The 43,403-nt window shown below is 63.8% G+C and carries 41 protein-coding genes and 1 pseudogene (1 of these 42 only partly in view); 23 read left to right on the top strand and 19 right to left on the bottom strand.

Annotation, left to right across the window (positions count from 1 at the left end):
- Positions 1–126: 126 nt before the first annotated feature.
- The 12 genes from FJ423_RS24720 (at position 127) to FJ423_RS24665 (ending at position 10,869) form a co-directional block, all read left to right on the top strand.
- Positions 127–330 carry a hypothetical protein gene (locus tag FJ423_RS24720; protein ID WP_140845641.1) on the top strand — a complete coding sequence of 68 codons (204 nt, stop codon included), beginning with the start codon at positions 127–129 and terminating at the stop codon, positions 328–330.
- Between the two features lie 2 nt (positions 331–332).
- Positions 333–1,439, top strand: a complete 1,107-nt coding sequence (locus FJ423_RS24715) for an ABC transporter ATP-binding protein (protein WP_140845640.1) — start codon at positions 333–335, stop codon at positions 1,437–1,439.
- Positions 1,432–2,445 (top strand): ABC transporter ATP-binding protein, encoded by a 1,014-nt coding sequence (locus tag FJ423_RS24710; protein ID WP_140845639.1) that lies wholly within the window; start codon positions 1,432–1,434, stop codon positions 2,443–2,445. Before FJ423_RS24715 ends, FJ423_RS24710 begins: the two co-directional genes overlap by 8 nt.
- A 60-nt stretch (positions 2,446–2,505) precedes the next feature.
- Positions 2,506–4,146: a dihydroxyacetone kinase subunit DhaK gene (locus FJ423_RS24705; RefSeq protein ID WP_140845638.1), complete on the top strand. Its 1,641-nt coding sequence runs from the start codon at positions 2,506–2,508 to the stop codon at positions 4,144–4,146.
- Positions 4,147–4,156: 10 nt separating this feature from the next.
- A complete protein-coding gene (gene dhaL / locus FJ423_RS24700) occupies positions 4,157–4,756 on the top strand; it encodes a dihydroxyacetone kinase subunit DhaL (protein WP_140845637.1) in 600 nt (199 codons plus the stop codon).
- Complete coding sequence (dhaM, locus tag FJ423_RS24695) at positions 4,756–5,145, top strand: dihydroxyacetone kinase phosphoryl donor subunit DhaM (protein WP_140544084.1); 390 nt, start codon at positions 4,756–4,758, stop codon at positions 5,143–5,145. The genes dhaL and dhaM overlap by 1 nt, the downstream gene beginning before the upstream one ends.
- 19 nt (positions 5,146–5,164) lie before the next feature.
- Positions 5,165–5,467, top strand: a complete 303-nt coding sequence (locus FJ423_RS24690; protein ID WP_095766133.1) for an HPr family phosphocarrier protein — start codon at positions 5,165–5,167, stop codon at positions 5,465–5,467.
- 41 nt (positions 5,468–5,508) lie between these two features.
- Positions 5,509–7,083, top strand: a complete 1,575-nt coding sequence (gene ptsP, locus FJ423_RS24685) for a phosphoenolpyruvate--protein phosphotransferase (RefSeq protein ID WP_140845636.1) — start codon at positions 5,509–5,511, stop codon at positions 7,081–7,083.
- Positions 7,084–7,090: 7 nt separating this feature from the next.
- Positions 7,091–7,522: a hypothetical protein gene (locus FJ423_RS24680; protein WP_140845635.1), complete on the top strand. Its 432-nt coding sequence runs from the start codon at positions 7,091–7,093 to the stop codon at positions 7,520–7,522.
- A gap of 78 nt (positions 7,523–7,600) precedes the next feature.
- A complete protein-coding gene (dhaK, locus tag FJ423_RS24675) occupies positions 7,601–8,587 on the top strand; it encodes a dihydroxyacetone kinase subunit DhaK (RefSeq protein WP_140845634.1) in 987 nt (328 codons plus the stop codon).
- Positions 8,588–8,852: 265 nt separating this feature from the next.
- Positions 8,853–9,878 carry a nucleotidyltransferase family protein gene (locus FJ423_RS24670; RefSeq protein WP_140845633.1) on the top strand — a complete coding sequence of 342 codons (1,026 nt, stop codon included), beginning with the start codon at positions 8,853–8,855 and terminating at the stop codon, positions 9,876–9,878.
- 7 nt (positions 9,879–9,885) lie between these two features.
- The gene (locus FJ423_RS24665) at positions 9,886–10,869 is read left to right on the top strand and encodes a formyltransferase family protein (RefSeq protein ID WP_181174890.1); all 984 of its coding nucleotides are present in this window, start codon (positions 9,886–9,888) and stop codon (positions 10,867–10,869) included.
- 7 nt (positions 10,870–10,876) lie between these two features.
- Here FJ423_RS24665 and FJ423_RS24660 read toward each other — a convergent pair whose 3' ends face one another.
- Genes FJ423_RS24660 through FJ423_RS24650 form a run of 3 tightly spaced genes read right to left on the bottom strand, consistent with a single transcriptional unit; the run spans position 10,877 to position 12,572 of the window.
- Entirely contained in the window at positions 10,877–11,857 is a 981-nt protein-coding gene (locus FJ423_RS24660) for a serine kinase (RefSeq protein ID WP_140845631.1), read from the bottom strand.
- Positions 11,854–12,285 carry a lasso peptide biosynthesis B2 protein gene (locus tag FJ423_RS24655; RefSeq protein ID WP_140845630.1) on the bottom strand — a complete coding sequence of 144 codons (432 nt, stop codon included), beginning with the start codon at positions 12,283–12,285 and terminating at the stop codon, positions 11,854–11,856. The genes FJ423_RS24660 and FJ423_RS24655 overlap by 4 nt, the downstream gene beginning before the upstream one ends.
- Positions 12,285–12,572, bottom strand: a complete 288-nt coding sequence (locus tag FJ423_RS24650) for a PqqD family protein (protein WP_095766141.1) — start codon at positions 12,570–12,572, stop codon at positions 12,285–12,287. Before FJ423_RS24650 ends, FJ423_RS24655 begins: the two co-directional genes overlap by 1 nt.
- Positions 12,573–12,801: 229 nt before the next feature.
- On the opposite strand from FJ423_RS24650, the gene FJ423_RS24645 reads away from it, so the two are divergent.
- From FJ423_RS24645 to FJ423_RS24630, 4 genes and pseudogenes are all read left to right on the top strand, one after another.
- On the top strand, positions 12,802–13,479 hold the full coding sequence (locus FJ423_RS24645; protein ID WP_181174889.1) for an outer membrane protein: 678 nt from the start codon (positions 12,802–12,804) through the stop codon (positions 13,477–13,479).
- A 513-nt stretch (positions 13,480–13,992) separates the two neighbouring features.
- A complete protein-coding gene (locus FJ423_RS24640) occupies positions 13,993–15,900 on the top strand; it encodes a propionyl-CoA synthetase (RefSeq protein ID WP_140845628.1) in 1,908 nt (635 codons plus the stop codon).
- Between the two features lie 200 nt (positions 15,901–16,100).
- Positions 16,101–16,322 (top strand): annotated as a pseudogene (locus tag FJ423_RS24635) (acyltransferase); the annotation flags it as partial.
- A 150-nt stretch (positions 16,323–16,472) separates the two neighbouring features.
- Entirely contained in the window at positions 16,473–17,186 is a 714-nt protein-coding gene (locus FJ423_RS24630) for a metallophosphoesterase (RefSeq protein WP_224545094.1), read from the top strand.
- Between the two features lie 62 nt (positions 17,187–17,248).
- On the opposite strand, the gene FJ423_RS24625 is transcribed toward FJ423_RS24630, so the two are convergent.
- The 6 genes from FJ423_RS24625 to FJ423_RS24600 all read right to left on the bottom strand — a co-directional run bounded on the left by FJ423_RS24625 (position 17,249) and on the right by FJ423_RS24600 (position 24,822).
- Positions 17,249–19,630 (bottom strand): polysaccharide biosynthesis tyrosine autokinase, encoded by a 2,382-nt coding sequence (locus tag FJ423_RS24625; RefSeq protein WP_140845626.1) that lies wholly within the window; start codon positions 19,628–19,630, stop codon positions 17,249–17,251.
- 167 nt (positions 19,631–19,797) lie between these two features.
- Complete coding sequence (gene galU, locus FJ423_RS24620) at positions 19,798–20,694, bottom strand: UTP--glucose-1-phosphate uridylyltransferase GalU (RefSeq protein ID WP_140845625.1); 897 nt, start codon at positions 20,692–20,694, stop codon at positions 19,798–19,800.
- A gap of 28 nt (positions 20,695–20,722) precedes the next feature.
- Entirely contained in the window at positions 20,723–21,709 is a 987-nt protein-coding gene (locus tag FJ423_RS24615) for a glycosyltransferase family 2 protein (RefSeq protein ID WP_140845624.1), read from the bottom strand.
- Positions 21,699–22,634, bottom strand: a complete 936-nt coding sequence (locus FJ423_RS24610; RefSeq protein WP_140845623.1) for a glycosyltransferase family 2 protein — start codon at positions 22,632–22,634, stop codon at positions 21,699–21,701. Before FJ423_RS24610 ends, FJ423_RS24615 begins: the two co-directional genes overlap by 11 nt.
- Positions 22,634–23,623 (bottom strand): glycosyltransferase family 2 protein, encoded by a 990-nt coding sequence (locus tag FJ423_RS24605; protein WP_140845646.1) that lies wholly within the window; start codon positions 23,621–23,623, stop codon positions 22,634–22,636. The genes FJ423_RS24610 and FJ423_RS24605 overlap by 1 nt, the downstream gene beginning before the upstream one ends.
- 26 nt (positions 23,624–23,649) lie before the next feature.
- Positions 23,650–24,822: a glycosyltransferase family 4 protein gene (locus FJ423_RS24600; protein WP_140845622.1), complete on the bottom strand. Its 1,173-nt coding sequence runs from the start codon at positions 24,820–24,822 to the stop codon at positions 23,650–23,652.
- 278 nt (positions 24,823–25,100) lie between these two features.
- Here FJ423_RS24600 and FJ423_RS24595 point away from each other — a divergent pair, with 278 nt between their 5' ends.
- Positions 25,101–26,471, top strand: coding sequence for a polysaccharide pyruvyl transferase family protein (locus tag FJ423_RS24595; RefSeq protein ID WP_140845621.1), 1,371 nt, complete (start codon positions 25,101–25,103; stop codon positions 26,469–26,471).
- On the opposite strand, the gene FJ423_RS24590 is transcribed toward FJ423_RS24595, so the two are convergent.
- The 9 genes from FJ423_RS24590 to FJ423_RS24550 form a co-directional block, all read right to left on the bottom strand.
- A complete protein-coding gene (locus tag FJ423_RS24590; protein ID WP_140845620.1) occupies positions 26,373–27,839 on the bottom strand; it encodes a lipopolysaccharide biosynthesis protein in 1,467 nt (488 codons plus the stop codon). The two genes, FJ423_RS24595 and FJ423_RS24590, sit on opposite strands and share 99 nt — an antisense overlap.
- Positions 27,836–29,005, bottom strand: coding sequence for a glycosyltransferase (locus FJ423_RS24585; RefSeq protein ID WP_140845619.1), 1,170 nt, complete (start codon positions 29,003–29,005; stop codon positions 27,836–27,838). Before FJ423_RS24585 ends, FJ423_RS24590 begins: the two co-directional genes overlap by 4 nt.
- Positions 29,006–29,168: 163 nt before the next feature.
- Positions 29,169–30,248 (bottom strand): glycosyltransferase, encoded by a 1,080-nt coding sequence (locus tag FJ423_RS24580; RefSeq protein WP_140845618.1) that lies wholly within the window; start codon positions 30,246–30,248, stop codon positions 29,169–29,171.
- Positions 30,249–30,297: 49 nt separating this feature from the next.
- Entirely contained in the window at positions 30,298–31,518 is a 1,221-nt protein-coding gene (locus tag FJ423_RS24575; RefSeq protein WP_181174887.1) for a glycosyltransferase family A protein, read from the bottom strand.
- An 88-nt stretch (positions 31,519–31,606) separates the two neighbouring features.
- Positions 31,607–32,938: a UDP-glucose/GDP-mannose dehydrogenase family protein gene (locus FJ423_RS24570; RefSeq protein WP_140845616.1), complete on the bottom strand. Its 1,332-nt coding sequence runs from the start codon at positions 32,936–32,938 to the stop codon at positions 31,607–31,609.
- A gap of 131 nt (positions 32,939–33,069) precedes the next feature.
- Complete coding sequence (locus FJ423_RS24565; protein ID WP_140845615.1) at positions 33,070–33,954, bottom strand: glycoside hydrolase family 16 protein; 885 nt, start codon at positions 33,952–33,954, stop codon at positions 33,070–33,072.
- Positions 33,955–34,092: 138 nt separating this feature from the next.
- A complete protein-coding gene (locus FJ423_RS24560; RefSeq protein ID WP_140845614.1) occupies positions 34,093–34,470 on the bottom strand; it encodes a hypothetical protein in 378 nt (125 codons plus the stop codon).
- A gap of 123 nt (positions 34,471–34,593) precedes the next feature.
- A complete protein-coding gene (locus FJ423_RS24555; protein ID WP_246680291.1) occupies positions 34,594–35,604 on the bottom strand; it encodes a glycosyltransferase family 2 protein in 1,011 nt (336 codons plus the stop codon).
- A 22-nt stretch (positions 35,605–35,626) separates the two neighbouring features.
- Positions 35,627–36,889: a nucleotidyltransferase family protein gene (locus FJ423_RS24550; RefSeq protein WP_140845613.1), complete on the bottom strand. Its 1,263-nt coding sequence runs from the start codon at positions 36,887–36,889 to the stop codon at positions 35,627–35,629.
- Between the two features lie 500 nt (positions 36,890–37,389).
- Here FJ423_RS24550 and FJ423_RS24545 point away from each other — a divergent pair, with 500 nt between their 5' ends.
- The 6 genes from FJ423_RS24545 to FJ423_RS24520 all read left to right on the top strand — a co-directional run bounded on the left by FJ423_RS24545 (position 37,390) and on the right by FJ423_RS24520 (position 43,188).
- Positions 37,390–37,542: a lasso RiPP family leader peptide-containing protein gene (locus FJ423_RS24545; protein WP_095769314.1), complete on the top strand. Its 153-nt coding sequence runs from the start codon at positions 37,390–37,392 to the stop codon at positions 37,540–37,542.
- Positions 37,543–37,696: 154 nt separating this feature from the next.
- Complete coding sequence (locus FJ423_RS24540; protein WP_095769315.1) at positions 37,697–37,996, top strand: PqqD family protein; 300 nt, start codon at positions 37,697–37,699, stop codon at positions 37,994–37,996.
- A 25-nt stretch (positions 37,997–38,021) separates the two neighbouring features.
- On the top strand, positions 38,022–38,396 hold the full coding sequence (locus tag FJ423_RS24535) for a lasso peptide biosynthesis B2 protein (RefSeq protein ID WP_246680279.1): 375 nt from the start codon (positions 38,022–38,024) through the stop codon (positions 38,394–38,396).
- Between the two features lie 3 nt (positions 38,397–38,399).
- Positions 38,400–40,310: a lasso peptide isopeptide bond-forming cyclase gene (locus tag FJ423_RS24530; protein WP_140845611.1), complete on the top strand. Its 1,911-nt coding sequence runs from the start codon at positions 38,400–38,402 to the stop codon at positions 40,308–40,310.
- Positions 40,307–41,287 (top strand): serine kinase, encoded by a 981-nt coding sequence (locus tag FJ423_RS24525; RefSeq protein WP_140845610.1) that lies wholly within the window; start codon positions 40,307–40,309, stop codon positions 41,285–41,287. Before FJ423_RS24530 ends, FJ423_RS24525 begins: the two co-directional genes overlap by 4 nt.
- Positions 41,288–41,295: 8 nt before the next feature.
- On the top strand, positions 41,296–43,188 hold the full coding sequence (locus FJ423_RS24520; protein ID WP_140845609.1) for an ABC transporter ATP-binding protein: 1,893 nt from the start codon (positions 41,296–41,298) through the stop codon (positions 43,186–43,188).
- Here FJ423_RS24520 and FJ423_RS24515 read toward each other — a convergent pair.
- On the bottom strand, positions 43,162–43,403 hold the 3' portion of the coding sequence (locus tag FJ423_RS24515; RefSeq protein WP_140845608.1) for an exopolysaccharide production repressor exox. The gene runs 31 nt beyond the window's last position; the window shows 242 of its 273 coding nt (coding positions 32–273); its start codon lies beyond the right edge, outside the window; its stop codon occupies positions 43,162–43,164. The two genes, FJ423_RS24520 and FJ423_RS24515, sit on opposite strands and share 27 nt — an antisense overlap.

Below are 43,403 nucleotides of genomic sequence, written 5' to 3'. Positions count from 1 at the left end.
TCATTCAGCCTGGCTCCCTTCCTCTCCCTCCGGAGGGGGGAGAGGTGGCGCTGCGAAGCAGCGACGGAGTGGGGGAACCACCTGGCAACCATCTCTCCCCTTGAACGAGAAGGAAGGGAGGAACGCATGAACCGCTCTGTTGCCTCCAAGCGCTCCTCTTGGCCGCGATGGGCAAGGCGCGGCCTGATGGAAAACATCGCGACCACGATCATCGCGATCGGCTTCTTGATGCTGTTCCAGCCTTTCGCGCTGTCGCTCTACACCTATTCCTTCATCACCATGCTCACTGGCACGGTGATGTTCATCATCGTCTCGAAATTCCCGGAATAAAGATGGCCGAGATCCGCGTTCAGAACCTGAGGAAGGCCTTCGGCGCATTCGTCGCCGTGCAGGATTCCAATTTCGTTGTCGAGGACGGCGAGTTCTTCGTCATGCTCGGGCCATCCGGCTGCGGCAAGACGACGACGCTTCGCATGATCGCCGGGCTTGAATTGCCGACCGGCGGCAAGATCCTGCTCGGCGGCGAGGACGTCACCATGCGCCGGGCGCGCGAGCGCGACATCGCCTTCGTCTTCCAGCTCTTCGCGCTCTACCCGCACATGAATGTGCGCAAAAATATCGGCTTCCCGCTGCTGGCGCAGGGCATGCCCTCGGCCGAAATCCGAAGCCGCGTCGAGGAGACAGCAAAGCTACTGCGCATCGACCATCTGCTCGACAAGTCCGTTTCCGGCCTTGCTGGCGGCGACCGCCAGCGCGTCGCGCTCGGCCGCGCCATCGTGCGGCGGCCGAAATGTTTTCTCATGGACGAGCCGCTCGGCACCCTCGATACCGAGTTCCGCGACCTGATGGTGCATGAGCTGCGCGAGCTGCACAACCGCATCCATGCCACGACGGTCTATGTCACGCACGACCAGATGGAAGCGATGTCGATGGCCGACAAGATAGCGGTGATGAACCATGGCGTCATCGAGCAGTTCGGCACGCCGCGCGAGATTTACGACCGGCCGGCGACCATGTTCGTCGCCGATTTCATCGGCTCGCCGCCGATGAATTTCCTGAAATTCGGCGGCGGGCTCGCCAGGGGCGCGAAGGAGATCGTCGTGCAGGGCGCCAAGGTCGCGGTGCCGGAGGTACGCGAGGATGTGGCACCCGCCGACATGGCGCTCGGCATCCGGCCCGAGCACATCCGCTTCGACGATGGCTCGAAGCTGCGCGGCGCGATCTACGGCACCGAATATCTCGGCACCACGCAGATCGTCGCCGTCGAGACGGCCGACGGCATCATCAAGGCGCGCGTGCCGGCGGGCATCCATCTCAGCCCCGGCGAACAGGTCGGGCTGGCGCTGAACGGTGCGAGGCTGTCGCTATTCGAGAAGGGTTCCGGCCGCGCGGTCAGGACCGCCATGCATGATCAGGCAGCGGAGGCGCGCCATGGCTGACGTTCACATCCAGGGCGTGACCAAGAGCTTTGGCGACACCGTCGCGATCGACGATCTCGACCTCACGATCAAGGACGGCGAATTCGTCGTGCTGCTCGGGCCGACCGGCGCCGGCAAGACGACGACGCTGAGGCTGATCGCCGGACTGGAACGGCCGGACAGCGGCACGATCCACATCGGCGGCCACGACGCGACGGCGCTGTCGCCGGCCGAACGCGACACCGCCTTCGTCTTCCAGCAATATTCGCTTTATCCGCATCTTTCGGTGTTCGACAATCTCGCCTTCCCGCTGCGCTCGCCGGCGCGGCGGTTTCCCGAAGAGGCGGTGCGCCGCCGTGTCGAGGAAGTCGCGCGCATGGTGCGCATCGACCACAAGCTCGACAACCGCTCGACGAAACTGTCCGGCGGCGAGATGCAGCGAGTCGCCATCGGCCGTGCCCTGGTGCGCAAGCCCGCGATCTACCTGATGGACGAGCCGCTGTCCTCGCTCGACGCCAAGCTGCGCGCCGATCTCAGGCTCGAGCTGAAGCGCATCCAGTCCGAGCTCGGCGCCACCATGCTCTATGTCACGCACGACCAGATCGAGGCGATGACCATGGCCGACCGCATCGGCATTCTCGCCGATGGCATGCTGGTGCAGATCGGCACGCCGCGCGCGATCTATTCTGAGCCGGCAAATCTTCATGTCGCGGCGCGCCTCGGACAGCCGGCTATCAACCTTCTGCCGGCCGGACTGCTGCCTGACGGCGGCGCCCCGACCGGAACGACGACGATCGGCGCGCGCACCGAGCATCTCGCGATCGAGAAGGCGATGAACGGCCATGCCGACGGGGTCGTCGACTGGGTCGAGCATTTGGGCGACCAGAACCACCTGCATGTGACGGTTGGGCCGAAGAAGCTGGTGACGCTCACCGATCCGGACACGCCTTTAGCCAAAGGGGATAAGGTGACGATCCGCTACCTGGCGCCGCTCTATTTCGGCTCGGACGGGCAAAGATTGATGTAGCCGGCCACGCGCTTATCGCACACCGATTGACGACCGCAGATTACGGACGGGACGAAATCCATGAAGCACTTTTTCAACCGCAAGGACACAATCGTCACCGAGGCGCTGGACGGCTTCCTCGCCACGGCGGGATCGGGCGCGCTGGCCCGCCTCGACGGCTATCCCGAGATCAAGGTCGTGCTGCGCGCCGACTGGGACAAGTCGAAGGTGGCGATCGTTTCGGGCGGCGGCGCCGGGCATGAACCCTCGCATGCCGGCTTCGTCGGGGCCGGGATGCTGACGGCGGCCGTCTCCGGCGAGATCTTCGCTTCGCCGAGCGTCGAGGCGGTGCTGGCGGCGATCCGCGCGACGACGGGACCGGCCGGCTGCCTGCTGATTGTCAAGAACTACACCGGCGACCGGCTTAATTTCGGACTGGCCGCGGAGAAGGCGCGCGCCGAGGGGCTTGCGGTCGAGATGGTGATCGTCAGCGACGACATCGCCCTGCCCGATATCGCGCAGCCGCGAGGCGTCGCCGGCACGCTGTTCGTGCACAAGATCGCCGGTCACCTGTCGGAAGCCGGCCATGACTTGGCATCGGTTGCCGCAGCGGCGCGCGCGGCGGCCAAGGATATCGTTTCGCTCGGCATCTCGCTTTCCTCCTGCTCGATCCCCGGACAGGCGCACGAGGAGCGCTTCGGCGCCGAAGACGGCGAGCTCGGCCTCGGCATTCATGGCGAGCCGGGCGTCGAGCGCATCGCGCTGCAGAGCGCCAGCGCATTCGTCTCGGTCATGGCCGAACGCCTCGCGGCGCGGCTCGATCCCGGCAGCCATTATGCCCTGCTGATCAACAATCTCGGCTCGGTGCCGCCGCTCGAAATGTCCTTGATCGCCAATGCGGTGCTCGCTTCGCCGCTAGCGAACGCCGTGGCGCTGACGGTCGGCCCCGGACATCTGATGACGGCGCTCAACATGAACGGCTTCTCGCTGTCGCTGCTCAAGCTCGACGCGGAGCGCGAGGCGGCGCTGCTGGCGCCGGTCGGCCCGCATGCCTGGCTGCCGGCAAAACCGGTTCGTCAGCCGGTCGTTATCGCGATGGCCAAGCCCGCCACCGGCGCAGCCACGAAGCCCGCCAGCCGCGATGCGGCCGCCGAGCGGCTGATGAAAGCCGTCTGCCAGAAGCTGATCTCGCTCGAAGAGCCGCTCAACGGGCTCGACGCCAAGGCAGGCGACGGCGACACCGGCTCGACGGTGGCGATGGGCGCGCGCAGCATTCTCGAGCGCATCGACACGCTGCCGCTCGCCGACAAGGCCGCGACATTTGCCGCAATCGGCGATACGCTGGGTGCGTCGATGGGCGGCTCCAGCGGCGTGCTGTTGTCGATCTTCTTCACCGCCGCCGCACAGACTTTGCGTTTCGGCGCAACTTTACCCAGGGCCTTGCTCGCCGGGCTCGACCGGATGATCTTCTATGGTGGCGCCAAGGTCGGCGATCGCACCATGGTCGATGCGCTGGAGCCGGCGCTGAAAGCCCTGGACGCAAGCGGGCTGGAAGCAGCGGCAGAGGCAGCGCGGCAAGGCGCCGAGGCAACCGCGGCGATGCAGAAGGCGAAGGCCGGGCGTTCCGCCTATATCGGCAGGCAGCTTGACACAGCGGATCCCGGCGCCTTCGCGGTCGCCGAGGTTTTCGCCGCCGTGGCGGCGCTGTTCGCCCCGGCATGAAGGACAGGAAATGGCGCCAGCCGATTTCTCCCGATTCATCGCGGCGGCCGCCGACACGATCGCAGCGCATGCCGAGGAGTTGACCGCGCTCGACCAGGCGATCGGCGACGGCGATCATGGGCTGAACATGAAGCGCGGCTTCGAGGCGGTGCGCGCCGAGGCTGACGCCTTCGCGGCAAAACCGCTGCCCGAGGCGCTGAAGGCGGTCGGCACCAAGCTGGTGATGACCGTGGGCGGCGCTTCCGGGCCTCTCTTCGGCACGCTGTTCATGGCGCTCGGCAAGGAATTGCCGGGAGCACCCGATCGAAGTGGCTTATCCGCGGCACTGGGCAAGGCGATCGAGGCGGTTGCCGCGCGCGGCAAATCGCAGCCGGGACAAAAAACCATGCTCGATGTGCTGGCGCCGGTGTATGAGGCATTGGCGCAAGGCAAGACGGCAAGCGAAATCGCCGACGTCGCCGATAAGGCCGCAGAGGCCACGGTGCCGATGAAGGCCCTGCGCGGGCGCGCCTCCTTCCTGGGAGAACGCTCGATCGGGCATATGGACGCCGGAGCGCGCTCGACCGCGCTGCTGGTGCGCGCAGTCGCCGAAACTGTCGAGGGCATTTGATGAGCAATGTCGGTATCGTCATCGTGTCGCATTCGCCCCTGGTCGCCGAGGGCACGGCCGATATGGTGCGCCAGATGGTGGGCGACGAAGTGCCGCTTGCATGGTGCGGCGGAAACGGCCATGGCGGCCTCGGCACCAGCGTCGAGGCGATCATGGGCGCGATCGACAAGGCCTGGTCGGAAGCGGGCGTCGCCATCCTGGTCGATCTCGGCGGCGCCGAGACCAACTCGGAGATGGCGGTCGAGATGATCGGCGAGCCGCGCTCCCACAGAATAGTCGTCTGCAACGCGCCGATCGTCGAAGGCGCGGTGATGGCGGCGACCGAATCCTCCGGCGGCGCCTCACTCAAGGAAGTGGTGGCGACGGCGCATGAATTGTCGCCGTCGTGAACGAACGGGAACCGACTGAATGTCCGCATCCGCCGAAGCAACGGTCCTGATCACCCACGCGGTGGGACTGCACGCGCGCCCTTCGGTGAAGTTCACCAAGCTTGCCAAGTCGTTCGCGGCCGAGGTGGAAGTGGCGGTGGCGGCAAACGGTCCGTGGTTCGACGCCAAGAGCATCGTCAAGGTGATGGCGGCCAAGGCGCCGAAAGGGACCATGCTGCATATCCGCGCCAAGGGCGATGGCGCGACCCAGGCGGTGAAAGCACTGGTCGATCTGGTGCAGCGTGACTTCGACGAGGACGCGGATCATGCCCGGTCCGCTTGAGACCGATCCGAATGTCGCCAGGCCCGCAAGGAATGCGAGCCATGCGGGTTGAGGGTATCCCCGCCTCACCCGGCTACGCCGAAGGCCCGCTGTTCGACCTCGACCAGCCTCCGGCCAGCTACAAGGCCAAGGCGAGCGCCGAGGAAGAACGAGCCGCATTGGTGAGCGCAGTCGGCAAGGCCGTCGGCCGGCTGGCAGCGCTGGTCGAAACCGCCAATGGCGACGCCGCCGGCATTCTCGAATTCCACATCGCCATGCTGGAGGACGACGCGCTGAGCGGTCCGGCCTTGTCGGCGATCGGTTCCGGACTGCCGGCGGACGCCGCCTGGCGCGCGGCGCTGGACGGCGAGATCGCCGGCTATGAAGCGGCGGACCAGGACTATTTCCGCGCTCGCGCAGCGGATTTGCGCGACATCCGCGACCAGGTGCTGCGGGCGTTGAGCGAGGACAGCGAGGCCGCGACACCGCCGGGCGCGATCCTTTATGGCGACGATATCGCGCCGACGCGCTTCCTCGAAACCGATTGGAGCAAGGGCGGCGGCATCGCGCTCAAGCGCGGCAGCACCGCCAGCCATGTCGCTATGCTGGCGCGCTCGCGCGGCGTGCCGATGGTCGTCGGTCTCGGCGACGAGGCTGAAACGCCCACCGGTGTCGCGCTGCTCGATGCCGAACGCGGCGGAATCATCTTTTCGCCTTCGCCGGCCGAGATCGAAACCTTCCGGCAGTCCGCCTCCACCTTCGCCGACCGCCAGGGCGCTGCGCGGACATTCCTGACGGAGCCGGCGGTGACCAAGGCCGGCACCGCCGTGCGCGTCCAAGTCAACATCGCCTACCCTTCCGATGTCGACGGCATCGAAATCGAAAGCTGCGACGGCGTCGGCCTGATGCGCACGGAGTTCCTGTTCGGCAAGACGTTGCCGGATGAGGAGACGCAATACCGTGCGTATCGCAAGGTGCTGGAATGGGCAGGCGACAAGCCGGTGACCATCCGCACCGTCGATGCCGGCGGCGACAAGCCGGTGCCGGGTTTCACCGTCGAGGAGGCCAACCCGTTTCTCGGCCTGCGCGGCATAAGGCTTTCGCTCAAGCGGCGCGACATTTTTCGCGTGCAGATACGGGCATTGCTGCGCGCCGCCATCCACGGCAATCTGAAGGTGATGTTCCCGATGATCGCCACGCCCGAGGAGTACAGCCACGCCGCCGCGCTGTTCGCGGAAGAACAAGCCGCGCTTGCCGCGCAGGGCGTCGCGCACCGGCTTCCGCCACTCGGCATCATGGTCGAGGTGCCGTCCGTCGCGCTGACGCCGGAGGATTTCGCCGATGTCGCCTTCTTCTCGATCGGCTCCAACGACCTGACGCAATATGTGATGGCGGCGGCGCGGGACAATGCGGCGGTCGCGCATCTCAACGCCGTCCGCAACCCGGCGGTGCTGCGGCTGATCGCTGCGATCACGGCCTTCGGACGGGAGAGAGATATTCCGGTCAGCCTATGCGGCGATGCCGGCGGCGATCCGGCAGCCATCCCGGCCCTGCTCGCGGCGGGCCTGCGCGACCTGTCGGTCGCGCCGGCGCAACTCGCCATGGCCAAGGCGGCCATCGCGGACATTCCAGTGTAGACGCGGCATGGCCAGGACCGAGAAGATATCGGAAACAGGCTCGGAGGAGGCGATCCGTGCCTACAAGACGATCCTGTCGCAGGTGATCGACCAGCGTCCGTCGGGCATGCGCCAGCGGCTTGCCGACGCGCTCGGCAAGCACCGCAGCTTCGTCACCCAGATCTCCAGTCCGGCCTATTCGATCGCGATCCCGTCAAAGCATCTGCCGTCGATCTTTTCGGTCTGCCATTTCAGCCAGGCCGAGCGCGACCAGTTCATGGCCGCCTATCACCAGGCGCATCCCGGAAAAGTTCCGGCGGCCCCCGGTCTGCGCAGGACACGCCATGTCTCGCTCATCGTGCCGGATTTCGGCGACGACAGGCAGAACGCCGCGCTCGACCGGGCGATCAACGAATTTATCCAGAAAATAACCAGCATCGCCGGCAAGGGCAGCGGCTGAGCAAGAGCAATTCCAGGAAAAGTGTCCAGCGGTTTTTCCGTTCGGAATTGCGTAAACTAAGACGTCGGGAGGACTGCCATGAAGAAATTCATCAACTCGGTGGACACGGTCCTGACCGAAAGCCTCGACGGTTTCGCGGCCGCTCATGCCGACATACTCGTGCTTGGCGACGACCACAAATTCATCCGCCGCAGGGCGTTGAAGCCAGGCAAGGTGGCGCTGATCTCGGGTGGCGGATCCGGCCACGAGCCGCTGCATGGCGGCTTTGTCGGCCACGGCATGCTGGACGCCGCCTGCCCCGGCCAGGTCTTCACCTCGCCCACGCCCGACCAGATGCTCGCGGCCGTCCAGGACGTCGACACCGGCGCCGGCTGCCTGTTCATCGTCAAGAACTACGAAGGCGATGTGATGAATTTCGACATGGCGGCCGAGATGGCGGACCGCGTGCTGCAGGTGGTGACCAATGACGACGTCGCGGTCGAGAACTCGTCCTACACGACCGGACGGCGCGGCGTCGCCGGCACGCTGGTGGTGGAAAAGATCGTCGGCGCCGCCGCCGAGCAAGGCATGCCGCTGCCCGACCTCAAGGCGCTGGGCGACCGCGTCAACGCCGCGACGCGCTCGATGGGCGTGGCGCTGACCAGCGGCACGGTGCCCGCCGCCGGCAAGCCGACCTTCGAGATCGGCGACGGCGAGATGGAATTCGGCGTCGGCATCCATGGCGAGCCCGGCCGTCGGCGCGACACGCTGAAGAGTGCCGACGCCATCGCCGAGGAGGTTTGCGCCGCGATTGCCGGCGACTTCGGCGATCGCGCCAAAGGGCCGGCACTGCTGTTCGTCAACGGCTTCGGCGGCACGCCGTCGATGGAGCTCTATCTGATGTACAACAGCGCCCGCAGGGTGTTCGAGAGGCAGGGCGTGACGGTGGTCCGCTCGCTCGTCGGGTCCTATGTGACGTCGCTCGACATGGCGGGATGCTCGATCACGCTGACCATGCTGGACGACGAAACGTCAGCACTTTGGGACGCGCCGGTACACACGGCGGCGCTGCGCTGGGGCATGTAGCCGGCTTCAGCCAAGACCGAAGCCCGACGCCTCAAAGCGTCTTTGACGCCACGGCCACCACGCTGGAGAGTTTTCCAGCCTTGCGCAGCAAAGGCGCCTCATATTTCTTCTTCGTCATTTCCAACACCCTCCGGATCAATCCACAGAATGGACGATCCGCGCGGAAAGTCAAACTCACAAGCCGGCTTTGCCGCCGCGCACTGGTTTCCAGTGTGCTTTTCTGTAAGCATGGCTTGTTGCTATCATTCGAACGCCGTCCGGGTTGATGCTGCCTTCTCTTGCGCCTGCCGATGAAAAACTGCTGCTGACCTTCGCCGACCCAGAGGCATCGGCCGCCATTGGCGATGGCCTTGCGGCAGCAACCCTGCTGGCGCTGCTCGCCAACGCGGAGTTCCACGGCGTGTTGCCGATCATGCTGCGCAAACTCAGGGAGATCGGTGACGCCCGACTGCCGCAGGACGCAACCCTGCAGCGGAGACTGTCGGAGTTGCGCGACGAGGCGACGATGGCGACCGGCCAATCGATGCTGCTGCAGTACCATGGCGACCGCATCATGAAAGCGCTGGCTGCAAGGGGCGTGCCGGCCAGGATCGTCAAGGGGCCGGTGTTCGCGCGCAAGCTTTACAGCCAGATTGCGGACCGTCCCTTCACCGACATCGACATTCTCGTCGACCCCGCCAGCATCGAGGAGGCCAACAAGACCATCGGCGAATGCGGCTTCGAGCTCGGCAGCGACGAGGCCGCGTCGCATGAACTGCAGGAATTCAAATGGCTGGAGAAAGAGAACTCCAGCCTGCTCATCGAATTGCATGGCAATCTGGTGCACGACACCGGCATGCGCAGACGCCTGTCGCTTGGCTTTCGCGAGTTGCAGGCGATCGACGGCGGCGAAACCGACACGCCGGCCGCGCTGCTCACCATCGCCATCGTGCATGCGGCCGGCGGCCACAAGTTCCACCGCCTGCAGCTCTGCGTCGACGTGCTGCAGGCGGTGCGGGCGCTGAAATCGTCTCAAGAGGAAGCGCGGCTGCTCGATGCCGCCCGCATGACCGGCATCGAGCTCGAGCTGGCCACAGTCCTCAACGTCACCGGACGCCTGTTCGACGCGCCGCGCGCGATCGAGCTTGCCGACCGCATCAAGCCGGACCTCTCGATACGGTTGGCCAAATGGCTGATCACCGGCAACATGCTGCTTCGGGTCAATTCCCGCGAAAAGCTGCGCTCGCGCCTCAGCCGCGATGCCTTCCGCTGGGTGCAGAGGCTGGCGCGGCCGCGACCGTATCCAGTCTGAGCTCGGCATGGAGAACCCGCTCTCGGCCGTATTCATCACCGAGATTTCGTCCGTCACTGCGCCCATGCTTGCGCGCTGGGCAAATAACGGCCATCGCGTTGCTGCCGTGGTCGTGCCGGGCCCACTTGCCGGCAAGCGCTTCAGCTTCAGTGTCCTGCGCCGCCGCCTGCGGCGACGGTTTGCGTTGAGGTCTCATCTCGGCCACGCCATGCCTCCATTGATCGAATTCAGCCCGCCCCATGACTGGGATGCGCTTGGGCCGCGGCTCAGCGCGGCCCGCGCCGATCTTTTGATCTGTTTCGGATACGGCAAACTGATCCCGCAAACCGTGCTGGAGCTGTTTCCGAAGGGCGGCCTCAACCTGCATCCCGCGCTTCTGCCGCACTATCGCGGCCCGCATCCAATGCACCGGCTAATTATCGACCAGATGCATGAAGCCCATGGCGGCGTGACCTTGCACAAGATGACATCCGGCTTCGATGCGGGCGATATCTTGGCGCAGGTTAGCTTTGCAGCAGAGGATTGGCGTTCGGCCGCAACGGTGAACCAGGCCCTGGCCAACGCAATGGCTGTGCTCGCGACGGATGTTGCGCCTGAGTTTTGCAGGGGCAGGCTTGCCGGAATGCCCCAGCCGGATGGGGCCTATGTCTGGGCGCGCATCGAGCGCGGCCCGTTTATCGTCGGCAAACAATTTTCAAGCGAGCATGTCGCGCGGCTATGCCGGATCGTCGGGTCGAGTGTTCCGGTCAGTGTCCTGATCAATGGCAGACCGGTCCGGCTCGCTCAGCCGATCCGCCGCCTGGGACCACCCAGCGGCGAAGCCGCGAAATGCCGACGGGGACTTGTGGAATTCGACTGCGCCGACGCGCGCGTCGTGCATCTGGTCTACAACAAGCTGTCCCGGCTGTTCTTGCGTTGGCAGTCAAAACCTCGCCACCGCGGTCGAGAGCAGCCATCCCTCGACATCCGGCGTTTCGGCGCGAAGGACTGAGCACGCGTCAACTTGGCAGCGCAGCCTGGATCAACTCCGCCGCCTCGGCCGGACTTGCCCCGACTTCCAGCGTGAAGGTCGGCACCGCCTTCACCAGCGCCGCGATCGTCGCCATGCGCCTTTTCTGCAGCGACAGCAGGCCGGTCATGCCGGTCCTTACATTGTCGGTTGCCAAAGCCACCATGGCGTCTGTCCTGGCCATCGGCAGCAGCCGGGTCTCGGCGTCTGCCGAGCGTGCAAGGTGCAGGAGCGCTGTGACGGGCCTGGCGCGCACATCCTCGACGCGGATGATGTCGCCGAGGCGGTCCAGCGGAACGGATTGCTCGCCCTCGGCGTCCCAGTTTTCGCCGAGGCAAGGCGCGACGAAGGGCAGCATCGCCGCGGTGTTGCGGTGGACCTTCACCCGGCGCGGCATGCCCCAGGCCGTGATGTCTTGCGCCGTTGCGTTGAGGATCATCACGTCGTCCGAGCAAAGGCCGAAGCCCCGGGACGCAAGCGCCAGCGAGGTCGTCGACTTGCCCGTACCGCTTGGCGCATGGATGAGAACCAGGCCGTCCTTTCCAGGCAAGGTGAGACCCGCAGTGTGCAGCATATGCTGGCCGTCCGCATCGAGTGCTGCATCCAGCACCATCATCAGCAAAGTCCACTTGATCTTGCTGGCGGGATGAAGACGGATTTCGGCCCGGCCCTCGCCGTCGTGGATCGACAGCGCCTGCTGGCCCGGAAAGACGAGATGGAAGACGCTTCCGGCGTCGATCATGCGGCAATGGCCGTCCAGCGGCACGTCGCCGTCGAAAGCCAGCTTTCCTTCGGGGTTTTCGTGCAACTGAAGCGTTTCGACAATGTTGACGCGAAAACCGGGCTGGACAGGCTCGTTCATACGCAGGGCGCCGAGCATCAGGTCGAAGCTCGGCCACAGGTCGGCACGCGCGGCGGTGATGCCTATGACTTGGCCGTTGAGATCATAGCGGAAGGTCTGGTCGCTCAAGCGGCTGGCGCCTTCATGCTGGCCGGGTGGCGGTAGATCTCCACCATGCCGGGCTGGCTGTCACTCACCACTGGCTTGCCGTCGAGGCAGACCCAGCAATGCGCCGACAGGCGAGGCTCGTGCATCGACCTGGCGTCGACGCCGAAACGCAGCTCTGGTTTAAGACCGGCCATGCGCAGAAAGCGGAAGCCGAGCAGACCTTCGCGAAGGCATCTGCGGTCGCGCATCAGCCAGGGGCGTCGCACCGTCCGCTTGACGCGATGGACGATGTAGGTCCAGGGCAAGTCGCGATAGGGTGCGGGCGACTGCAGCGGCGCCAGTTTCAACACGCTTTCGAAATCGCGCCGGCCGACCAGCACCGGCATCAGCCGGGCGCTGAGCCACAAATGGACGCGGAACAGGGCGCGCAGGACCGGTCCGTCGGCCATCACGCGTCCGGGTCGGCGAGAATGCCTTCAGCCACCAGCTCGGCGGCCAATTCGGCCATATCCTGATCGAGCGTTGCCTTGTCGACCTCGAATTCCTCCGACAGCAGATCGACGATCTGGTCGAGCTTGCGCGCGCCGTTCACCTTGTCGAGAAAAGCCTCGGTCGTGTCGTTGCAGGTGTAAAGCTGGCCGCTGCGCGCCAAAAGCACGACCGCGCCATCGCCGACATGCTGCACGGACGCATCGTCCGCCATGCGCAGCACCGTTTCAGAGCCGATTTCAGCCATGCGCCCTCCAGTCCAGCAAGAATGCCGCAGAGCAAGTAGCGCGACAAGGCAGTGCTGTCCATTGCCGCATGGTGCCGTCAGGAGTTGGCAGCCTGTGCGGATGCATCGGACAGCTTGTGGCAATCCGGCAACAATCCTGACCAAATCGCGACAAAAAGGTGTTCTTTCGATGACCAAAAAGCGATGGCTATGGTATTCGACGTTGGCATTCTTCGGATTTGGGGCATCTATGAAAAGGCTCATCCTTTCTTCAACTTTCCTGGTGGGGTTTGCTCACACTTCGTTTGCTGCCGACGTCTTCGCGCCGCAAGACACTGCCGTCTATAATTGGTCGGGTATTTATGTCGGCGCTGATGCCGGTTATGGCTGGGGCAATTCCACCCAAGATTTCGACGGCATCGACTACAACGTACCGCTCGATCCGAAGGGCTGGCTCGGCGGCTTATATGCCGGCTACAACTATCAGCTTTCGAACGGCGTCGTTCTGGGCGTCGAAGGCGACTTCAATTTTTCGGATATCGACTCGAAGGGCGTTCGCGGTATCAGTGCTGGTGTGGACGATCCAACCTTCAGTTATGGATCCGACCTCAAGTGGACTGGCTCGCTACGCGGGCGGCTTGGCTATGCAGCAGGCCAATTCCTGCCTTTTGTGACAGGCGGGCTGGCCGTCGGCCGCTACGAGAACTTCCAAACAGCCGCAGGAGTTCCCTACTCTCATACCAATACCTTCACCGGCTGGACCTTAGGCGCCGGTGTGGACTATGCGATGAGCGAGCATATAGTGTTGCGGGTCGAGTATCGTTACACAGACTTCGGCGATAAGCACATCGTCGACCCAGTCTGGACGGACTGGAATGTTGATCTATCCACTAACGACGTTCGGATCGGCATCGCCTACAAGTTCTGAGGGTCCACAACACGTGACGCTACTTATTGCTGTGTATTTCGCAATCAAAAAAGGGAAGCCTGCTGGGCTCAGCCAAGCTGGCTTTTGTCTTTTGACGGAATCGACGGAGTGCGACTTCAGCGTCTCTATGGCCGCAAAACGACAATCATCGAATGTTGTCTAGCTGACCAAAAGCGGGGATTGCATTTCTTTCCTAAATAAGCTGTGAAGTCGCCGGGGTTTTTTGGGGAGATAGTGCCATGCGTTACAATTGGGATCGGGCTCCGACGGCTTTCGAGCGTCATCGCAAGGCATTGGCGGCCGCCATTCTGATCGCCGGCGGCGTCGGGCTGATGCTGGCGGCACTGCCGCTCTAAGCCGGCTTTCAATCCGCGACCGGCAGAACGGCGCTCCAAGCGAAACGCCGCTGGGGAACTTTGACGAGCAACGTCGATCAAAATGCAGGGAGACATGGCCGCGAGAAGCGGCTTAGGCTATGGCCAGACGATGGAATGTTCCTGGGGAGGAAAGTCGATGGCCTCACGCTACCGCGAAGTCTATGAGAGCTGGAAACGCGACCCCATAGGGTTCTGGGCCGAGGCGGCGAAGGCGATCGACTGGTATAGGCCGGCCGAAAAGGTCTTTGATCCGGAAGCCGGCGTTTATGGACGCTGGTTCACCGGCGCCACCTGCAACACCTGCTTCAACGCCATCGACCGCCATGTCGCCGGTGGCCGCGCCGACCAGTTGGCGCTGATCCATGACAGCGCGATCACCGGCACAGTGCGGAAATTCACCTATGCGGAGCTAAAGCGCGAGGTGGTCGCGTTGGCGTCGGTGCTGAGGCATCGCGGCATCGGCAAGGGCGACCGCGTCATCATCTATATGCCGATGGTGGCGGAGGCGGCCGTCGCCATGCTCGCCTGCTCCCGCATCGGCGCCGTGCATTCGGTGGTGTTCGGCGGCTTCGCCTCGCACGAGCTCGCCACCCGCATCGACGACGCCAAGCCGAAGCTGATCATCACCGCCTCCTGCGGCCTGGAGCCAGGCCGCGTCGTCGCCTACAAGCCGCTGCTCGACAAGGCGATTGAGATGTCGAAGCACAAGCCGGACGCCTGCCTCATCCTGCAGCGCGAGCAGCTGCGCTGCGAGATGCACGACAATTACGACTTCGACTATGCCGATGCGGTTGCGCGCGAACGCGCCGCCGGCGCCAATGTCGACTGCGTGCCGGTTTTAGCCACCGACCCGCTCTACATCATCTACACCTCCGGGACGACCGGGCAGCCGAAAGGCATCGTGCGCGACAATGGCGGCCACATGGTCGCGCTGAAATGGACCATGGACAACGAGTTCGGCGTCAAGCCGGGCGAGGTGTTCTGGGCGGCTTCCGATGTCGGCTGGGTGGTCGGCCATTCCTATATCGTCTACGGACCGCTTCTGCATGGCTGCACCAGCGTGCTGTTCGAAGGCAAGCCGATCGGCACGCCGGACGCCGGCACCTACTGGCGGGTGATCTCTGAGCATGGCGTGGTGGCGCTGTTCACCGCGCCGACCGCGTTCCGCGCCATCAAGGGGCAGGATCCCAAGGGCGAGTTCGTGCCGAAATACGACCTGTCGAAGTTCCGCACGCTGTTCCTTGCCGGCGAGCGCGCCGACCCGGAAACGATCAAATGGGCGGAGCAGAAGCTCGACCGTCCCGTCATCGACCATTGGTGGCAGACCGAGACCGGCTCGCCGATGACGATCAATCCGGCGGGGCTCGGGCTTTTGCCGGTGAAATACGGCTCACCCGGCGTGCCGATGCCGGGCTACGACATTTGCATCCTCGACGATGCCGGCCACGAGGTGGCGCGCGGCACGCTCGGCAATGTCGTGGTCAAGCTGCCGCTGCCCGCCGGCTGCCTGCCGACGCTGTGGAACGCCGACGCCCGTTTCCGCCAGGCTTACCTCGAGGAGTTCCCCGGCTACTACAAGACGGCTGACGCCGGCATGATGGACGAGGACGGCTACCTCTATGTGATGGCCCGCACCGATGACATTATCAACGTCGCCGGCCACCGGCTCTCGACCGGCGCCATGGAAGAGGTGCTGGCGGCTCATCCCGATGTCGCCGAATGCGCGGTCATTGGCATTGCCGATGCCATGAAGGGCCAGGTGCCGCTCGGCTTCGTCGTGCTCAATGCCGGCGTGTCGCGCGATAGCGGCACGATCGAAAGTGAGGTTGTCGGGCTGGTGCGCGAGCGGATCGGCCCGGTTGCGGCCTTCAAGACCGTGGTGACGATCAAGCGGCTGCCCAAGACCCGCTCCGGCAAGATCCTACGCGGCACGATGCAGAAGATCGCCGACAAGGAGGAATGGACCATGCCGGCGACGATCGACGATCCGGCGATCCTGGACGAGATCACGGCGGCGCTGAAGGGCCGCGGCATCAGGGTGTAGTCGCCGGCAGACGACCGCGTTAAGGATCAATTTACCAATTTGTACCGCACTGCAATCGCTTATTGTGCAGCGCAGCAATAAACTTTAAAGTTTGCGTAGGGGGGCCATACCGGAGGCACGGCATGGCCCAGCACAAGACGACATTCGGCGGTGTCGACATACTGCGATTCCCGGCTGCCGTCATGGTGATGTTCTGTCACTATCTGGCGGCTGTCGCGCTGATGGCATTGTCGCTGCGCCTCGACCTTTCCTGGCCCGGCTGGCGGCGGATCGGGCTGATGACCTATCCGCTCTATCTCATCCATGATGTCGTCGGCGCGGCCATGATCGCGGTAAGCTGGCTGATCGCGACCGAGGCCGAGCCGCGCATCCGGCTGCTCTTGGACCACACGCTGTTTCGCTATCGGTTGAACCCCGCCTGACGACGCGACTGCCGATCGCGCGCCGGTGTGGAATTGTTTGCATTCGGCATGATATCGAGGCGCAGATCAGTGCAAGTAGCCGAGCCTCAATCCGTGAACCTTTTCCAACGATCGAGACGCCCTCGACCCGCGCCACGCGAGCGCCTCGTCATGGACATGCGCGACATGGTCGTCTACGCAATCGGCGACGTGCATGGCTGCCACGACGAACTGCGCGCGCTGGAGCAAAAGATCCAGATCGATGCGCAGCGCTTCAGCGGTCGCAAGATCATCATCATGCTGGGCGACTATATCGACCGCGGGCCGCATTCGCGGCGCGTGATCGACCATCTGATGGCGCCGCCGCCGAAGGGCTTCCAGCGCATCTGCCTCGTGGGAAATCATGAAGTCGCGCTGCTCCTCTATCTGGACGGTCATCTCTCGCGCGAAACCTGGCTCGGCTATGGCGGCCGCGAAACCCTGTTCTCCTACGGCGTTGACCCTGACCGGCTGATGAGCCTCTACGGTTCGAGCGAGCAGGCGGATGCGCGCATACGCGAGGCCATTCCAGCCAGCCATGTCGACTTCCTGCGCACGCTGCCGGCGATGGTCTGCTCCGAGCATTTCGTCTTCGTGCATGCCGGCATCCGTCCCGGCGTCGCGCTCGAGGCGCAGGACGAGGGCGATCTGCTCAACATCCGCGAGGAGTTCTTCCAGGCGGCGCACCGTCTCGACCGCTGGGTGGTGCACGGACACACGATCGTGGATGTTCCGTCACTCGATGGACGCCGGCTCGACATCGACACCGGCGCCTTTCAAACGGGACGACTGACGGCGCTTAGGATCGTCGGCAAATACGGCCGGCTGCTGTCTTCGAGGGATTAGGACGGTTCACGCTCCTAGGCTGAACCGCCCCCGATCTCTGTCTTTCCGAACGGAACCACGCCTCAGGCGGCCTGCTTGGGACGCTGCTCCGATTTTTCCAGATAGTAGCTCGAATAGCGGTCGAAGAATCTTTCCGAGCCGCCGAGCGAGCCGTATTTCGCCAGCTTCTTCAGATCGACCTTGTTGAGCACTGCGCCGATCACCTTATTGGCGATATAAGGCTCGGATTCCAGCATCGAGCGCACCATGTTGCGGGGCGTGCGGCCCCATTCGGTGACCAGCACAAAGCCGTCAACCAGCGGCGCGAAGGCCTTGGCGTCGACGACGGGTCCGAGCGGCGGCAGGTCGACGATGATGTATTCGAACGTCTCCTTGGCGTTTTCGACGAAGCGCCGCATGCCGGCCGAGCCCAGAAGCTCGCTGGTGTGCGAGAACTGGCCACGCAGCACGGCGGGAATGATCGCCAGCTTGGTCTGGCGGTCGACCTTGCCGACCGACTGCCAGCTCTGGCCGTTGACCACCGCTTCCATCAGGCCCTGCTCGGCCTCCATGCCGAGGCTGCGGCTCAGGCCCGGATTGCGCAGGTCGCCGTCGATGAGCAAGGTCTTGGCACCGTTGGCCGCGAGCAGGCCGGCGAGGTTCGCGGCCACTGTCGACTTGCCTTCCCCAGGCAGCACCGAAATGACGCCGATGACCCGGCTGCTGCGGTCTTCCATCACCACGTCGAAGGCGATCTTGGCGTTACGCAGCGTCTCGGCGAACATCGAAGCCGGGGCGTCGATGCTGACGCGCATGCGCGCCCGTCTCTCAGCCGCAGAGAGGCTGGCCACCTTGCCGTCGGCCGGCAGGTCGTCGGCTTTGGTATCCTTGGCCTTGCCGCCGCCGATCGTCGGCAGATAGCCGAGGAATTTCAGGCCGACGCGGTCGCGAACGTCCTCGCCCGTCCTGAAGAAACGCTCGTTGAACTCATTGAGGCCGCCGAAGCCGGCGCCAAGCATCAGGCCGAGCACCAGCGAGAGCGCCAGCACGCGCAAGGTGCGCGGGCTGGAAGCCGCGAGCGGCATCGTCGCGTCGGAAATGATGCGGACCTTGCCGACCGGGAAGGATTGCTGCTGCGAAGCTTCCTCATAGCGGCTGAGGAAGGTCTGATAGAGCGTGGTGAGCGCCTGTGCCTGCTGGTCGAGCTCCTTGAGCTTGACCTGCGACTGGTTGTCGATCGAGCTCTTGCCGGCGGCGGTGGAAATCTTGTCGCGCAAAGCCGTTTCGCGCGCCTGCGCCACCTCGAAATCGTTGCGGTAGCTTTCGGTGAGCTGTTTCAACTGGCCGAAGATCTGCGCCGAGACATCGGCCTTTTCCTTGGCCAGCGCGACCGCTTGCGGGTGATCCTTGCCGAAATTAGTCTCGATGTCCTGCAGACGCTTGGCAATGGCCAGATAGCGGGTCTTGAGCGCGATGATGACCGAGCTGCTCGGCTGGTCGGCGCCGATGGCCGAATCGTTGAAGGCGCTTTCGGAACCGCTTTCGACGATCGCCTTGTATTGCTGATAGCGGGCGCTGGCTCTGGCGGTATCGGCCTGGGCGACGATGAGCTGTGCGTTGAGATCGGCGAGTTGCTTGTCGCTCAGGAGCTGGCCGTCACTGTTGGCAGACAATCCATGTTCGGCCCTGAACTTCTCGACGGCCAGGGCTGCCCGCTGAGAGCTCTCACGCAACTCCGTGAGCCGGCCCTGCAGCCACAAGGCCGCGCGCTCGGTGGCGTCGAAGCTGGCGTTGAGCTGGTCGGCCAGATAGGCGTCGGCGTAGGCCTTGGTGATGGCCGTGGCGAGTGCCGGATTTGTCGACTGATAACCGATGCTGATGACGTTGGCACGGCCGACGCGATCCGCCATCAACCCGGTCTGCAGCATGAGAACCGCGTAGTCGTGGGTCGCGGTCTTGATCATGGCTTCGCGCGTCGCGGCGTCGACATTCTCGATGCCGGGGAGCTCGTTTGCCGAGCTGCCGCGGAAATAGCCGACAATACTGCGCAGGAACCCCACACCTTTGGCCAAAGCCGACTGCGGCGGGCTCATGAAGTCCGGGTTTTGATCGAGCTTCAGCTTGTCGACCACCACAGACGCCAGCCGTGCCGAGTTGAGAACCTCTATCTGGCTGAGAATCGTCGCGTCCGTTTGCACCGTGGCGCTCGCAGCCGAGATGTCGTCAACGACCTTGTTCAGCCCTTCATCAATCAAAACGCTGGCGACCGCCGTATACTGCTTGGGTGTAGTCTGCAGATAGATGACGCCCAGGCACAGACCGATAATGGCGCAGACCGCCACCACCTTGGCCTGTCGGGCGGCCATGCCAAGCAGACGCTCGATATCGATGAAGTCTTCACCCTTTTCCGGATCGGTGCTGGGCAACGGCATCCTCTTGTCGAGGGGGAAGGTGGCATAGTTCATCTTCGGTCCAATTCCAGGTTGCAGGCGCTATCGGCCTTGGTAGATCGGCGTCGTGACCAGAAAAGACCGCGCAACGTTGCTGCCAGGATGCGCCGGGCCGGAAGGCCCGGGCGCTGGTGTGGCTGTCGCGCCATCGCGAAACCGCATATGCACCCGAAAGATGGGCATTATGCGGCCACTTCTCGGCGCTCATGCGACCGGACAAATTGCTGCAGCATCTCGAAGACAGGGCCCTTCATGTCGTCGCGCGCCAGGGCGAAAGCGATGGTGGCCTCGATGAAGCCCTCCTTGGAGCCGCAGTCGAACATGCGGCCGTCGAAAGGCCGGGCGTAAAAAGACTGGCTTTGGGCCAGCCGGACCATGGCGTCGGTGAGCTGGATTTCATTGCCGGCGCCGCGTTGCTGATTGCCGAGCAGGGCAAAGATCTCCGGCTGCAGAACGTAGCGACCATTGATGTAGAAATTCGACGGCGCATGGGCCGGCGCGGGTTTTTCGACCATCGCCGTCACTTCGAAGCCGGATGCCACGTCGGCGCCGCGGCCGACAATGCCGTATTTGCTGGTTTCGGCCGGGTCGCAGCGCTCGACGGCGATCACATTGCCGCCGGTCCGCTGATAGAGATCGACCGTCTCGGCGAGGCAGCCGCGCGCGCCGAAGGACACCATGTCGGGAAGCAGCAGCGCGAAAGGCTCATTGCCGATCACCTCGCGCGCGCACCATACGGCGTGGCCGAGGCCCTGCGGCGACTGCTGACGGATGAAGGAGGTGGCGCCGGCCTCCGGCAGCAGGCTTTCCAGCGCTTCGAGCTGCGCTTTCTTGCCGGTCTGCTCCAGCGTGCCGATCAGTTCAGGATGCAGGTCGAAATAGTCCTCGATGACCGCCTTGTTGCGGCCGGTGACGAAGACGATGTGCTCGATGCCGGCTTCGAACGCCTCGTCGACGGCATATTGCACGACAGGCTTGTCGACGACGGGCAGCATCTCCTTCGGCATCGACTTGGTCGCCGGCAGGAACCGCGTTCCGAGCCCCGCCACCGGGATGACTGCCTTCCTGACTTTCTGCATCTGCTCTTCCTTCTGAGAGAAAAGATTTCTACCTGTCGCCGGCTATCAAATCGCCCGCATGCTTAATCTCCCCACGCCCACGGCGAATTTGCGCCGCAAGCCTTCTGAGCCGAACCGCGATCGGCATCGACATATGCCCGATGGCGGCCGGATCCCTGAGCGCCGCGCCGATCGCCTTGAGCGGGGCGCGTGCCTTGATGTGCTGAACCAGGGACAGGAACGACGCCGCCTTGCGCAGGCTGCGGCCACGCCTTGCGAAAGCCGCCTTTGCGTCGCTGTCCATGGGATATGCCGCCGCGAACAGGGCATCGGCGCGCGTCATCGCCTCAACGTGATGCAGTTCGAGCACGCGCGAGATCGAGCCGGTGCGGATGTGGTAGGCATAACCGACGGTCGGCTCGACCACGCAACGGCCGCCGCTGGCCAGCGCGCTTGCGAGCAGAATGTAATCCTCGCCGATGCGCAGCCTCTCGTCGTAGCGCAGCTTGTTGTCGTTGAGGAACCGGCGCTGGAAGATCGGCTTGAGATAGCCGAAATTGAAGCGCGATTCGAAGACCAGATTGCCGGCGATGTAGTCGGCCAACGAGATTTCGCGGAAGCCTTCGAGATAGCCGGCCGGGAACATGGTGTCTTCGGGCGTGCCGTCCTCGCGCACGATCTGCACATTGTCGACCGCAATCTGAGCGCCCGCCGCTTCGGCGCGTGAGATCATCATGGCAAGGCGACCGGGAAGGACCGCGTCGTCGGAATCGAGCACCGCCACCCAGCGGCCGCGCGCCAGGTCGAGGCCGGCATTGCGGGCGCCGCCCGGACCGCGATTGGCGGGCAGCGCCACCACCTTGACGACATCTTGCGGATAAGCACGCGCCACATCCAGCGTGCCGTCGCTCGACTGGTCGTCGACGACGATGACCTCGACGGTCACGCCGAGTTGCGCGATCGCGCCGGCGATGGCGCGGTCGAGAGTCGCCTCGGCGTTGTAGGCGGCGATGACGAAGCTGACGTCAGGCTGCACGCTTGTTCCCTTCTGGCGACGTGAGGCCGTATTGGCGGATTTCACGGACGCCGACCAAACCGCTGACGACACCAACGTGCATAATGCCGCGCAGCACGCTGCGGTTCCGCTGCACCGGGCTGATGGCGGTCAAAATAGCCATACCGAAGCAGTAGGCAGCCTTGGCCGAAGCGAGCCCGACCTGACCGGCGCGACGCAACCCGCCGGCGCCGTGTCCTATCAGGTGGCCATGCGTCTGGCCGAAGCGGAAGCGGCGGCGGCGCAGCCAGTCGAACGCGGCCCTGGCACGCGGCACGACCTCGTCGACGAAGGCTTGCGGAGCAAAGGCGATGCGGCCGCCGGCCTTGACCATGGCATCGAAAAACTCGGTGTCCTCGCCGCCGGTCTGGCCGCGCGCCAGGCTGAAGCGTCGGCCGCAAAGGCTCGCGTCGGCCATTTTGAGCAAGACGTTGCAGGTGTAGCCGGTACGGATCTCGCCGCGCACCCAGACCGGCAAGGTGGAATGGAAGTCGCCCTTCTGCATCCAGTCCGGCGCGTCGGGGCGGTAATGCGCCCGCACCGGACCGAGCACCGCCGCAGCGCCCGTGGCATCGGCCGCCGCCATCAATTCGACCAGCCAGCGGGGCGACGCCGTCTCGTCGTCATCGATGAAGGCAACGAAGTCCGACACGCTGGCGTCGAGACAGGCGTTGCGGGCAATCGAGATGTTGCGCGCCGGCGCGTGACGATAGCGGACCGGCAGCTTCAATTCCTCGGCCAATGCTTTCACCAGCTTCTGCGCGCCGGGCTCATCGTCATTGTCGGCAACGACGATGCCAATCTCGGCTCCCGCCGGCTTCTCCAGCGCGGCGACGGAGCGCAGCGTGTCGGCCAGCTCCGGCCGACGGAAAGTGCAGATGCAGATGTCGATCGAGCGGCCGGCCATCACGCCACCTTACGCTGCAATCGAGACGCCAACAGCTGCTGCCAGAAGCCGGCCGACCAGCCGAAATGCATGACCATCGCCGAGACGCCGGCGAGCGCTATGCCTGGGTTGCGCTGGCGTATCGCCGTCACCAGGCCGTAACCGAGGCACACCGCGGCCCATAAGAGGAACGGCAGCGCCGCCAGCCAGTGGACGAAGGAAAACAGGGCGAGCAGCACCACGGGCGCAACCAGCAGCGGAATCATCTGCCGAACCTTCGGCACCATGCGGTGCTTCAGCACGTTCCTGGCGCGACCGCGGCCATAGCCGAGATACTGGAAATAGAGGCTCTTCAGCGTCGAGCGCGGATAGTAGACCATCTGTGTCCTGCCGCTCATCCAGATGCGGTAGCCCGCCTGGCGGAGCCGGTAGTCGAGCTCGGCGTCCTCATTGTGGCTGAAGCTCTCGTCGTAACCGCCGACATGCCTGAAGGCGGCGATGCGCATCAGCGCGTGGTGGCCGTGGTCGACCCATTCGCCTTCGGACATGTGCCGGTGCTTCGAGCCGCCGGTGCCGAGCTTGGAATTCTGCGCCGCCGCGACCGCCTTCTGCACGGCCCCGGTGCCGGCGGTCAGCATCGAAACGACGACCGAATCAGCGCCGGTGGCGAGGGCTTCCTCCACCAGCCGGTCGCAGTAGTCGTCCGGATAGCCGCCATGCGCGTCGATGCGGATGAGGTAGTCGACGCCTTCGCCAAGGGCCGCCACCGCGAGATTGATGGCGGCGCTCTGGAGGCGCTTCGGATTGGCGAGCAGGATAACCCGGGGATCCTTCGCCACGATTTTTTCGACGATGGCTTGCGTGCCGTCGGCGCTGCCGCCGTCGGCGACGACGATGCGGCCGCCGAGCCGGGCCGCCGCGGGCCGCAATTGGTCGAGCAGGCCGCCGATATGGGCGGCCTCGTTGAGGCAGGGAATGACGATCAGGATCGATGAGGCGGACTGCGCCATCGGTTTTTGTTCGCCCTGTTGCGCCATCACGCGGCCGCCTGTGTCGCAAAAGCCGAAGGCATGGCGGCGAGGCCGCGCAGCTTGTCGACGAAGGCCGCGCAGTCGCTGCGGTCGTAGCTCCAGGTCTTCGGATTGCGCGCCGACACGCGCGACCTCAGGCCGCGATATTCATCTTGATCCATCCGGCTCAGCATCGCCTCGAGGCTTTCGGGCGTCGCTTCGGGCAGGAGCACGCCGATATCCCGCTGCTTCAGGAACTTGCCTGTTTCGGTGTCCGCCATGGAGATCGGCACGGCGCCGAAGCGGCAGCCCTCGTAGAGGCGGTTGGGAAGCAGCCATTCGGAATTCTGGCCGGCCTCGAAAAAATCGATCGCCCAGGAGAAATGCACCTCACCGTAGATGGCTGCCATGTCCTCCGGATTGCGGTAGGGGCCGCGGAAGGAAAGCCACGGCTCGGCCTCGACGAAACCGTGAAAGTCCGGAAATTCGGACAGCGCCGGACGGCCCCTGAGCACGACTTCGAAACGGCCCGCCTGCCGGCGGGTGAAATCGGCCAGCAGCTCCAGCGAGCGGCGGCAGCGCAACGCGCCGAACCAGCCGATACGCCAGGGCGGCGGCAACGGGCTGTCGTCCTCGACAGAATGCGCGGCGACAACGGATGCTGCCTCGAAATATTTGTTCTCTATCAGCTCGACAGGTGCGACGATCTGCCCGAAAGGCTCGAAGTAATTGGCGATGAAGGCCGGCGAGCTCGTCACCAGAAGCTTCACGTCGCGCGCGAGATGGCGTTCGGCGCCACGCAGCGTCCTGCCGACGAAGTCGTCGCGCAGCACCAGGCGATGGATATCGAGGCATTCATAGACGATCGGCACGCTCGCCCCGAGCGCGCCGTTGGCGCGGCGGGCCAGCGCCAGCATTTCGAGGTTGCGCGCGATGATGAGATCAGGCTTGGGCACGGCGCCCAGCTTCGCGCCGATCGATATGGCTGCCTTGGCGACAGCGCCGATGCGCTGCGCGAATCGGCCGTCGCGCGTCGCGCCAAGGTCGACAGGCTCGATGCCTTCGATCTCGGCGACCGGGCTGGTGGTGCGGCGGAAGCCCGCCAGGGTAACCCTGGCGCCGCCTGCCTTGAGCATCTGTATTCTCCGGCGCACCGCCGGGTCGGATACGTCATGCACAAGGTACAAGACATGCAGCATGTAACTCGACCGCTGTTGGGCCCACCCATCGGGGATGCTAGTACAGCTTTTGCTGCATCGCAACAATTTTGGTGCGGCGTAGCAAGCGCCCGCACATTTTTTGTTGCACTGCAAAAATCATAGGCTACTCTCAGCCTGCTTGGCGTCGATCCGGATTTCGCGTTGGCTATCAGCGCGGAGCAGCACGCCAGATCGCGACGCGGATCGCGTGGCAGCACTCCGGCAAACATGCCGTTTAACCGCTGTGGCCTGGCCACGGACGCGAAACGAGGTTCCCCATGAAAGTCGTGATCGAAAACACAGTGTGTCTGAACACTGGCGATGCCGCGATCCTTTTGGCTATCCGCCATATTCTCAGATCAATCGTCGGCGGCGATGTGCAGTTCCTGGTTTTCGACAGTCAGCCCGACGTCGCGGCCAGGCTTTACCCGAAGAAAGATTACCCGGATCTCGAATTCCACAAGCTGCTGTCGGAATCCCTGTTCAGGGATCAGCATGGCGGCGGGATAAAGGGCCGGCTCAAGTCGATCTACAATCGGGGAGTCTTGCGCGCCTTGCGCCGCTTTGCCCAAAACGGCGCCAGCAGCGTGTTCTTCAGCAGAAGCGACCGCCACGGCCTTGAGGCCTATGCGAGCGCCGACCTGGTGGTCACGACAGGCGGAACCTATCTCGTCGAGAACTACGATCTTGAAAAGCGGCTCAATCAATTCCGCATCGATGCGATCTTGGGCAAGGACCCGATCTTCTTCACGCAATCGCTCGGCCCGTTCAAGAAAAGCTACAATCGCCAGGAGCTAGGTCCGATCTTCGATCGGGCTCCGCTCATCCTGCTGCGTGACGAGCGATCCAGAAATCACATACTGGATCTGGTGAAAGACCCCGGCAAATGCCATGTGGTCGCCGATGCCGTCTTTGCCCTGGCTGATACCGACAGGATCAAGAAACATCTCGGCAGCGCACCGGCGCCGACCGGCCGAGTCGCTATTTCCGTCCGCCACTGGAGCTTCGTCAGCGACGGTGAGGATGGCATGCGCCGCTATCTCGATTCGATCCGGGAGATCGCCACAATTCTTGTCAGGGACCACGGCAAGCAGGTGACCTTCATCTCAACCTGCCAGGGTGTGCCGGAATATGCCCATGACGACGCCAGGACTGCGCGGGCGATCGTGGCCGAACTCGACCCGGAAATCGCCGAACACGTCAATGTCGACGCCGCATTTCATACGCCCGACCAATTGATGGCGCTGGTGAAGGATTGCGACTTCGTCGTCGCCACGCGCATGCATATGATGATCATGTCGCTTTGCGTCGGCACGCCGGTGCTGCCGATCGCCTATGAATTCAAAACCAAGGAAGTCGCCAAGCGCATCGGTGTCGACGACCTTCTGCTCGACATCGATACCGTAACGCCGTCGGAAGCAGCCGAAAAACTCGGCAGATTCATCGCCAGTCTTGACCACTATCGCCGGGCAAGCCTCGAGGCCGTGCTGGAAGAGCATGCGTCGGCAATGTCGGCAACCAGGCCGTTGTCCTCCTTGATAGGCAACCGCTCACCCAATGTTGCTGGCGACGTTGGCAAGAGTGGCGAACAACGCCTTGCGCGACTGCGGAACAGCAAGCATGAGGGCCAAGGCGAACCCGTAGTTTAGGACGACCGCCACCAGGATCGTGAGCAGGTCCGACTGATTGGTCAGCAGCGCCGGCAGCGACAGATACGAGAGCCAGGCGAGCAGGGACGAGACGATGAAGAGCCCCTGTATGCCCAGAAAATCGCCAGCGGTCACCGGGCCGACACGATGGATCAGGGCGGCAAGCACCGGGATACGCAGCACGTAACCGCTGATGGCATAGGCCGCCGCGACGCCGATGGCACCCCAATGCAGGCCGACGATGAAGGAGGCGACGGTCGTCAAAGACGAATAGATGCCCCAATGAAACATCGTCTTCGTCTTGCCCTGGCAGATGAATATCCACCCCGTGGTGCTCGATACGGACTGCATCAGGCCGGCGATGCCCAGCCAGGCGAAAATCGGCGCCACGGCCATCCAACGCTCGCCGAAGAGAAGCCTGACCACCTGCTCCGAAGTCAGTGTCAAAGTCGCAATGCCGGGCATGGTGATGACGGCCAGCAGCCAGTTTGTCCGGACATAGATGTCTCGAAATCGTTGCTTGTCCTCATGGATGCGGCTGAGCAGCGGCACCATGATACGCGTCAGCGGCTGGTTGATGTTCTGCAGCGGAAACAGCAGAAGCTTGTAGGCGCGATCATAGTAGCCCAGCTCGACCGCGCCGGAATATTTTCCGATGAGGATGTTGTCGAGGTTGCGAGACAGAAAATTGACAAGGTTGAAGCCCGTAAGGTTCGCCCCGAACCTGAATATGTCGGCGTCGACCTTCAGATTCGGCCAAGACGGCGTCCAGCGCGTCACCAACCAGCCGGCAACCAGCGCTACGACGGCTGACACAGCTGGACCCAAAACCAGAGACCAATAGCCAAGCCCTAAATACGCCGCGGTTGCGGTAGCGAGCAGCCCTACGGCCGCGGTGATTGCGTCGTTGAACGCAAGCTGGCCGAATTGCAGATGGCGGTTCATCAGGGCAAGCGGCACCGCGGCAAGACTGCCAAAAAGCAGCGGCACGGCGGAAGCAAGTGTTATCCCCCACATTCGCTGATCGCCGTAGAAAGCGGCAATGGCGGGGGCCAGGCAAGCCACGACCGCCCCGGCGCACAGGCCGACAACCGCGCTCAGCCAGAAGACCTGGTTGAGTTGCCGTTGATCGATCTCCTTGCGCTGGATGACCGCCTGCTGGAGGCCCAGATCCTGAAGCAGGCCGACGAAGGCCACGATCGGTCCCACGGAAGCCACCAGGCCGAAATCCTCGGGGACGAGCAGTCGGGCAAGGATGACGACCGAAAGGAACTGGATCGCTATCTTGAAGCCTTGCGCGCCGGCTGTGACCAGCCCGCCGCGCAAGGCAACGCGACCAAATTGCGGGGGCGGCGGATTGGCATTCATGTGACGGATCCGGTCTCCCCTAGCCGCGCGACGATCTGCGCAAAGCGTTCATTCAAGGTATCGGCATTGAAATCGGCCTCGACCTTCCTTCGAGCGGCAAGCGCTATCGGCTCGCACAGGCCCGGGTTCTCGGCGATCCAGGTGAGTTTGCCGGCAAGCGCGGCGACGTCCCTTTCGGGCACGAGGAAGCCAGTCTTGCGATCCTCGATCAGCTCCGGAATTCCCGAATGGTAGGTGCTGACAGCGATCAAGCCGCCAGCCATCGCCTCCATGAGTGCAACCGGTATTCCTTCCAGATCGCCGTTTCGCCCGGCGACGCTTGGCAGAAGGAAGACATGGGCATCGCGCAGGCGCTGCTTCACCTCGCCGTGCGGACGCGGTCCGAGGAAGGTCACCCTGTCGGCAATACCGAGGTCGACGGCGGTAAGCTTCAATTCCTCCAACAATTCCCCGCCGCCGATCACCGAATAGGTCCAATCGCGGTGCGGCAGGCAAGCGAGGGCGCGAAGCGCATATTCGGTTCCCTTTTTCTCGGTCAGCCGGCAGACCGAGATGAAAGACAGCGTATGTCCCTGCCAGGAGCGCCAGCGATATTCGATCTCGCTTGGGCGAATGCCCATGTGGTGAACCGCGACTTGTGCCGGCGCGGCACCGGCATCGATCAGGGCCTGACGGAAGAATGCATTCACAGGGAGCTGGAGAGCCCCTTGTTCGAAAACGGGCCTGTACTGGTCCAGGGTGTCGTCATGCAACGGCCTGCCGACATCGGTGCCATGGAATATGGTTACCAAAGGCGCGGAAATCCTGCGCCGCTTCATGACGCGGGCGACGCGCAGGCCGTTATGGCCAAAATGCGCCACGATCACATCGACGTTTCGCAGCTTTTGTGCGTTGGCCAGGTCGATGAAGGTCGAAAGCTTGTCCCAAAATCTGCCGGACCATTTCCGGAGCAGTGAGCGGTAGCGATTCAGGCCACCCCACCAGGAAACGACAGGGCCGGGCAATGTCTGCCAACGTGCATCGTCCACATTGCTATCCTTGCCAAAAGCCATCTCGTTGCAGACGACGCTGACTTTCATTCCCCTTTCAAGGCATCCGGCAATCTGATCGAGCACGAATGTCTCGGACAGAGTGGGAAATTTGTCGACTACGAAGCAAATCCTCATCGGCAGGATGTTCTCGCCCAGATCAGGCTGGAAACATCGCCGGCAGGGCCTGACGCATGCGGCATGAACTTCGACTCCTGTCGGCCCAACCTATTGCAGGTTTTGCCGCATCGCAACATTTTTGGTGCAGTGCAGCAAACGGTTCCCTCTCCTTGCTTGCAAGCTACGCAGCGTGGCGGACGCCCTGCCGAGCCGCTCTTTCGAGCAGATCGAGAAACACCACCAATTGCCGCGCGGGATCGAGCTCCGGGCGCTTGGAGAAGGCCAGAGCCGAGGCCGAAAGCCGTTCGTATTCCTGGCGATCATTCCAAAGGCGCGTCACCGCCGACGCCCAGTCGGTAAGCGGGGCGTCGTAGTCGAGCACCACGCCGCCGGGACCGATGGCTTCGGGCAGGCCGCCGCGCCTCGAGCCCACGACAGGGATGCCGCTGCAATGCGCCTCGGACGCGACGCGGCCCCAGGCTTCCTCCCATTTGCTCGGAGCAAGCAGGATCCTGGTGCGGCCATAGACCGTCTTCATGTCGTCGGTGCGGTTTTCCAGCGTGACGTTCGAGAGCGGCGCGATGGTCTTTTCGATGCGGGCACGATGCTCGTCCTCCAGTTTCCAGCTCTCCACGAACAGGAAGGGAATCTCCGGGCAGGCGGCCGCAATCCTCACCGCCAGATCGAACCCCTTCTCCTCATAGGGATTGATCATGGTGACGAATTCGCCGGTCGTATGCGTGCAGTAGAGCGCGTCGTTGATGGTCGGCGGAAGCACGGTGGACTCGATGCCGAATTTTTCCTTGTAGGTGCGCGCCGTGAATTCCGAATTGGCGATGTACAAAGCCGAATTGAGTTCGCGCGGATCGCCGGCGAGCTCGTGAAATTCAACATTGTGCAGATAAACGACCAGCGGCACGCCTTCGGCAAGAAGCGCCTTTCCGAGCAGGACGGATTTGTGGCACTGCACGACCGCGACGTCCGGTGTGGTCTTCTCGACGGCGAAGCCGGCCGCCTCCCAGGGGAACCAGGCGCGCATCACCGGGTAGCCGGGGAAATTGTCGACAACCGCGGGCTGCCGCAGCAGCTTCATCTTGGCACGCGCCTTGAGGCCGAACATGCCGTCGCCGAACAGCGAGGCGAGGACCGACGCCTGATGGCCGTGCTCGATCAGCTGTTCGACCAGGTGATGCGTGTTGGATTGCACGCCGCCGGTGAACTCGGGAATGTACCCGTTGCCGCTTGCAAAAAGCACTTTCATCGTTCTGCTCCTAATTCGGCCCGGGCGAGTATCCGAAAGCCACGGCTCATCAGCTTGCGCCGCGCGCCAAGGAAAGCTTCGACGTCATCGCCCGACACAGCCGGCCGAGCGAAGCGGAAAGCGACAGCGCCGAATACTCCCGCAACAATTTCGAAGCCGGGATCACCTTTCCCGCCTTCAGGTCCCGCGCCAGATAATGCGGGAAGGAATGCATGTATTCCCTGACGATGTCGGCCTTCAGCGGTCCCGACCTCCAGGCCTTCACCGCCGAGACGAATTCGTCGGCCGGGGCGGATGCCAAACCTGTATCGTAGGCTTCGAACGTACGCCGCACGATGGCGCGTTCCTTGTCGCTGAGCGACGTCTTTCCGGCTCGTTCGGCAAGCAGGGCGTAGCGGCGGATGTCCTCGGCCGCGTGATGCCACAAACCCTTCCTGGCCATGATGCTCGATCGCTGCAGCAGTGCCTGCATCTCGAGATCGGCCGTCCTCGGCAAGGCTTGCTCCGAGCGATCCAGATACTCATGCAGATCGACCGACTTGTAGACCTCTTCCATGATCGCCCGGTCGTACGCGCCCCAGGCCTTGATCCGGTCGGTGTAGGAAATGACCACCTTGGTGCTGCCGCGGACCATGTCGTGCTGGCGCTGGAAGAACATCAAGCCGTCGACCCTGACGCCCTTAAACCGGCGCGCAAGCCTCAACATCATCTCGTAGTCCTGCGACCGGACCAGAGTCTCGTTGAAGCCACCCACCTCGTCGTAGCATTTGCGGCGCACCAGGAGACCCGGCTGGTGGACGTGACAATATTCGAGATGCGACGGGAAGAAATTGTCCTGGCTGACATGGCCGAAGGCGACGATCTCGTAATCCTGCTCCTCGATCTGGGCCGAACGCTGGAAACGCGCATATTCGCCGAATGCGAAATCAGCGGCCGGCTCGCGCTCGAAGGCGGCGAGAAACCGCTCAAGCGCCGTCGGGTGCGCGACATCGTCGTCATCGAATATCCAGACGAAATCTCCTGTGCAGCGCTTCAGGGCAAAATTCAGCGCCGTCGATTTCCCGCCATTCTCCTTGCGGTAGTGTTCCACCGGCGCCGGGAAAGAGGCCGCCACCGCGCCGGTATCGTCCGTCGAGCCGTCGTCCACGATCAGGATCTGATCCGGCATCACGGTCTGCCGCAGCAGGCTGCCGATGGATTCGGGCAGGAATTTTTGCCGGTTGAAGGTGGGGACGATGACGGTGACCGTCGGTTTGCGCTGCGCAGCCATTGATGACCTCATACTGTTGCCGATGCCCCGTTCGCCGGCATGAGTCCATAGCCATGGCGACGGCCATTGTCCTTGAGGCAATCAGCCCTCATGCCGCCATCCTGCCAATCGAGAAGTATTCGATGCCGTAGCGCGCGATCACCTTGGGATCGTAGAGATTGCGGCCGTCGAAGATGACCGGCGTCGTCAGCGCATCCTTGAGCGCGTCGAAGGACGGCGCGCGGAAGCTCTTCCATTCGGTGCAGATCAAAAGCGCGTCGGCGCCGCGCAGCGCCGCTTCCTTGGTGCCGCACAAAAGCAGATCCTCGCGCAGGCCGTAGATCGCCTGGCACTCCTGCATCGCCTCGGGATCGTAGGCCTGCACCTTGGCGCCGGCCGCCCACAACGCTTCCATCAGCGTGCGCGCCGGCGCCTCGCGCATGTCGTCGGTGTTGGGCTTGAAGGCCAGCCCCCAGACGGCGAAGGTCTTGCCCCTGAGCGCGCCCTTGAAATAGTGGTTGACCTTGTCGAACAGGACCGACTTCTGCGCATTGTTGCGCTCCTCGACGGCGCGCAGCAGCTTGGCGTCGAACTTGACGCCCTCGGCGGTCTTGATCAGCGCGCGCACATCCTTCGGGAAGCACGAGCCGCCATAGCCGAGGCCGGGATAGATGAAGTGGTAGCCGATGCGCGGATCCGAGCCGATGCCCTTGCGCACCTCCTCGATGTCGGCGCCCAGCTGCTCGGCGAGATTGGCCATCTCGTTCATGAAGCTGATCTTGGTCGCCAGCATGCAATTGGCGGCGTATTTGGTGAATTCGGCGCTGCGCACGTCCATCACGATCATCTTCTCGTGGTTGCGGTTGAACGGCGCGTAGAGCTCGCGCATCACCATCTCGGTGTCCTCGCTGGAGGTGCCGACGATGATGCGGTCCGGCTTCATGCAATCGGCGACCGCCGAGCCTTCCTTGAGGAATTCGGGGTTCGAGGCGACGTCGAAGGCGAGATCCTCGCGGCCGCGCTTCTTCAGCGTTTCGGCAATCCTGGCCTTCACCTTCTCGCAAGTGCCGACCGGCACGGTCGACTTGCCGACGACGATCTTGGCGCTGTCCATCTCACGGCCGATGGTCTCGGCGACGGCCAGCACATATTTCAGGTCGGCCGAGCCATCCTCGCCGGGCGGCGTGCCGACCGCGATCATCTGGATCTGGCCATGCCTGACCGCCGCTGCCGCGTCGGTGGTGAAGCGGATGCGGCCGGCCGCGTGGTTTTCCCTGACGAGGGCCTCCAGGCCCGGTTCGAAAATCGGCACCAAGCCCTGGTTGAGCCGCTCCACCTTCTTCTCGTCGATGTCGACGCACACCACCTCATGGCCGACCTCGGCCAGCACAGCGGCCTGGACGAGACCGACATAGCCAATCCCAAATACCGTCAAATTCATTTGGTTCTATTCCTGTCAAAGGCCGGGCCGCAAAAGCGGTCCGGCCGGTTCAGATGTCCCCCCAGGCCAAACGACCCAGTTGGTTCGGCATGATCCTATCCCAAAATCGGTTCCACTTTGGGGGATCATGCCTAGTTGGAATTGCTAATGCTGCATGCCAGCGATTCCGGGAATTGGCATGGCTGGCCCAAAGCGGTGAAAGCGACGCGCTTGACCTCCATGGTCACCTTGCTGCCGGGATCGACAAAGGCGCCCATCCAGTTGGTCAGCTTGTCGCTGCCCCAGAGGCTGAAGAAGATTTTCTGCGAATGCTTCGGCAACTCGTCGGGGTTGGTCACCTCATGGACGAGCTTGCCGTTGACGTACCAGCGCAGCCGGTCCTTCTCCCAGACGAAGCCATAATCGTTGAAGCCCTTGTCGGCGCCGCCTTCGACGTCGACAAGCTTGCCGTTCTTCGGCTTGCCCTGAATGTAGCTGTTGACCTGCACCTTCGACGGATCCTTGGTGAGGACCTCGAAGTCGATCTCGTCCCAAGGCTGTTTGTCCTGCGGGCCGATATAGGAGAAGAAGGCGGCGTTGAGGCCGGAGCCGGTGCCGGTCTTCATCCGTGCTTCATAGACGCCGTAGCCGTAGCGCTGCTTGGTCTGGATCTCGGCGCAGGCGAACTCGCGGTCCTTCAGCTTGCGCTTTTCGAAGCCCAGCGAAAGCACGCCGTCGGAAAGCCGCACGAGATCCTTCGACCACGTGCAGTTCTGATGGGCGCCATTGGTCCAGCCGTCCGAGACGAACCAGCGGGACTGGTTGAAATTCGAGAAATTGTCGACAAAGGACGGCGCGCTTTGCAGCTCTTGCTGCGCCGCTTGCGCATGCGCAGGATGCGGGCTCGCCGCAAGGGCCGCAGCGACCGCAAACAGGGCGCCGACCACGCTAAGCCTCAGGCTGGTTAATCCGCTCCCTGGCGCCTGCGATACCTCGCAAGCCGCCTCGGTGGAGGTGTTGTCCGGATCTGCGTTCATAACAAACTCACCTTGTGTTGTCCGCCCAACCCAAAGTCATCCTCGGTTCGCATGAGCGAGCCGCTTCCGATCTTCCGCCCTGTGAACTCCTCTAATGTCCTGTAACGTCTCGTACCGATGACGGCGCCTGACGCGCCGTCAGCCTCTTGCCGTCGCCTGCGCAGCAGACCGGTCGGCACCATCCTCGACGATCGCGTCGAGCGAATGACGCAGCTCCTTCACTAGGCTTTTCTGGCGAACGAGCTCCGCAATGCGCCGCTCGCAGTTCAGGATCGACTTGGTCATCGCGGCGACATCCGATCCCTTGCTGGCCGACGCCGAACCATTCTCCATCGCCTCGACCAGAAAGGCGGCGTTGGCAGCCGTCGACTTATAACGATTCTCCAGTCCGGTTTTCTCCGCCTCGATCTCGGCCGCAATCTGGTCGAACAGCTTCGCCAGCCGGTCGAAACGCTGGAGGTCGGTCTGCCGGTCGCGAGCCGGATCCCGGGATCTGAAGCTAAAAATCGAAGCCATCCTATTGGCCTTTCGAAATTGCTGCATTGCAACATAGACTGCCATTCCAGCAGCGACTAGGCAACATCATAGTTTCCGGAATGCGATTTTTTGAGGGACGGCGGCTTCCGGGACAATGCGCGATCACCCGCTTGCGGCGCTGGTTGCCGCCATCAGGAAGCGCGTCGGCGGCATTTGCTGCCGCGCAACAATCCCGGTGCGGCGGAACAGCGCGTCGAGCTTGTCGGTGGCGACGCCGCGCACGATCGGGATCAGATTCGATTGGCTTGCGAAAGCGTAGGCCGCGGCCGATGCCAGCCCACGCTCGGCCTTCACATCAAGGAAGTTGCGCAGCCGGTATTTGTCGCGGACATGGCGCTCATGGCGCCGCAACGCAGCCTTCGAGCGCTCCGGAAGGCTGTCTATCTGGAGCAGCGCCAGATCGGCATCGGCAAGGCGCTTCAAATCCTGCGTCCTGTGGCGGCCGCTCAGCGAATCGGCGCGCACGATCGCGCCATAGCCGCAGGATTTGATGATCTTGAACCGAGCCCCGTAAGCGACAGCGCGCGCATAGAGTTCGTAATCCTCGCCAAGCCTGAGGTTCTCGTCGTAACTCAGCCCATGCCGCTCGAGGAAAGCCCGGCTGATCACCGGCTTGAGGAAACCGAGCTCGCCGCGCCGCACACGGCGGCGCGAGATGTTGCCGTCGATGAAGCGCTCGAAATCGAGAAATTCCGGCTCGGCCGCGAAAGGCGGGGCAGCGACCTTGGCGAGGTCGGTCGCGGCATCGTCGCGGATCAGCATGATGTTGTCGGCGGCGAAGTCCCAGTCGGTGCTGGCGAAAAGCCGGCGGAAGCGGCCTTCGAGGAAGAAATCGTCGGCGTCGAGAATGCTGATGAAGGGCGATTTGGAGGCCTGGATGGCGGCGTTGCGCGCGGCGGAAGGACCGCGATTGACGTCGAAACGGATGACCGCAAGCCGGCCGCTGCCATCGTCGGCGGCCAAAGCCACATCCCGGGTGTCGTCGGTGGAGGCGTCGTCGACCACGATGACTTCGGCGACTTCGGCCTCGCGCAGCGCCGAAGCGATGGCGCCGGGAATGGTGCGCGCCGCATTGCGCGCGGCGATGATGACGCAGACCCCCGAGGTCGTTATGGGCGTCGTCACGGGCATGGGCTCACCTTTCGCTTGCATGATTGGCCGCCCCGCCCACGATTCTGATCATTTCGCTCCGCGACGGCCCGGCCGTGGCCGGGCGCTCGAAGATGCGCCGGCTGAGGTCGGCGGACGCCGCCCAGCCGGCTTCAGCCAGGTAGCGGACCGGCTCGCGGCCGCAGAGTTCCCACAGCACATGGCGGCGCTGCGGCCAGCGCAAGGACGCGAGCCACGGCGCCATGACCATGTGGAAGAGGTCGGCGTTGTCGATGCGGGCCAGCATGCGGGTGGCGCGATCCGAAAGCAGCGTGCCGTCGCCGCCGAGCAGCACGTCGGCGGCGCGCAATCCCAAGAGCAGCGTATCCGCCAGGCCCTGTTCGGCGGCGTGGTCGAGCACCCCCCGCTGCTCGGCTTCGCTCAGGCGGCTGACGCTGGCCCTGACGTCGCAGACATAGCCGGCGCAGGGCTCGCGGTTGAAAAAGGCCTTGGCGACGCTGATCGAGGACAAAAGCAAGGTGTCGGCGGCCGAGATGATCGGCATGGCGGCGCCGGCCACCTCGACTGCGCGCTTGCGGCGCAGGAAGCCGTCGGTGTCGCGCGGGCTGGGCGAACCCGGCTGCTGCAGCCGATGGTGGAGGTCGACTGTCGAGGCCCTCGCGCCGTCTTCGCGCACCATATGCTGCTCACCGAGGAAGCGCACCCACCAGACCGAACGCGACTTGCCGGCAACCTCATAGCCCATCGTGCGCAACGCATCGCGGGCCTTGGCGAAACCGGTCGGCGAAACCAGTATATCGACGTCGCCGGATGGCTTCATGAAGTGGTCGCCATAAAGCAGATGCTGCTGGAGCGGCCCCTTGAGGAAGACGAAATCGACCTGCCTGTCGCGCAGCACACGAGCGATGGCCACCGAATCGCCAATGCAGGCGACATTCATCGACATGGTACGCCGGCGGTAGCTGTCGAGCCAGCCAGGCAACTCCGCAGGGGCGGTATTCGCGGGCGCCCGCGCGAGCGCCTTGAGCAGGAACACGGCGACCTTGTTCAGCCTGGCGATGTCGGCGACATTGGTTGCCGAAATTGGGGCCGCCGAGATTGTGGTCGCCGTGATCGGGGTGGCCGTGATCGGGGTGGCCGACACCGTCGGCGCGGGCACATCGACCCGGCCATCCGTGATGTTGGCTCGTGGCGCGAAAAACAGCCTCAGGCAGGCCTGCACATAAGCGACTTCGTCGGCGCAGCCGGCGGCGCGCAGCCTTTCATAGGAGCCATCCTGCACCGCCATGCCCGATGTCGTTCTCCGCAAAATGCCGCCCAAAGGGTTTATACTGCACCTGCGAAGAAAAGCATCGGAAAAATTGACGCGCTCACGCCAAAAGCGGCTGAGGTCGCCTCCTGACCGCAACCCCAGCGTTTAAAATCGCCTCATGTTCAATCACTTTTGAAGACAATTCCGGGGGCGTCCCGGCTGGCCGGAAAATGACGATTTTTTGTGACAAATTCTTCGCAATTGCGAGATGTCTTTTTCGCCTGGAAAATTATCGCAGACAAATCAACCGCTTATCTAAACGGCACGGACCTACGGTTGAATTCCTGGATGGGTGAGGTTTAGGATGACGCTGCCTAGGCCTTGATTAACAACGGATGCGAGCGCAACCAAGAATTGATTAATGCTTGATAAATCAAGCTTGACTCATGGATGTTGCCATGCAGCAATTGCGCTGCAGCATAGCGATATGTTGGCGGCATTCTGCAGCCGCTTCCAGTCCTTAATTGGAGAGTACAATGGAACAGAATGTTGAAAAGCATGAGTATGAAACCCCCAGCCTGACGGTTCACGGTTCGATTGAAACTATCACGCAGGGCGGTGCAGGCACGACGGCGCTCGACGCGAGCTTTCCCGCGCACACGCCGGTCGGCGAGCTGACTTTCTCTTAAAACTCACATGTATCCGGGTGTCTGAGTTGGGGCTCCGGATGCTCTCCAACAGGTGAGCCGGGGGGCGTTGTCCCCCGGATTCCTGCCGAGGATCGCAGGCAACCGATCCCGGTGGAAGCCATAGGGCGCGACGGGCCAGCAACGAGGTTTTAGGATGCACTGGAACCCTTCGGACCATGACCGCGTCGTCGCGACGAACGAGGCGGTGGCTTGTGAATTCGGCGCCGGACTGGCGCTACTCCACCTCAAATCCAATGTCTATTACAGCCTGAACGGCGTAGGCGCCTTCATCTGGGAGCAGATCCAGGAGCCGCGATCCATGCTCGATATCCGCAGCGCCGTACTTGCGCGCTACAATGTCGATGCCGAACGCTGCAGGGCCGATGTCGAGGGCTTGCTCAAGGGGCTGAGCGAAGCAGGGCTTGCGAGGCTCCACAATGAGGAACTGGTCTAGGCTCCGCTCGCTGAGCGCCTGGGAAATGCTGTTTCTGGCGCGCTGCCTGATGGTGGTGAGCGTTGTGCGGCTCGCGCTGACGCTGTCCTCGTATAACCGTGTCCGTAGCCTGGTGACGGGAATGCACGCCAGACGCGACGCCAGCGTCGCTGACCTGCGGCGTGTCGCATGGGGCGTCGCCGCCGCGGCGCGGCTCGTGCCGGGCGCCAGCTGCCTGACCCAAGCGCTAGCAGGACAATATCTGCTCGCCCGCCAGGGCAGCGCCTCGAAAATCAGCATCGGCATCGAACGAGGGACCGGCAGCGAGCTCAAGGCGCATGCCTGGTTGATGAGCGGCAACCACATCGTGCTTGGCGGCTCGATCAAAGGATTTGCCCATCTGGTTGACCATAGGTCGTGAGCGATGAGCGGCGTCGCTGGAATCGTGCTCAGCGATAACGGCCGGCCCGCCGCGGCCGGCGATATCCAAGAGATGCTTTCGCGCATGCGCCACCGCGCCCGTGACGGCAGCTCATGGTGGGCGGACGGCAGCGTCGCGCTCGGCCACGCCTGGCTCGACACGACCGGCGAGAACGGTCCCGGGCCGCTGACGATGGCCGGCGGCAAGCTCGCCGTTACCGCCGACTGCCGTCTGGACAATCGCGACGAGCTTCTGGCGCGGCTCGGCATGCGGGACCAGTCGGTCGCCGACGCGGTGCTCATCATGCGCGCCTACCTTAAATGGGGCGAGGCCTGCCCGACCTATCTGCAGGGCGATTTCGCCTTCGCGATATGGGATGGCGAGCGCCGGGCGCTGTTTTGCGCGCGCGACCATTTCGGCGTCAAACCTTTCTACTATCATTCGACCGGCAGGCGCTTCGCCTTCGCCTCGGAGATTGGGCCGATCCTGGCGCTGGACGACGTCGGCAGGCGGCTCAGCGAACACCAGATTTCCGGTTTCCTGGCCGGCTTGACGGACGATCCGCAGGCCACGCTCTACGCCGAAATCTTCCGCCTGCCGGCGCGGCACAGCATGACGGTCGCCGACCGCCGGGTAGTGCTGCAGCGCTACTGGCAGATCGAGCCTTCGCAGCGGCCGCCGCACCCGGACGCGGCCGAAGAATTCAGGCATCTCTTTGCGCAATCGGTGGAGAACAGGATGCGCGGCACGCCGGCCGTCGGCGCGATGCTGAGCGGCGGGCTCGATTCCTCCTCGATCGCTTGCGTCGCCGGTCTTCGCGCGGCGGCGAGGCGCAACCCGAGGCTCAAGACCTTCTCGCTGGTGTTCGACAAGGGATCGTCGATGGACGAGAAGCCTTTCATCGATGCGGTGCTCGACCGCAATCCGCTCGACGCCACGCTGATTGCGGTGAGCAATTACGCGCCCTTCGCCGAGTTCGAGCGTATCCTGGAGGAGCAGGAAGGCACGTTCCTGGCGCCCGGTCTGTCATTGACCCGCGATCTTTACCGCACCGCGGGCGCAAAGGGCGTCAAGGTGCTTCTCGACGGGCATGGCGGCGACGAGGTCGTCTCGCAGGGCTATGGGCACCTTCACGAACTCGCCAATGCCGGCCGTTGGCTCGAGCTGTGGCGCGAATTGCACAGCGCCGCCAACACCTATGGCGAGGGCATGTTCTCCCTCTATTTCAAGTTCCTGACCATCTACGGACCCGCTTGGCGGATCGCCCGGATGAGATCGATGGCCAGACGCCTTGTCGGCAAGGTGCGGCAGAGGCCAGCATCGGCGCCGCGCGCGTGGCGGGGCCTGGTCAATCCGGACCTTGCCAGGCGCACCGATCTTGCCGAGCGCTTCCATCGCAGCGGCTACATGCCCGCCGCCGTGAGCGCCAGCGAAGCGCTGACGCATCGCTGGCTGCTGTCCACCGGGCTGGTGCCGCACGCCTTCGAAGTGCTCGACAAGGCCGCCGCCAATTCCGGCGTCGAGCCCCGCTATCCGTTCTGGGACAAGCCGCTCGTCGAGTTCTGCCTGGCGCTGCCCGGCGAGGAAAAGCTCAGGGACGGGTTTGGCCGCCATGTGCTGCGCCGCGCGATGCAAGGCATTCTGCCGCCGGCCGTGCAATGGCGACGCGACAAGATCGATTTCACCGCCAACCTGGTCAAGGGCATGCTCGGCAACCACCGCGAGCTTCTGGACAGGCTGCTGATAGCGGACGGCGAGCGGATCGCGCCCTATGTCAACCTGTCTGAAGTGAACGCCGTCTATGAGCGCCTGCTCAGCCAGCCCGAGCAGGCGACGCTGCCCGACGTCCAGCATGTCTGGCGCTCGGTTTCGCTGTCGCTGTGGCTGCGGCAAGTCCAAGGAAGCCCCGCATGAATCTTCCGATCGCCTCCCTTGCGCGACCGGGGCCCGCCACCGGGACAATGGCGCCGGGCGGACGTGTCCGCCATTTCTACAAGGCCTACGGGCTGATCGTCAGCTCGGACGTGGCCTTGCCGGAACTGACGCCGACGGCGCCGTCGACGCCGGACCTGGAGATCGCGGTCGGGCCGATCGACTTTCCCGACGGCGCATCGCGTGGCGCCACGGGCTTTCGGTTCGAGGCGACGCGCCAATATCTTTCCTGGCAGGCGGTCGGCACCTTCATGATCAGCGACGGCAGGCGGATCGATGTCGATCCGGCGCCGGGGATCGACGATCCGCTGCTTGCCTTTCCGCTGCTCGGGCCGGTTATGGCTCTTGCCCTGCATCGGCGCGGGCTGCTCGTCCTGCATGCCAGCGCCATTGCCGTCGGCGGCAAGAGCGTGATCTTCATGGGCGACAAGGGCGCCGGCAAATCGACGACGGCGGGCGCGATGATCCGTGCCGGCCATCGGCTGATCACCGACGACGTCGTCGCGCTGGATTTGTCCGACCCTGGACGACCGATGATCCTGCCCGGATTTCCGCAGCTCAAGCTCGCCGCGGACGCGGCCGTCGCCATTCGCCTCGATCAGGCGGAAGTGCGCCCGCAGGTGCATCCGCAAATCGACAAGGCGCAGCATCGGCTGCATGACGGATTTGCCGCCGAGGCGGTGCCGGTATCGCGCATCTATGTGCTCGAGCGCGGCGAACGCGCGGCGATCTCGCAGCTTGCCGGTGTCGCCGCGCTGCCGGCGATCATCAAATTCTCCTACATCACGCGCTTCGGCCGGCAGGCGTTGACCGGCGATCTCGCCGTCACGCATCTCAGCCAATGCGCTGAGATCGCCGGGCTGATCGGCGTCAACCGCCTCGAAGTGCCGGCCGGGCTCGCCAGGCTCGATGAAGCGGTCGCCGCGATCGAAACCGACTTGGCGTCGGGAACAAGGTGAGCCAGGGTATGGGCTGGTCATCGAAGTTTCGCCTGTCGCTTCTGCGCGATGTCGCCGGTTTCGGCGCCATGGTGGCGCATGTCGGCGGACGGCGCACGGCGACGGCGCTTGCCTTCCTGATCCTGGGGAGCCTCACCGAAGGTATTTCGATACTGCTGCTCGTTCCGCTGCTGCGCCTGATCGGCAAGCCCGACCAGGACTATGCGGTGCGAGTGCCGGAGGCCTTGCATCGGCTGGTGCCCGGCGGAACGCTGTCGCTCGCGAGCGTGCTCTCACTGCTCGTCGCGCTGGTGGCGCTGCAAGCGATGTTCAACCGCTTCAAGTCGGTCTACATGGCGCGGTTGCTCTATGACTTCGTCAACCGCGTGCGCATGGACCTGTTCGAGAGCGTCGGCAAGGCGCGCTGGGGCGTTTTCACCCGCATCCGCAGCTCCGATCTCGACCATGCGCTGAACGGCGACGTCGACCGGGTGCAGGTTGCGGCCTTCTCGCTGCTGATGCTGATCCAAGCCACACTGCTCCTGGCCGGCTATCTCATTGTCTCGCTGTTCATCTCGCCGGTGATGACGTGCTTCGCCATCCTTGTCGGTCTGGTGCTGCTGGTTGCGCTGCAGCCGTTCCGGGCGCGCGCCAGCGCCTATGGCCGCACGCTGACCGGCAATCGCCAGGACCAATACCGCACGGTCTCCGAGTTCCTCGGCGGCATCAAGGTCGCCAAGAGCCTGAACGTCGAGGCAAGCTATTTTGCCGAGCTCGGCGCGACGCTGGACAGGATGAAGGCCGACAACATCGCCTTCGTCCGCAACAGCTCGCTCGGCACTGCTCTGTTCCAGGTTACGAGCGTGATCGGGCTGAGCCTCTTCATCTATATCGCACTAGTTCGCTTTCACCTGTCGCTGGCCGAGATCGTCGTGCTGCTCCTGGTCTTCATGCGGGTCGCGCCGCGCTTCATGGACATGCAGCTTCAGACCCAACAGGTGCTGATCAACCTGCCGGCCTATGCTTCGATGCAAAGCCTCCAGGCTCGCTTCGATGCCGAGCGCGAGCCGGAAGAGAACGTGACCGAAGGCGCAAAGCTGTCGCTTGAGACCGGCCTCAACATCCGCGATGTGGCGTTCGCCTATGGCGAGGGCGACGGCAAACCGGTGGTCAGCGACATCACCTTCGGTCTGCCGGCCGGAAAGGTGACGGCGCTGATCGGCCCTTCGGGTTCCGGCAAGAGCACGATCGCCGACATGCTGCTTGGGCTGCTTGAACCCACCCAAGGACGTATTCTGGCCGACGGCGTGGAGATCACAGCGCAGAATCGCAGGGCCTGGCGCGATCAGGTCGCCTATGTGCCGCAGGATGTGTTCCTGCTGCACGACACGATCGCCGCCAATCTGCGCCTTGCGGCGCCTGAGGCCAGCGACGAAGAATTGTGGGCGGCCCTGCGAAACGCCCATGCGGCCGATTTCGTGGAGCGGCTGGACTCGCGGCTCGATACGGTGGTGGGCGACCGCGGCGTCCGCCTTTCCGGCGGCGAGCGGCAGCGCATCGCATTGGCGCGTGCGCTGCTGCGCAAACCCTCGCTGCTCATCCTCGACGAGGCGACAAGCGCGCTCGACTGGCAGAATCAGTCGCTGATCGCCCAATCGATCGAGGCGCTGCGCGGCCGGATGACGATTTTGACCATCGCGCACCGGCCGTCGATGATCGCCTTCGCCGACTGGGTCGTGGCCATCGAGAACGGACGCATCGTCGAGGTCGGACAATATCGGCGGTTGAGGGCGAAAGCCGGCAGCCGGCTTGCAAGGATGCTGTCCGGCGAGCAGGCGGAGCGCGAAAGCGCGCCGCCGATCGCGGCCGGGCTGACCTCCGCGCCGGTCGAACGTTCAGTGGAGGCTGCGTCTGGCGCTTAGCTTTTCGCCTTCGGCGACCTTGCTCAGGATCGGGCCGCGGTCCGCCTCGCGGATCTTGTCGGCCGATGTCGGCGTGGCTCCCCCGATCATTGCAAAGACCAGAAGGAAATAGCCAGCCTGGATAATGACGGCGCAGACGATGGTGCGAAGCAGGATGGTTCCCCCCGACGCGCCATCGAAATAGGACCAGCCGATGACGATCGCGAGCGCGAAGA

The organism is Mesorhizobium sp. B2-8-9 (assembly GCF_006439475.1).
Lineage (GTDB): Bacteria > Pseudomonadota > Alphaproteobacteria > Rhizobiales > Rhizobiaceae > Mesorhizobium.
The sequence above is the reverse complement of the archived record's forward strand: the minus strand, read 5'-3'. Positions and strand labels throughout refer to the sequence as shown.

Excerpts from the sequence above, each read along its gene's own strand:
- FJ423_RS24715 (WP_140845640.1), top strand. The coding sequence starts at position 333 with ATGGCCGAGATCCGCGTTCAGAACCTGAGGAAGGCCTTCGGCGCATTC.
- FJ423_RS24590 (WP_140845620.1), bottom strand. The coding sequence starts at position 27,839 with ATGAATGCCAATCCGCCGCCCCCGCAATTTGGTCGCGTTGCCTTGCGC.
- FJ423_RS24630 (WP_224545094.1), top strand. The coding sequence starts at position 16,473 with ATGGACATGCGCGACATGGTCGTCTACGCAATCGGCGACGTGCATGGC.
- dhaL (WP_140845637.1), top strand. The coding sequence starts at position 4,157 with ATGGCGCCAGCCGATTTCTCCCGATTCATCGCGGCGGCCGCCGACACG.
- FJ423_RS24570 (WP_140845616.1), bottom strand. The coding sequence starts at position 32,938 with ATGAATTTGACGGTATTTGGGATTGGCTATGTCGGTCTCGTCCAGGCC.
- FJ423_RS24610 (WP_140845623.1), bottom strand. The coding sequence starts at position 22,634 with ATGGCCGGCCGCTCGATCGACATCTGCATCTGCACTTTCCGTCGGCCG.
- FJ423_RS24650 (WP_095766141.1), bottom strand. The coding sequence starts at position 12,572 with ATGGCTGAAATCGGCTCTGAAACGGTGCTGCGCATGGCGGACGATGCG.
- FJ423_RS24710 (WP_140845639.1), top strand. The coding sequence starts at position 1,432 with ATGGCTGACGTTCACATCCAGGGCGTGACCAAGAGCTTTGGCGACACC.
- FJ423_RS24645 (WP_181174889.1), top strand. The coding sequence starts at position 12,802 with ATGAAAAGGCTCATCCTTTCTTCAACTTTCCTGGTGGGGTTTGCTCAC.
- FJ423_RS24655 (WP_140845630.1), bottom strand. The coding sequence starts at position 12,285 with ATGGCCGACGGACCGGTCCTGCGCGCCCTGTTCCGCGTCCATTTGTGG.
- FJ423_RS24720 (WP_140845641.1), top strand. The coding sequence starts at position 127 with ATGAACCGCTCTGTTGCCTCCAAGCGCTCCTCTTGGCCGCGATGGGCA.
- dhaM (WP_140544084.1), top strand. The coding sequence starts at position 4,756 with ATGAGCAATGTCGGTATCGTCATCGTGTCGCATTCGCCCCTGGTCGCC.
- FJ423_RS24565 (WP_140845615.1), bottom strand. The coding sequence starts at position 33,954 with ATGAACGCAGATCCGGACAACACCTCCACCGAGGCGGCTTGCGAGGTA.
- FJ423_RS24575 (WP_181174887.1), bottom strand. The coding sequence starts at position 31,518 with ATGGCTGCGCAGCGCAAACCGACGGTCACCGTCATCGTCCCCACCTTC.
- FJ423_RS24670 (WP_140845633.1), top strand. The coding sequence starts at position 8,853 with ATGCTGCCTTCTCTTGCGCCTGCCGATGAAAAACTGCTGCTGACCTTC.
- FJ423_RS24595 (WP_140845621.1), top strand. The coding sequence starts at position 25,101 with ATGAAAGTCGTGATCGAAAACACAGTGTGTCTGAACACTGGCGATGCC.
- FJ423_RS24625 (WP_140845626.1), bottom strand. The coding sequence starts at position 19,630 with ATGAACTATGCCACCTTCCCCCTCGACAAGAGGATGCCGTTGCCCAGC.
- FJ423_RS24585 (WP_140845619.1), bottom strand. The coding sequence starts at position 29,005 with ATGAGGATTTGCTTCGTAGTCGACAAATTTCCCACTCTGTCCGAGACA.
- FJ423_RS24640 (WP_140845628.1), top strand. The coding sequence starts at position 13,993 with ATGGCCTCACGCTACCGCGAAGTCTATGAGAGCTGGAAACGCGACCCC.
- FJ423_RS24520 (WP_140845609.1), top strand. The coding sequence starts at position 41,296 with ATGGGCTGGTCATCGAAGTTTCGCCTGTCGCTTCTGCGCGATGTCGCC.
- FJ423_RS24530 (WP_140845611.1), top strand. The coding sequence starts at position 38,400 with ATGAGCGGCGTCGCTGGAATCGTGCTCAGCGATAACGGCCGGCCCGCC.
- FJ423_RS24705 (WP_140845638.1), top strand. The coding sequence starts at position 2,506 with ATGAAGCACTTTTTCAACCGCAAGGACACAATCGTCACCGAGGCGCTG.
- FJ423_RS24665 (WP_181174890.1), top strand. The coding sequence starts at position 9,886 with ATGGAGAACCCGCTCTCGGCCGTATTCATCACCGAGATTTCGTCCGTC.
- FJ423_RS24525 (WP_140845610.1), top strand. The coding sequence starts at position 40,307 with ATGAATCTTCCGATCGCCTCCCTTGCGCGACCGGGGCCCGCCACCGGG.
- FJ423_RS24550 (WP_140845613.1), bottom strand. The coding sequence starts at position 36,889 with ATGGCGGTGCAGGATGGCTCCTATGAAAGGCTGCGCGCCGCCGGCTGC.
- galU (WP_140845625.1), bottom strand. The coding sequence starts at position 20,694 with ATGCAGAAAGTCAGGAAGGCAGTCATCCCGGTGGCGGGGCTCGGAACG.
- FJ423_RS24680 (WP_140845635.1), top strand. The coding sequence starts at position 7,091 with ATGGCCAGGACCGAGAAGATATCGGAAACAGGCTCGGAGGAGGCGATC.
- FJ423_RS24545 (WP_095769314.1), top strand. The coding sequence starts at position 37,390 with ATGGAACAGAATGTTGAAAAGCATGAGTATGAAACCCCCAGCCTGACG.
- FJ423_RS24535 (WP_246680279.1), top strand. The coding sequence starts at position 38,022 with ATGCTGTTTCTGGCGCGCTGCCTGATGGTGGTGAGCGTTGTGCGGCTC.
- FJ423_RS24690 (WP_095766133.1), top strand. The coding sequence starts at position 5,165 with ATGTCCGCATCCGCCGAAGCAACGGTCCTGATCACCCACGCGGTGGGA.
- FJ423_RS24600 (WP_140845622.1), bottom strand. The coding sequence starts at position 24,822 with ATGCTGCATGTCTTGTACCTTGTGCATGACGTATCCGACCCGGCGGTG.
- ptsP (WP_140845636.1), top strand. The coding sequence starts at position 5,509 with ATGCGGGTTGAGGGTATCCCCGCCTCACCCGGCTACGCCGAAGGCCCG.
- FJ423_RS24580 (WP_140845618.1), bottom strand. The coding sequence starts at position 30,248 with ATGAAAGTGCTTTTTGCAAGCGGCAACGGGTACATTCCCGAGTTCACC.
- FJ423_RS24560 (WP_140845614.1), bottom strand. The coding sequence starts at position 34,470 with ATGGCTTCGATTTTTAGCTTCAGATCCCGGGATCCGGCTCGCGACCGG.
- FJ423_RS24605 (WP_140845646.1), bottom strand. The coding sequence starts at position 23,623 with ATGGCGCAGTCCGCCTCATCGATCCTGATCGTCATTCCCTGCCTCAAC.
- FJ423_RS24540 (WP_095769315.1), top strand. The coding sequence starts at position 37,697 with ATGCACTGGAACCCTTCGGACCATGACCGCGTCGTCGCGACGAACGAG.
- dhaK (WP_140845634.1), top strand. The coding sequence starts at position 7,601 with ATGAAGAAATTCATCAACTCGGTGGACACGGTCCTGACCGAAAGCCTC.